The sequence below is a fragment of the Burkholderia sp. WP9 genome, assembly GCF_900104795.1.
Lineage (GTDB): Bacteria > Pseudomonadota > Gammaproteobacteria > Burkholderiales > Burkholderiaceae > Paraburkholderia.
In genome coordinates this window covers 628,168-685,838 of record NZ_FNTG01000002.1, presented here as the reverse complement: position 1 = coordinate 685,838, position 57,671 = coordinate 628,168, and the positions used below count along the sequence as shown (strand labels likewise).

Here is a 57,671-nt window from a genome sequence, read left to right as displayed (position 1 = left end):
GGCGATCGTGGAAAATGCGCGCAGTTTCGGCAACGCGCATATCGCTCTCACGATCGATTGCGGGGTGAACGACTCGCTGGTGCAGTCGAACCGCACGCTGCACGAGCGGCTGGTCGAACTCGGCGTGCCCCACGACTACGCGGAGCGGCCCGGCGGCCACACCTGGAAGTATTGGGCCAATGCGGTGCAGTATCAGGTGCTGTTCTTCGCCGGGGCGTTCAAGCGCAATGGGAGCAGCGCGACGAGCGCCGCGGCTTGAGTCTCGCGCCGTGCCGTGCTTTGGGGCGGTTTCAGGCCGCCCGCTGATCCGTCAATCGATGCCGTGAAACACCGCGTCGTCCGGTCCGAGATAGGCCGGCGGACGCCATGCGGCATCGCGCATGGAATGCTGGACCAGTTTCTCGACGCCCAGCAGTACCGCGAAAATCGCCATCCGCACCGGAATGCCGTTGTCGGTTTGCCGGAAGATCGCCAGCCGCGAATCGTGGTTCAGGTCCACGCTCAGATCGTTCGCGCCCGGCCGGCTGTCGCGCGGCAGCGGGTGCATGATCAGTGTGTCGGCGCCGCACACGCTATCCACGAGAGCCTGATTGATCTGGAAATCCGGCGTGTAGCCTTCGAACGATTCGTCGGTAAAGCGCTCTTTCTGGATGCGCGTGGCGTACACCACGTCGGCGCCGCGCAGGCCGGCGGTCAGGTCGTGGGTCTGCTCGATCACGTGGTCGTTGCGCGAAATCTGCTCGATGATATAGCTCGGCATTTCAAGCATGGGCGGCGAAATCAGCGTGAACTTGATGCCGCGATACAGCGCCAGCAGCTTGACCAGCGAGTGCACGGTGCGCCCGTATTTCAGGTCGCCGACCAGCGCGATATGGGCGCCGTCGACAATCTTGCCGAGGCGCGAGAACTCACGCTGAATGGTGTACAGATCGAGCAGCGCCTGGCTCGGGTGTTCGCCCGGACCGTCGCCGCCATTGATTACCGGCACATTCGTGGCGCGTGCGAATTCGGCCACCGAGCCTTGCTCCGGGTGGCGGATCACCAGCGCGTCCACATAGCCGCTCATCACGCGGCTGGTGTCGTAGATCGACTCGCCCTTGGCCATCGACGAAAAGGTGAAGCCGGTGGTGTCGCAGACCGAGCCGCCTAGCCGGCAGAACGCCGAGCCGAAACTCACACGGGTCCGTGTGCTGGCCTCGAAGAACAGATTGCCGAGCACCGCGCCTTCCAGCACACGGGAGATTTTGCGGCGGCGGGCGATGGGCTGCATGATGTCGGCCACGCGGAACAGCGCTTCCACTGAGTCGCGCGAGAATTGATCCACGGAGAGCAACTGCGGCTTGCCCTCGAATAGCATCTGGCTCGCGAGCGACTGCGAATCTACGCTTTGCGTATATTTTTCTCCCGGCTCACCATGCACGACGATTTCCGACACGAAACGCTCGACGATTTCCGGCATGGCCCGCGATTCCTGCGAATCGTCCGGCAGGAGCCAGGTATCGAGCGCCCGGCGCGACACCCCGATGCGACTCGCGAACGTGTCGCGCGTCATATTCAGGCGACGCATCGCGTCGCGTAGGAAGGCTTGCTGCGGGACGCTCATTGAGGCACCTGTCGGAAGAAGGGAGTAGTGGCTGCGATGTACGCGTTGCGTATATTAATTTCCCTGCGCCAGAAGTCAAGTCATTTCGAGATGGGCTTTGCCAAGCCGCGCCGCTCACGGTTACACTGCGTCTCATGCATTCCGGCCCAACGTTCAGACTCCGCCTGTCGACCTTCGCACGCCTCGCTTTTGCGAGCGCCGTAGTCGCACGCGCGTGTGATTCGAACGTCAGCGCCAAAGCCAAAAAACAGCCGCTCATCTGACCGGAGCACGCTGTTCCGTCAGATGCGACGGAACAGCCGGTCAACGCCCCTTGGGCACTTCCTGTCTTTCCTCCCTCGCACGCTGCACGGAATCGATACGGTCGTCATCGAGGTAAGGACATGTCTATTTTTTCGGGTATCTGGGTTCCGCTCATCACGCCGTTCGCCGACGGCGCCGTCGATCACGCCGCCTTGCGCGCGCTGGTACGCCGCTATACAGGCGCGGGCATTGCCGGGCTGGTCGCGCTCGGCACGACCGGCGAACCGGCCGCGCTCGACGCCGCCGAACAGGACGCCGTGCTGGCGACGATTCTCGACGAAGCGCAGGCCGCCGCTCGCCATGCGCAAGACGCGCGGGCGCTGCCGGTGGTGGTCGGCGTGTCGGGCAATCACACGGCGAGCATGCGCGAGCGCATCGAGCAGCTGAATCCGCTGCCGATTGCCGGTGTGCTGATGGCCGCCCCGTACTATATCCGGCCTTCGCAAGCCGGAATTGTCGATCACTTCACAGCGCTTGCGGATGCGAGCGAGAAGCCGGTGGTGCTGTACGACATTCCGTATCGAACCGGCGTGCGGCTCGAACTCGACACGCTGCTCACGCTTGCCGCCCATCCGCGGATTCAGGCGATAAAGGATTGCGCCGGTTCGCTCGACACCACGCTCGCGCTGATTCGCGACGGCCGCCTGCGGGTGCTCGCGGGTGAGGACATCAATATATTGAGCACCCTGTGTCTGGGTGGCAGTGGGGCGATTGCGGCGTCCGCGCATCTGCGGCCCGAGCGCTTTGTCGCGCTATATCGCGCGCTGGCGGCAGGGCGGCTCGACGAAGGCCGGCGCATTTTTCACGCGCTCGCGCCGCTGATCCAGGCGCTGTTCGCCGAACCGAACCCCGCGCCCGTCAAGGCAATGCTCGCCGCGCAAGGACTGATACGCGACGAACTGCGCATGCCGATGACGCGTGCCAGCAGTGCGCTGCGCGAGCGGCTCGAAGCGTTGGCTGAACGGGAGCGGATCGAATCGCGGGAAGCCGCGGCGTCGGTTTGAGCGAAGCGCTCATGGCGAATGAGCCCGCGTGCGGGTCATGGCGCGGCGTCTTGCTTCGCTGGCCGGCAGCGCACTCGACGAGCGCGCGACCGGCTGAACGGCCGGAATATCAGACCGGTCCCGGCAGCGATTGGCGCTGCGCGGGCGTGTCCCGGCCGAACCCATCGTCGGGCGCGTGCCGGGTATGGCGATCCGCGCGCGTTGCCTGGGTGGTGGCAAGGTGTTCCATGGCGCCACGCTCGAGCGTGGCGAGCATGTTCATTTCGACCATCTGCAGTTTGAACGCCAGCACCATCAGTCCGCTCGCCAGCAGCAGGTCGCCCGCGAACACGACCGCGTAAAGCGCGGACGTGTATTGCGGATTGCCGAGCAGCAGCGACACGTTGGTGCGATCGAGCAGCACGAGAACAAGCGGCGCGGCTGCGTTGAGTGTGACGATCGTGCCGCCGATCATCGCGATCAGGCGAGCAGGCCCGAGGTGCGGACGGCGCCGGCGGCACACTTCATACAGCGTGGCCGCGCGAACGGGCAGGAAAAACAGCACGAGCAGGCCGGCGCGCAACACCATCGGAACCTTGAAGAGCAGAGCGCATCCGTAGAGCGCGCAGAACACGGCCGTGCCGGCAAGTCCGGCACGCCACGGCGCCTTCATGCCGAACAGTTCGCGCGCGCCCGCCCAGATCAGCATGCGGCTTTGCAGCGCGAGCGTCGCGGTGGCGATCAAGAGCGCGTCGTAATGCCATGTGAAATGCAACGCGAAGCAGGCCGAAGACGCCGCGAGCAGATAGAAACCAACTGCCCAGAAGCGGAACGCGACGACGCGCGCGAACATATGCGACAGCGCGGTCGTAACGAGGGCACCGCATAAAAACGTGATCAACCACAACGAAGTAAGCGTTGCCACATCAAATTTCATGAACTCTCCGACACCTGAGCTGCCTGTTATTGTTTATTCTTCATCGCGATCCGCCGCTGCCGCCGCTCGCGCAGCCGCTATCGGCCACGCCGCACTGCATGCTTCAGCAGATCGCCATGCTCACGCAGCGATCATTCTTTCCCGCAGCAGATTGCCGAAGTCGTTGGCGTTGAGCGGCTTGCCGAGCAGGAAGCCCTGCATCTCATCGCACATCATCGTCCTCAGCATGTCGAGTTGCGATTCGGTTTCGACACCCTCGGCCACCACATCCATTTCCAGCGAGTGCGCAAGCGCGATGATCGCCGACACGATCGCGCTGCCTTCCGGTCCGTGCGCGTCGAGCCCGTTGGTAAAGAAGCGGTCGATCTTCAGTTGCTTGACGCGAAAACGCTGCAGATAAGCGAGGCTCGAATAGCCGGTGCCGAAGTCGTCGATCGCGATCTCGAAGCCGCATGCCTGAAACTGGCGGATCATCTCGATGGTTTTGGGTGCGTCCTGCATGGCCACGGTTTCGGTGATCTCGAACATGATCTGACTGCATTCCACGCCTTCGGCCTGGACGATCTCGAGCATGCTCGCGACGAGGGTCGGCTGCAGCATCTGGCGTGGCGACAGGTTGACCGCCACTTTCATCGACGGCAAACCTTGCGCGATCCAGTGGCGAATCTGCCGGCACGTTTCGCGCACGACCCAGTAGCCGATCTGCACGATCTGCCCTGAGCGCTCGGCGATCGGAATGAACTCGAGCGGCGTGACTTCGCCGAGTTGCGGATGATGCAGGCGGATCAGCGCTTCGGCGCCCGCGAGCGACTCGCCGCTACCGTTGAACTTCGGCTGGAAGTGCAGCGAGAAATGGCCGGCGGCGAGCGCGTCGTGCAACGCGTTCTGAATCTGCAGCGTGCGCATGGCCGCTTCGTTCATGCTGCGCTCGAAGAAGCGAAAGGTGCTGCGGCCCGCGCGTTTGGCTTCGTACATGGCCGCGTCCGCGTGTTTGAGCAGCGTGTCGACGCTGTCGCCGTCATGCGGATAGAGTGCGATGCCGATACTCGGCATGACCTGGAGCGGCTGGGAGTCGGTCCACATGCCCATGCGCATCCGGTCGAGCACGCCATCGGCCAGCGCGCCGGCGTCTTCGCGCGAGCCGAGGTTTTCCGCCAGCACCACGAATTCGTCGCCGCCGAGCCGCGCCACCGTGTCGCTCGCGCGCACGCACAGCAGCAGGCGCTGCGCAAACGCGGTCAGCACCTGGTCGCCGACCGAGTGGCCGAGCGAATCGTTGATCGTTTTGAAGCCGTCGAGGTCCATGAAGAGAACCGCGCACATGGAGCGCTGCCGCTGCGCGCGCTGGATCGCGTGTTCGATGCGCTCGGTCAGCGTGCTGCGGTTCGGCAGTCCGGTCAGGGCGTCGAGCGTGGCGAGCTGCACGATCTGGCCATTCAGTCTCGACACCGAGCCGACCAGAAAGGTTGTGCGCGCATCGAAACGCGACAGCATCAGCGTGACGGTCAGAATGGCAAAGGTGAACAGGATCACCGAGGTCGCGAGCCACGTGGTGTTCACACCCTTGGCCGCGCCGCACACGGCACCAGCCGGAAACTCGGCGGCGGCCATGCCGGCGTAATGCATGCCGCTGATCGCGACGCCCATCACCAGCGCCGCGGCGAGACGCTTGCGCACCACGTGGCGCGCGTCGTCGTCGCTGAGCGCGCGCGCAAGCCACAGCGCGGCGCTCGACGCGCCGACGGCGATGGCCAGCGAGCCGGCGAACCACGCCGGTTGATAAACGATGCCTGGCGTCATCTGCATCGCCGCCATGCCGACGTAGTGCATGCCGGCTATGCCGCATCCCATCACCACGCCGCCCGCCAGCAGCCGGCCTGCCGTCAATTGTTTATGGGTCGTGATGTGCAGCGCCAGATACGAAGCGCCGGTCGCGAGTCCGAGCGAAGCGGCGGTGGTCGCGAAGTCGTAGCCGAGCGGAATCGGCAGCGAAAAGGCGAGCATGGCGATGAAGTGCATCGACCAGATGCCGACACCGAGTGCCGCGGCGCCGCCCAGGCGCCATGCGCGCCGCGCACGTGGCGAGGCCAGCAGGAAGATGCGGCCGGTCAGATCGAGCGCCGTATAGGACGCGAGCGTCGCGACGGCGAACGAAATGACCACCAGCCAAAGGTTATATGAGCTCTGCATGTCTAGTCCAACCGCCGAAAGGGAAGCGGCTGAACATGTTATCGACCATTCGCGACAAATATTTAATTCGTTTTCAACATGTTAGCCCTGGCTTTCGGCCACTTCGCCGGTGCGCGGGTCGTGCCGAGGCGAAGCTGTCGGTTAGTGAGCGGGTAATTGCCGCCGCTCGACGGCGCGAGGGGGGGCTGACGGGAGGCGTCCTGATAAGCGGCATGGCGTTTGCGCGCCGGTAGGACCGCCACCGATGCAACGGCGCGCGGCGTGGTTCGATCAAAACGCTCATGCGCCAGGCACGGTGCATGCGGAGTCGGAAGTCGCAGGTGTTTTCTCGTCGCGTTCCTGCGCGCGCACCCTATTTCGCCAGAGCGGCCGCTCTGAGACCCACGGTGGGGCATTCCGCATACGCGTTCGTCATCGCCGACAAACCTGGTTTTTCAATGCATGTCCCTCTGCTCCGCCAGTCCTTCCGCCTCTCATGGCCTGAAGCACTCCAGCGGCGCCCGCAATCTTTTCTGGAGAAATGCGATGTTCGTACACAACAAGCGACTTCAATACACCGTCCGTGTAGCGATGCCCAATCCCGGTCTGGCCAATCTGCTTCTTGAACAGTTCGGCGGCCCGCAAGGTGAACTGGCCGCGGCGTGCCGCTATTTCACGCAGGCGGTGAGCGAGGACGATCCCGGCAGGCGAGACATGCTGTTTGACATCGCGACGGAAGAACTTAGTCATCTGGAGATCGTCGGCTCGATTGTCGCGATGCTCAACAAGGGCGCGAAGGGTCAACTTGCCGAAGGCGTGGAGCAGGAGGCCGAGCTTTACCGTTCACTCACGGGAGGCGGCAACGATTCGCACACTACCGCTTTGCTCTACGGTGGCGGCCCGGCCTTGACCAATTCGGCGGGCGTGCCGTGGACGGCTGCCTACATCGATACGATCGGCGAGCCGACCGCGGATCTGCGGTCGAATATCGCTGCGGAGGCCCGAGCAAAGATTGTCTACGAGCGGTTGATCAATGTGACCGACGACCCGGGTATCAAGGAGGCGCTCGGCTTTCTCATGACGCGCGAGATTGCGCATCAGAAATCGTTTGAGAAAGCCTTGCACTCTATCCAGCCCAACTTCCCGCAGGGGAAATTGCCCGGCGTTCCAGAATTTACCAACGTTTATTACAACATGTCCGACGGTGACGACGCGCCGCGCGGCCCGTGGAATGAAGGTCCCGGTTGGGACTTCGTCGACAAGCCGCAGCCGGCGGTGGACGGCGGCGATGGTCTCGCGAGCGTTCAGGTTTCGGAACAGGAGGTCGAGGTGTTGAGTGCGATGGCGTCGCGAACGGCTTCCGCGACTGGAACCGACCCTGTCACCGGGGCTGACCTCGGCGCCGGGCAGGATGCCGCGGTAGCGAAGTAACAGCTGGCGAAGTCGCAGCGAAGTAACAGCGTTCGTAGTCGAAGTCACCGTCGCCGGCCCCGCCACGTGGGCCGCGGCGTTTCGTTTCAGTCGTCCGCGCAGCACACATGGCGTGATGGGCGTCCGGACGACGCCACCTTGCGGCGCATCCCGCGCCGAACCACAACGGAGTCTTTATGTACCCTCAAATCTCGGATCAGTTCTCCTCGCGTCAACGTGACACGGCAATCGAAGTTGCCTTCGACTGCAACACCGAAGTGCTTGCCGGGGTCGAGAAAGTTGTCGAGCTCAACATCCAGACCGTCAAGACATCGTTGTCCGAGCAGCAGGCATTGGCGGACGCGGCACTTTCTGCTCAATCGCTCAGTGAAGTCTTCGATCTCCAGTCGCAGCAATTCCCGGCTGCGGTCACGAAGACCTTTGCCTATTGGCGGCATGTGGAAGAGATTGCCGCCGACACGCGAATCGGACTATTCAACGCAATGCAGGCGCATTTCGGTAGTTCTTTGAATACGCTCGCTGAAATGGTCGACATGGCTTGTGGCAACGCCTTCGTTCAGGAGCGCGGCGGCATTCTGGACCTGCCTGGCATGGCGCAATCCACGGTCGCCTCTGCTGAGCGGGTAGGCATTGTGGATAGCTCGGGCAGGGTGGTTTCTTCGGACGACGTTCGAGGCGACCTGCATTAACTAGCATTGGACGGCGCCGTGTCTGACGGACGAGTCTTTTTCCATTCCGTCTATGTTGGCGTGTCGTGGTTGCCGTGCGATGGCACTATTCGGCCACTCGCACAGCATCCGCTAAAGAACCGGCAGCCGTTACGCGCTCCAGTATTGCTGGCCACGCGACTGTTTCGTCCACGCCTGCCCGTTGCCGGCGGGGGGCGAATGAATGGCGGAGGAGAGTGGGAACGGCTGTTGCGCTGCGACTAGGTAATGGCGCCATACCGACGCGCCAGCAGCGAGAGAAAACCCATGAATTCCATTTCTGAAAATCGCGCTTGCCCGGATCATTCGACCGGAGGGCAGCGCGAGTACGTTTCGAGCGCGGTGCCCGTGCGCGTGCTCGTCGTGGATGATTCGCGTCCGTCGGCTGATGCGCTTAGCGCGTATCTACAGGCCGGCGGCATGAGCGTGCGAACCGTCTACCACGGCTCGGACGCCGTGAGGGAAGCGAAGGCGTGGCTTCCTGATTGCATTGTTCTCGATGTCGCCATGCCCGGCCTGTCCGGCATTGGTGTCGCTGCGGCGCTTCGGAGAATCGAGGCGACGGGAAAGATTCCCCTTCTGGCATTTACCGCGTTCGATACCGCCGATTACATCCGCGAAATGAAAGAGGTCGGTTTCGATGCCGTTTGCCGGAAGCCTGCAGAACTGCCGCAACTCGAGAACATGATTTTCAGGTTGCTCCGGCATGAACCAGTGGGAAACGCTGAGTCGGCGCCATCCCCTCTATCGGATAGTTCAGCGTCGGCGCAGCGAAGCGGCAGTTGAATTTCGCTGCCGCCCCCTTCGGCGCACTTGGCAAAAACATCGCAGCGCCGCCCCGCCGCGTATTAACTCGCGGGGGCGAGCATGAACCAGAACATGGCGACCGCGGCAATTCCCATCGCTCCCGTAGCGGCCCAACCGGCGACCGACAGGCGTCTCGAGATGACGAAGCTGCCCATGATCTTCGGATTCACCGCCATGAACATCATGAGCGCCATGATGGGCACGGACACGACTCCGTTGATCACCGCACTCCAGTAAAGCGCCTTGACGGGATCGATGCGCGTGAATCCCATCGCGAGACCAATAAGGGTCGACAGCACGACGATGCCGTAAAACCGTTTCGCCAGTTGCGGCTTCAGCGCGAGGCTGTTTCGCCAGTTGAAGGCGCCGGCCATGGCATACGCGGCGGAACCGGCCAACACAGGTAAGGCGAGCAGGCCAGTGCCGACGATGCCCAGACTGAACAGAACGAACGCAAACCTTCCTGCAATCGGCTTCAATGCGAGCGCCGCTTGCGACGAGGTCTGGATGTCCGTTAGGCCGTGGGCGTTGAGGGTGGCGGCAGTCGTCAGGATGATGAAAAAAGCGACCAGGTTGGAAAAACCCATTCCGACCCACGTATCCATCCGGATCCGCCGCAAACTGGCCGGTCCTTGTCCGGGTGCGTTCTTCAATGCCCGCTGCCCGGTTGCGGCGCGCATTTCCTCGACCTCCTGCGACGCCTGCCAGAAGAACAGATAGGGGCTGATGGTGGTGCCAAGCACGGCGACCACGGTGGTGACGTAGTCGCTTTTCCATGACAGATGTGGACTGACGGTACGCACGATGACCGTGTGCCACGGAATATCGACGACGAACACCGTGCCGACGTAGGCGAATAATGCAAGCGTCAGCCATTTCAGCACGTGCACGTAACTGCGGTATGGAATGAAGACCTGCAGCAGAACTGACAACAGGCCGAGCGCGAGCGTGTAAATGTGCGTCGGACCGCCGATCACCAGGTTCACTGCGGCGCCCATTGCGGTCAGATCCGCCGCGATATTGATCGTATTGGCGACCAGCAGCAGGAAAACCGATCCATAGAGCAGCCAGGCCGGATAGTGGCGCCGGATGTTGGTTGCGAGTCCGTGGCCACTCACGCGTCCCAGTCGGGCGCTGACGACCTGAATGGCAACCATCAACGGATACGTGACGATGACGGTCCACAGCATGTTGAAGCCGAACTGCGCGCCGGCCTGCGAATAGGTTGCGATTCCGCTGGGATCGTCGTCCGCCGCGCCGGTGATGAGGCCGGGTCCGAGCTTTTCGAGCCACGACTGAACCTCGGGGTCCGGCTTATCGGACGGGTCCATGTTGATATCCATCATTGAGCCCTTGAGTATCCGTGCCCGCGATGTCGCGGGAATCGCGAGAGTCTGCCCTATCAATCTTACAAGCCGGTACACCGTGGCTCTCATAGCGGCCGCCGGGCGCGGAGCTTGCTGACGGGACTTGAAACCACACAGCGGAGCGCGCGATGAAATCCTTGACCCTCGACCAGTTCAAGACGCAACTGGCGTCGATGTTGCGCGACATTCCTTACGGCACCAGTGCCGACCTGACAGGCTACGCTATCGCGTTCTGGAATGGCAGTAAGGTTATCTACGCATTCGTCTCCAGTGACGATTCCGGAATTATCGAGGACGAGTTCGAGTTGAGCGACTACGAGTGGGATCACTGGCACGACGATTTTGTGACCTGGATCAACGAACCGATGTTCAGCGTCCGGCCCGAACTTCATAAGAGGACCTACGCGGCGCCCGCCGACAACGGCGCACGTTAGCGCTTGCCGTAGCGGGCAGCCGTGGCGTGATGTTGCCGGAATATGTCAATCAGGCCACTGGTTGCTCGCCCATGAGACCGGGAGAATGCATGTCAACGATTCACCCACAAGGAGCCTTATATGTCCCCGGTCATCTCCCCGGTCTCAGCCGTTCCTGCAGCAGATAGCGCCGCGGCGCTCGCCCACTTCAGCTCGCTGTTGTCATTCGAAACAGATTGCGCCGACGTACACGCGGCGCTTGAAACCAGGCTTGAAGCCAGTGATGGGCTCGCTATGGATTTTGTCCTGCTCGACGTGCGTGGCCCCGCACTTTTCGCCCGCGGCCATGTGCCTCGCGCCGTGAACCTCCCGCATGGCAAGATCGTCGAGTCCAAGCTTGCCGATTATCCGCCCGACACACTCTTCGTCACGTATTGCGCGGGTCCTCACTGCAACGGAGCCACGCGCGCCGCAATCAGGCTCGCCCGCCTCGGTCGTCCGGTCAAGGTCATGACCGGCGGCGTGACAGGTTGGCTCGACGAGGGTTTCCAGCTTGCCATCGAGAATGAGGCGTTGGCTTGACTGTTTGTGAACAATAGACTCGAAACGGACCACGAAGCGTTTGGCTGAATCCGGCGAGTTGCAGCCGCCCGATGTACCAGCTATTTCAAGCGCTGCCGTGGGGCGCCGCCGCGCATGTTCATACTGCGCGCGGCGGCCCACGCAGACCATACGGTCGGGCAGGGCAGTGCCGCGCGCCCGGCACACAACGCCGCACGTTTGCCATAACGTGATGTCATGGACCCCACAACAATTGCGGCATTGTCGCCAAAAAATAGATTCACTATATTTGGCTCAACGCGCATTACATCCACGATATCTTTCGCCAAACCGTTTCGAGGACATAGTCGTGATCAAGAAGCCAACGTTGCGCCCGCTTGCAGCGGTTCTGATTCTTGGCGTCGGGGGCCTCGTGCCTGCGTGTCTGACGCCTGCTTTCGCTGCCGGGAAGATTACCTTTGTCTCTCAAGGCGGGACCTATCAGGAAGCCCAGACCAAAGCCATCCTCGACCCGGCTGCGAAGCTGCTGAATATCACCGTGAACCAGGACAGCATTCCGGACGCGTGGCCACAGATCAAGGCTCAGGCCGCCACCGGCAAGCCGATCTGGGACGTGGTGGACACGCCGACTTCCAACTGTCTGCGCGGCGGCAAGGAAGGGCTGCTGGAGAAGCTCGACTTCGCGAAGATTCCGAATGCGGCGGCCATGCCGGAGAAGTACCGCACGCCGTACTCGGTCGCGTACGAGTTCTATTCGACCGTGATCGGCTATAACAAGAAGACATTGAAGAAGGTGCCGCAAAGCTGGGCCGATTTCTGGAACGTGAAGGCGTTCCCCGGCACCCGTGCGCTGCGCAACGACCCGCAGACCGTGCTCGAAGCCGCACTGCTCGCGGACGGCGTGCCGCGCGACAAGCTCTATCCGCTCGACGTGGATCGCGCGTTCAGGAAGCTGCAGCAGATCAAGCCGGACGTGACCGTCTGGTGGACTTCGGGTGGTCAGTCGGCGCAATTGCTGCACGACGGCGAAGTCGACATGACGATGATCTGGAACGGTCGCGCGAGCGCCGTGCGCAAGGACAATCCCGATATCGACTTCACGTACAACGACGGCATTCTGCAGAACACGCAGTTGTGTGTGCTGAAGAACGCGCCGAACCTGCCCGATGCGATCAAGTTCCTCAACGCGGCCGTGTCGCCCGACTTGCAGGCCAACCTGCCGCTGTATATCGACTACGGGCCGGGCAATCCTGCGGCCTTCAAGACCGGCAAAATCGACGCCAAGCGCGCGAGCGAGTTGCCGAGTTCACCGGAGAACGCGTCGAAGCAGGCGTTGATGTCGGAGGAATGGTGGGCGTCGGACGCCGGCATTCAGGCGAAGGCGCGCTGGCTCAAGTTCATGCAGTAAGCGAAAGACCTGGTGGCGCACGCGCGGGTTGCTGGACAGTTGAATGTCAAACCCGCGCGCCAATCCCAGCGGTTTTTTTGCGCGTCCCGCACCGCGCATTGTCTGCGCATACATCGAACGTGATCGACTATCTGATTCTCGGCGGCGGCTCGGCCGGCTGCGTGCTGGCCGCGCGTCTTTCCGAAGACGCGGGCAAGACCGTCTGCCTCGTCGAGGCCGGCCGCAATATCTCGCGAACGGACATGCCCGCAACGGTGCGCAGCCGTTATCCGGGCCGCGCCTATCTCGACACCACGAACATCTGGCAGCGCCTGAAGGCACGCATGAGCGCCTCGGCCGCGACACGCCGTTACGAGCAGGCGCGCCTGCTCGGCGGCGGTTCGGCGATCAACGCGCTGATGGCGAACCGCGGCGCGCCGGCCGATTACGACGAATGGCACGCCCAAGGCGCGCACGGCTGGAACTGGGCCGCCTGTCTGCCGTACTTCCGCAAGCTCGAAACCGATTGCGACTTTGACGGCGCGCTGCACGGCACGAGCGGGCCGGTCCGGATCCAGCGCACGCCGTGGGCGCGCATCTCGCCATTCGTACGCGCGGTGCTCGACACGCTCGACGCGCGCGGCTACACGCGGCATGACGACCAGAACGGCACATGGCAGGACGGCACGTTCATCGGTTCGATCGCAGTGAGCGAAGCGGGCGAGCGCATCCCGACCTCGGTCTGCTATCTCGACGACGCCGTGCGCGCCCGGCCGAATCTCACGATCCGCACGCACACGCTGGTTGAACGCGTGCTGTTCGACGGCAAGCTCGCCATCGGCGCGCGGCTCGTCGGCGAAGACGGGGCGAGCGAAGCAGTGCGCGCCAGACAGGTGATCATTTGCGCGGGCGCGATTCACAGCCCGGCCCTTCTGATGCGAAGCGGCATTGGTCCGGCGTCCGAGCTGACCGCACTCGGTATCGAGGTGCTCGCCGATCGCGGCGGTGTCGGCGGCAATCTGATGGAACATCCATCGATCGCCGTATCCGCGGTTCTGCCGCGCGCCGCCCGCACGTTATATCCCGACGAGCATCACGAGCAGGCGATCGTGCGTTTTTCTTCGGGCGTGAGCGGCGCGGTGCCCGGCGACATGCACGGCGCGATCTTGTCGCGATCGGGTTGGCACTCGGTCGGTTACCGGCTCGGCACGCTCTTTTTCTGGGTCAACAAGTCGTACTCGCGCGGCCGCGTGAGCCTCGTGTCGGCCGATCCGCACGACGAACCCGCTGTCGACTTCAACATGCTGTCCGACGCGCGCGATCTCGAACGGCTGAAGCTCGCGCTGCGCTTTGGCGCCCGGACTCTGGCCGATCCGCTGATGGCGAGGCACCGCAACACGCTGCTGCCTTCGAGCTATTCACCCCGCGTGGCGAGCGTGGCCGTGCCGGGCGTGTGGAATGCATTGCAGCGCGGCCTGCTGAGCGCACTGCTCGACATTGCCGGACCGTTGCGCGGCTGGCTCGTGCGGTGTGTGGTCACGCAAGGCGTGACGCTCGACGAACTGCTTGCCGACGATCACGCGCTGACGCGTTTCGTGACACGCTCGGTGGGCGGCACCTGGCATCCGTCTGGAACCTGCCGCATGGGCGCCGCCGACGATCCGCTCGCCGTGTGCGACACGCGCGGCGCGGTATATGGCGTCAGCGGACTTTACGTATGCGATGCGTCGTTGATGCCTTCGATTCCGTGCGCGAACACGAATGTGCCGACCATCATGATCGCGGAGCGGATTGCGGATATGTTGCGCGAACGCGCGTGAATGTGATGCCGGGCCGTCGCATTGCAAACGCGACGGCCCGGTGCTTGTTTCAAGCGGTGAATGTTTTGCCTACCTCCGGGCATTTAGCCCAGCAAGGCCCGAACACAGTCAGTCGCCAAACCCCACAATGCCCTTCACTTCGAGAAACGCCTCGAGTCCCCATTCGGCGTACTCGCGGCCGTTGCCCGACTGCTTGTATCCGCCGAACGGCGAGCCCGCGTCCCATGACGGGTAGTTCAGATACACGCTGCCGGCACGGAGCCTGAACGCCACGCGCCGCGCGCGGTCCAGATCGGCGGATTGAACGTAGGCCGCGAGCCCGAAGGGACTGTCGTTGGCGATCGCGATGGCTTCTTCCTCGTCGCGGTACGGCATGATCGCGAGCACGGGGCCGAAAATTTCCTCGCGCGCGATCGTCATGGAAGGGCGCACGTCCGCGAACACGGTGGGTTGCACGTAGAAGCCACGCTCAAGACCCGGCGGACGCCCGAGGCCGCCGGCCACGACCTGCGCGCCTTCGTCGATACCGGCCGCGATGAGCCGCTCCACGCGCTCGAACTGCACGCCGCTGACAACCGGACCCATTGTCGTACGCTCGTGGTCGGCGGGGCCGACGCGCTGCGCTTGCGCCGCCCGCCGCGCGATCGCCACGGCTTCGTCGTGACGTGCCGCGGGGACGAGCATGCGCGTCGGCGCATTGCATGATTGCCCGCTGTTGTTGAAGCACGAGTTGACGCCGGCCGTGACCGCCGCCTCGAAATCGACGTCGTCCAGCAGAATGTTCGCGGACTTGCCGCCCAGTTCCTGGTGCACGCGCTTGACTGTCGGCGCCGCGAGCTTCGCAATTTCAACGCCCGCGCGCGTCGATCCGGTGAACGACACCATATCGACGTCTGGGTGCGCCGCGAGCGCCGCGCCGACCGTTGGCCCGTCGCCGTTGACGAGGTTGAAGACGCCCGGCGGCACGCCCGCGGCGTCGAGTATCTCCGCGAACAGCAGGGCGTTCAGCGGCGTGACTTCGCTGGGCTTGAGCACCATCGTGCAACCGGCCGCGATGGCGGGCGCGGCCTTGCAGACGATCTGATTGATCGGCCAGTTCCACGGCGTGATGAGCGCGACCACGCCCACCGGTTCGTGATTGACGAGCGTCGTGCCCTTCCGGCGCTGCCAGGCGAACGTCTCACACGTGCGGATCAGTTCTTCGAGATGCCGCCGGCCGATGCCGGCCTGCCACGCATGCGCCATGGCGCGCGGTGCGCCGAGTTCGCGCGAAATGGTGTCGCCCATCTCGTCGTGACGTTCGAGAAACACCTCGAGAATGCGGCGGATCAACGCGAGGCGTTCGGCCGGCGTGGTCTGCGAGAACGACGTGAACGCGCGTTTCGCGGCGGCTACCGCGCGATCGGCATCGGCGGGCGTGCCCATCGCCACTTCGGCGAAGGCTTCCTCGGTACAGGGATCGACGACGGAGCGGCGTGCGTTGCCCAACGGCTCGACCCACGCGCCGTCGATATAGAACTTCAGTGCATTGACCATGTAATAGGTATCTTGAGGAAAGAAATCAGGCGCGTGCCGCGCCCGAACGGCGGCTCACCACGACGATCATCACAAGGCACAGCGTGAGCGCGGTCAGCATCGTGCTGATCGCGGCGATGGTCGGGTCGATCTCGTCACGCAGCGTCACGAACATGCGGCGCGTCAGCGTCTGGTTCGAACCGCCCGACACGAAGAGCGCGACCACCGTTTCGTCGAGCGCCTGGATGAACACGAACACCGTACCGGAGATGACGCTTGCCTTGATCTGCGGCAGTGTAACCGTCATGAAGCTGCGAAACCGATTCATGCCGAGGCTGCGCGCGACCATTTCCTGCGTGCGGTCGAAGGTGCGCAGATCGGCGCCGACCGAAATCAGCACATAAGGCAGGCCGAGCATCGTATCGGCCAGAATCAGGCCGCCGAGCGTGTTCACGTAGCCGGCCTGAGAGTACACGAAGAATACGCCCACCGCGACGATGATGATCGGCACCATCAGCGGCAACATTAGCAGTGTGCGCAGATAGCGCATGATCCAGTGCGTGCCGTTCTGGATCGCGTAGGCGGCGGCCACGCCGAGCGGCGTGGCGATCAGCGCGGCGCAGATCGACGCGGTGAGCGTTACGCGCGCGGCGTCGATCCATGCGGGGTTGTCGAAGAACGAGTGATACCAGCGCAGCGAGTACGCCGGCGGCGGGAAGGTCATGAAGCGTGTGTCGGAGAACGACAGCGGCACGACGATCAGCACCGGCACCATCAGGAACAGCAGGATCAGCACGACGATCGCGCCGAGGACGATCCGTCCGAACGGGAGTTTGCTCATTTCGCGCCCAGGGTCTTTTCGAGTGGCACCACGCGGCTCGCGGCATAGAAAATCGCGAACACGCAGATCAGCAGCACGACGCTCACCGCGCTCGCCGCCCCCCAGCTGTTGTAGATCTCGATGTTGCGGCTCACGACCATCGACACCATGATCGACTTGCCGCCGCCCATCAGTTCAGGCGTGATGTAGAAGCCGAGGCAGAGCACGAACACGAGCGTCACGCCCGCGAACACGCCGCTCATCGACAGCGGCAGGAACACGCGCAGGAACACGTGCAGCGGCGAACCGCCCAGGCTCGCGCCGGCTTGCGAAAGATTCGACGGGATTTTCTGCATTGCCGAATAGAGCGGCAGCACCATGAACGGCAGCAGGATGTGAACCATCGCGATCACCGTGCCGAACTGGTTATAGGCGAGTTGCACCGGCCGGTCGACGAGGCCCGACGCGATCAGCGCCTTGTTGACCAGCCCCGTGCGCTGCAGCAGGACGAGCCACGCGTAGGTGCGCACCAGCACGCTGGTCCAGAACGGCAGAATCACCATGCCGAGCACCAGCGCGCTCAGCTTCGGCGGCAACGAGGCGGCGAAGTAGGCCACCGGATAGCCGAGCAGCAGCGTGATGACGGTCACGATGATACTGAGCCTGAAGGTCAGCAAGAACGTTTCGAGGTAAGCGCCCGTGAACATGCGCCGGTAGTTTTCGAGCGTGAAGCCGTCGTGATAGATGGACTGCCACGACAGCCACGCGAGCGGCACGACCAGCAGCACGACGATCACGAGGAGCGCCGGTGTCATTAGCAGCAGCATGGTGCGATCCTCGCGGCGCTGATAGCGCGTGGCGGGATCGGACTCGGTGGCTTGCATCAAGGTGGTTCCCTGGAGCATCCGCTTGGCGGTTGTCATCATGCACCTACGGCGTCGAGAAACTGATACCACGCCGCGACGAGTCTCACACCCGGCGCGCGCAGCGAATGAAAGGGCACGGGCCGCAAGCCGGGCGCGCCGAGCAGCGAGAGCTCCGGCGTCTCGCCGAGCGCGAGCGCGGCGGCATGCTGGCCGAGCAGACTCGCCATCGCGACGCCTGCTCCGTTATACCCCAGACAAAAGGTCGTGGCGTCGTCGCTGCGTCCGACATGCGGCAACGAATTGAACGTCATGCCCACATACCCCGACCAGCGATAGTCCACGCGCACGTCCGCGAGATCCGGAAAGAGCGCGACCATGGCGCGCTGCAGCGCGTCGAAGCCGGTCGTTTGCCCCTCCTTGCCGAACGCGTCGCGTCCGCCGAACAGCATGCGGCCGTCCACCTTGCGGAACCACTTCATCATGCGCCGCGTTTCGGTGTAGCTGCGGCGCTCGACCATCAGGCGCGCGTCGAGCTCGGCGGGAAGCCGCTCGGTGGCGATCATCGCGCTGCGAAACGGCACGAGTTCACGCTGATACGCCGCGGTGGCCGGTGTGAGATCGGAGTAGGCATTGGTCGCGACGATCACCTGCTTCGCGCGCACCGTGCCGGCGGGCGTGCGCAGCGTCACGCGCGTTTCGCCGGGCGCGCGGTGCATCTGCTGCACCGGCGTCGATTCGTAGATCGGCACGCTGCGCAGCGTAAGGCCGCGCGCGAGTCCGCACACGTATTCGAGCGGCAGGATCGTGCCGGCGTCCGCGCTCAGCACGCCGCCGACAAAACCTTTCGAGCCCGTCTCGTGTTCGATCTCGGCGCGCGATTGCACGGTCATCGTGGTATCGCCGAGTTGCGTGCGGACCCAGTCGGCCTCCGCGCGAATCGCGGCGAAGGCGGCCTCCGTGTGGGCGCAGCGCAGACTGCCGGTCGCCTCGAAGCGGGCGCGCGTGAGCTGGAATTCGTCGACCAGCGTCTCGACGACCCGCACGCCCTCGTGCGCGAGCCGGTGCATGCGCTTGGCGGTATCGAGGCCGTGCAGTTTGTCGATCGTGGGAAACGACAGTCTGAACTTGGACGACACCACGCCGCCATTGCGGCCGCTCGCGCCCCAGCCCACCGGATTCGCATCGAGCACCACGCAGTCGACGCCGCGCTTTTGCAGCGCATACGCGGCGGCGAGGCCCGAGTAGCCCGCGCCGATCACGGCGACCTCGACCTCCAGATCGCGCGTGAGCGGCACGCCGGTGCTGAGCGTCGCACCGGCGCCGGGCGAGGCGGCGAGGAGCGCCCGCCACAGCGAATCAGGCGCGGGCGTGTGGGGTGTCGTCGGCGCGAGCATCGGCTCAGGCGGCGAGACGCGCTTCGGCTTCGACAGCGTCGGCGAGCGCGCCGAGCGTCGCGAACTTGAAGGTCGGCGTGGTGACGGCTTCCGGCACGGGCGTGGCGCCGAAGCCCTTCGCGCCCTGACGGCGTTCGATCCAGCAGGTCGCGTAGCCGAGGCTGGTGGCGACGCCGATGTCGTGATACTGGCTCTGCGCGGTGTGCAGGATTTCGCCGAACTTGTAGCCGAACGCCGCCTGACGGCCGCGGTTGTACGCGAAGAATTGCGGATCGGGCTTGGCGACGCCGGTTTCGTCGCAGCAGACGGTGTCGTCGAACGGGTCGCCGAGCGTGTGTGCGTAGGCCGACAGCGCGACACGGTCCGCATTGGTCATGGCGACGAGGCGAAAGTGTTTGCGCAGACGTTTGAGCGCCGCGACCGAATCCGCGAACGCCGGCCATTCGAGCACGTCGCGCTGGAAGGCGGCGGCCGATTGCGCGTCGTCAGGCAGACCGAGTTCCTTTGCCAGCGACAGGTAGACGTTCGCCATTTCATGGCTCGAACGGCCCGGGTAGGCCGCACGGCCGCGCATATACGGCTCGAAAATCTGGTCGTCGGTCAGGTCTTTCGCGGCCGGGCCGCCGAGGCGTCGCACTGAGGCGAGTACGCCGCGCTCGAAGTCGATGAGCGTGCCGACGACGTCGAACGTCAGGACCTTGAAATCGGTGAGCTTCATGAAATCATCCTTTTGCAGTGTGCTGTGAATCGGGAGAGGGTTTGCCCTGGCGAGGGCGGGAAATAGCAAAATGGAATCAGGCGGGCACGACGATCGTGTCCTGCGGATCGAGTACGACGCTCATCGGCGCGCCCGGCTCGGGAATGCGGCGGCGGGAGTCGTGCCCGCCGGGTTGCCTGAGGCTGATGGCGGTGCCGTCGGCGAGGGTCGCGAACACGCGCAAGCTTTCGCCCTGATACAGCACCTCGGTGACGCGGCATGCCAGCCGATTGACGCCGTCGCGGCTGTCGCCGCTATCGATCACGAGTTTTTCGGTCTGCACCGCGAGCAGCAGTTTGTCGCCGCGTGGCAGCGGGTGCGCGGTGCGCAGCACCGTGTCGCCGAGCCGCACGGCATCGTCGCCGGCGCGCGTCACGGCAAGCAGTGTCGCCTCACCAATGAAGCTCGCGACAAACGCGTCGCACGGACGGTCGTAGAGCCGCTCGGGCGTGTCGATCTGCACGAGGCGGCCGTTCTTCAGCACGGCTACGCGGTCGCTCATGGTGAGTGCCTCGCGCTGGTCGTGCGTCACATACACGATCGTCGCGCCGAGCTTGCGATGCAGCCGCCGTAGCTCGATCTGCATGGTTTCGCGCAATTGCTTGTCGAGCGCGGAGAGCGGTTCGTCCATCAGGATCAGTTGCGGCTCGAACACCATGGCGCGAGCGAGCGCCACGCGCTGGCGCTGGCCGCCCGACAGCTGGCCGATGCCGCGGCTCTCGTAGCCCGAGAGTTCGACCATCGCGAGCGCGTCGGCGACTTTCCTCGCCCACGTGGCTTTTGGCTGACGCCTGGCGCGCAGCGGAAAGGCGACGTTGTCCCCCACGCTCATGTGCGGAAAGAGCGCGTAGTTCTGAAAGACGATGCCGATGTCGCGCTTGTGCGGCGGCGCAAATGTAATGTCGCGCTCGCCGACCCAGACCGCTCCCGAACTCGGTTGCACGAAGCCGCCGAGAATGCCGAGCAGGGTGGTCTTGCCGGAACCCGAGGGGCCGAGCAGCGACACGAATTCGCCGGGGGCGATGTCGAGTGAAACGTCGTCGAGGGCCACTACGTGGCCATAACGTTTCGCTGCCGATCGGATCGAAACACCTGTTTTCGCTCGTGCGTCCATTGCGTCCTGTCTCGCTGTAGAAGCCTGCGTTAGGGAAAATATAGGCCGAGCCATTTTTGGCGGCAATTCCCAAATTGTTGGATAGGGCATAACATCAGGTCATGCCCAATCTTCGCAAAAAACTGCCGAGCGCCAACGCGCTGTTCGTCTTCGAGGCGGCTGCGCGCTGCGGCAACTTCACGCGTGCGGCGCAGGAGTTATATGTCAGCCAGCCGGCGGTGAGCCGCATGCTCTCGCGTATGGAAGACCATCTCGGCGTGCGCCTGTTCGAGCGCGTGCGAGGCGGAATCGAGCTGACCGAGAGCGGCAGGATCCTTTACCGGAAGATCTCCGAAGGCTTCGACGGCATAGAAAGCGCGATACGCGAGATCGAAGCGCGCGCAACCGGTGTCGAGTCGGTCACGCTGTCAGTGTCCACCGCGTTCACCACACACTGGCTGATGCCGCGCATGAGTCGTCTGAACGAGGCGTTTCCGAATGTCGACTTGCGGTTTCAGCTCATCTCGGGGCGAATCGGCGGGCCACTCGTCGATGTGGATCTCGGCATGCGCTTCCTGCGCGAGGACCAGATCGGCGAGAACAGCGTGCTCGTGATGCCGGAGACGCTGCTGCCGGTATGCAACCGGCGCTATCACGAGACAGCCGCGACCGAGGCGGGCCGCAAGCACGGCGATACGGTGATCGTGATGGACGACGGCGAGCGCGGCTGGCATGACAGGTTCGCCGCGTTCGCGGCACAGGGGCGGCACGCCGCGAGCATGCTGAGCTTCAACGACTACGCGATCGTCGTGCAGGCGGCATTGCTTGGGCAGGGTGTCGCGCTCGGCTGGCTCAACGTGGTGTCGCATTGGCTTCTCCAGGGCGCGCTGCTGCCCGCCGAGGAGGAACTGGTCATGACGGACCGGCGCTGCTGTCTGGTGTGGCCGGAAAATCGGCCGTTGCGGCCGGTTGCCGCGGAAGTGCGCGACTGGATCATCGAGGAGACGCGCGCCGACGTGCGCGCGGTGGACCGTAAATATCCGAAGCTGGGGCTGCGGCGCCTGCTGGCGCAAGCGGGGTTGGTGATCGGCCCGGCCCGCGGTGAGGCGCGAGGCGAGGCGGCGGTCCAGTCAGTCAACCCGTCGGCCACGGTGAGATAAGCACCGTGCCGTGCCCATGGGCGCTGTCAAGTTGGCGGCTGTTCGAAACTCGTTTTCAGCCCAGACCAGTGCTCCGGACCATGTCGAGGCCAATCAGATCGTCGCCATTCCGGCGTCCCTGCCCATGGCACCCGGGCAGATGTCGGAGCGGCGCAGTTAGTGTCTGTCCTGGCATGGGCATGCTAGTGTCGAACCGGGTGAACCCTCGAATAACGCAGGCTTAGATCTCGGTGTGACGAGTGGGGGTTTCCAGCGGGGAAATTTCACTCAGAATCCGCTCCCCGCAATGGCCTGCTATTGCATCGCGTGCGGTGTCACGCAGGGCCGCGGCAGCCTTCATGTCGTCTCCTGTTGGTTCCAGAGCGGGGAGCACGGTAACTGTTACGTCGGCTCGCGTTGGCAACCACTGTCCATCCGGAAGCACAACGCGTGCGCCCGCGATTGCGACCGGTACGACAGGCCGGTGCGATGCGCAGGCGGCCACAAAGGCGCCGAGACGAAACTGCCGCAGTCCCGCGGATCGGACGAATGTTCCTTCGGGAAAGAGGAGCAGCGAGGTTCCAGCCGTCGCCTGCTTCACCAGTTCGCGTTCGTCTTCGGCCATGCGCGGATAGTCGACGCGCTCGACAAAGCGGGTGCCGATTGCCCGAAGGAAGGCACCCATCAGCAATCCGCCGGCCAACTCACGCTTGGCGACGATGCCAAGCGGCATGGGGATGGCCGCCAGCAACACGAGGCCGTCAAGGTAGCTCGCGTGATTCGCAACAAAGATGGCCGGCCGCGCCATGTCGATGAGTTCGGCACCGCGTACCGTCACGCGAATGCCTGCAAGCATGAGGGCTAGCTGTGCCGCGCGCGATGCAATCGCCCAGTTTCGCCTGGCGTCCGGATGCGATACGGTCATCAACCATGTCGGTATGGCGATCAGGGTTACGACCAGCCAGCACCATGCGCCGTAGGCGATCTGCCTGGCGGCGGCTCGAACCCGCCGGCCGATTGGCCGTACGGTGTTCGTTCCGATGTCGAGCCACTGAAGCCACGCAGGGCGTGGCAGGAGATTCCCGCGACTACGCAGGTACATCTCCATCGTAGCCGCGTGACGAATCTTCCCGCTCGATGTCTTCAGAATGCTATGCGGCGGGACCAGAGCGATTTCTTCCGGCGGAGCGCCCAGCAGAGCCACGGAGGCTTCGTTGATGCCAGTGCGCATCGCCGCGATTGCCTCAGGTGCCGTTTCGCGAGTCTCCGCAATGACGATCAGGCGATCGGTACCGGTCTCAATGTCGGGCGTTCCACACACTGCGACACAACCGTTGCGCACGCCAGGCAGATGCCCGACAGCAGCCTCCAGTTCATAGGGGAAGAAGTGACGCCCGGCCCGAATCACCAGATCCTTTACGCGGCCCGTGATGAACAGTTCTTCATCGGCCATATATCCCAGATCGCCGGTATCTAGCCAGCCATCATGAATTAGCCGCGCGGTCAGTTCCGCATTCTGAAAATACCCACGCGTCGCGGATGGGCTTCGGAATTCAATTCTCCCGACCGTTCTTTCGGATACGTCATTGCCGTCGACGTCAACGATGCGGATCTGGTTGCGGGGTAATGCGCGTCCGCACGAGACCAGTTCGAGTGCGTCATCAGGCGATTCCGCTTTTGCTGCACGCTGTGACTCAGCCAGTCGCATGCGACTGATACAGTCTGTTCGCACCCCGCGGCCTGGCTCCGAAAATGCCAGTCCAAGCGTGTTTTCCGCCAGGCCGTAGACGGGGGTCAGGGCGGTTTCCCTGAACCCATGATCGGCAAAGCGTGAGGCGAATGCTCGCATGGTCGGCGCGCTGACGGGTTCTGCGCCGCAGAATGCGAGGCGCAATGAAGACAGATCGACGCCTTCGAGATCGGCGTCGTCGATCCGGCGCGTGCATCGCTCGTAGGCAAAGTTGGGTGCCGCCGTAATGGTGGCACGGTAGTGGCCGATCGCCTGCAACCAGTGCGCTGGACGTGCGAGGAACGTCAGCGGGGACATGAGAATCAACGGGATACCAAAGTAAAGCGGCCCGAACCAGGCTCCAATCAGGCCCATGTCGTGGTACAGAGGGAGCCAGCTTGCGAAGATGTCGTGTTCCTCGATCCGGGCAGTCTCTCCCATTGCCCGGATATTGGCGAGCAGATTGGCGTGTGTGAGCACCACGCCTTTTGGCGCACCTGTGCTACCGGAAGTGTACTGAAGCAACGCGACGTCTTGTGCGCGAGGGATATACCGCTCATTGTCCGTTTCGCCCATGAGCTGATGCGTCGTCACGATCTCACGCAACGTCGGTATCCGCGCCTTTGCCAGAAAGGCTTGCTACGAGTGCGTGTGACGGCACGATCATGACGCGTGAGCGCGCATCCAGCAGAATGGCCGCGTGTCGCTTCAGGTGATCGTCGATCCGTGCCGATTGCACAGGCGGATACACCGGCACGACTACTGCGCCGGCAAGCAGGATTCCCGCAAAGCAGGCGAAATAGTCGTTACCGGTCGGCAACATCAGTGCGACGGTGTCGCCGGGGTTCACGCCGAGCCTGTGCAACCCGCTCGATACCAGTAGGGCCGCCTCGTACAGCGCCGAGTAGGTCATTGTGTGTGGCGACGCTTCCTCGTCGAGAAATACGATGTGCGTGTGTTCAGGTCGCCGGGATACGTGCCACTGCAATGCCTCGATCAGCGTTTGTGCTTCGATCGGCGGGTCAAGGGTGTCGGTCGGCGCTGGAAGCTCAGCGGTGCCGATTGCGCACCCCGGTTGCCCCAATGTTTCTCCTTCAAGTGCACGCAGTAAATCACCGGGCGTCTTCGCCTGCTCGAACAACGCAACCGGAAAATGCACGCCGAGCGTTTTCTCGATGCGAGCCAGCAGTTCAGTGCGCGCGAGACTGTCGAGGCCAAGGTCACGTTCGAACTCGCTGTTCAGCGTGACGCCATGTGGCCTGTATCCCCGTGGGCCGACTTCAGCGGCGAAAGCATCGGCTATATCGAGCAACCGTTGGGCGTCGCTCGATCGGCGGCGGGTAACGTCTTCGTTCATATCGCACGACCGCTTCCGTAGGGATTTCAGCATAGGCGCGACGGGGAGGAGGGCGCTTGATCGTCGTCAATTGCTGAATTGCGCCTCGCGCGCAATCACGCGCCGTTACCCATGCAATCGCATCCCTGGCTCGGTCAGGTTAACGTTCGGCGGAGTACCTTGCCGAGCTGGTTCAGAGGCAAGGTGTCACGGAATTCAATTGACCGGGGAACCTTGTAGGCGCTCAGATTAGCGCGGCAGTGTTCCAGCACGGCGGCGGCCGTAAGATCCGCCGAGGACCGGACGACGAATAGTTTGACGGCGTGCCCGGTCCTTTCATCCGGCACGCCGACTACCGCAGCGGCGCTTACACCCGCAAGCGCGGAGACCACGGCTTCGACGTCCGAGGGGTAAACCTTGAAACCGGACACGACGATCACGTCTTTCTTGCGGTCCACCAGGACGAGCATCTGCGCGGGCGTGAGATAACCAACGTCCCCCGTGCGAAGCCAGCCCTCGGGCGAGATCACTTCCGCGGTCTCGACGGGGTTCATCCAGTAGCCGCGCATGACCTGCGGGCCCCGGACCCAGACTTCTCCGATGACACCCGCGGCGACAGCTGCGTTGTTGTCGTCACGGATGCTAACCTCGGTTGAAGGCAACGGATGACCGACCGATCCGGAAAAGTGCTTTGCATCCATCGGATTCACGCAGACGACTGGCGACGCTTCGGTCAGCCCGTACCCTTCGATAATCGGCACTCCCGTTGCTGACTGCCATCGCGCGGCAACCGAAGCCTGAATCGCTGCGCCGCCGCCGATCACGAGACGCAGGTGTGACCAGTCCACAGCGTCGAAATGCGGTGCGGCGAAAAGGGCATTGAATAGTGTATTCACGCCTAGCAGCGCGGTGGGCCGTGCGTGGCGCATGGTTCTGACGAGCGCGGCAAGGTCGTGGGGATCCGTCACCAGCACATTGTGCCCGCCGATTTCAACAAACGTCAGCAGACCGGCGGTCAGCGCGAATATATGAAAGAGTGGCAGCGGTGTGAGAATGGTCTGAGGCGTAGAACAGAACGCCGAACCCAGCCATGCACGAATCTGCGCGACGTTCGAGCTAAGGTTGCGATGCGTGAGCATCGCGCACTTGGGAGTGCCTGTGGTTCCTCCCGTGTATTGCAGCAGCGCGACATCGTCGAGACTGGGGCGGATGTGATCTCGCTCGATCGAATGCCGACACGACAAGGCCGCACTAAATGTCCAGTATTCCCTTTTTGCAGGCGGAATCGAGTCACGCACAACGTGCTGTACGAAATCCATTGCGGCGCGCCTGGGCAGCGGAAGCAGATCGCCCACCGCGACGGATATAACAGCCTTCGCCTGATTCTCATCCAGGATTTCGTCCAGTTTGCAGGCAAAGTTTTCCAGTACGATGATCGCTGAAACAGCTGCCGTGGCGAGCTGGATCTGAATCTCACGAGGCGTAGCCAGCGGATTGATATTGACGACGACAAGCCCGGCGTCGAGGACGCCATAAAAGGCGACCACATAGGGTAAGCCATTCGGCAAGATGAGTGCGACACGCTCGAGCGGCGCAAGTTTGAATTCGTTGACAAGAAACGCGGAAAAGCGGTGCGCATATAGCGCAACGTCCCGATATTCGAGCGTGTGATTGAACGAACTGAACGCGGGGCGTCCTGCGTAACGCGTACAGGCAGCCTCGAACATTTCAGGCAATGTTCTAACGCTTCTGGCATCGATAGCTGCGACGGGCGGTTCGGACGAGGGAACGTCGATCGCTTTCGGGCACTTCATGGTCGATCGGGCCTTTGTCGTATAGGGCAGACGCGATGACAGTCAGGTCTGCGCACCTAACGACTACGTGTGCGTAGCCGGCTTGGCAGGCGTTAAAAGGTCAACGAGTACGGTATTCCTCGACATATTCACTTCAGCGCGTGATTTGTGTCGCTATGGATCGAGCATAGGACTCGTTCGCCATGAGAGATTGACGTGCGTCAAGACGACCGGTGTGCCCAACGGATCGAATGCGATGGAGGCTCATCATGTCTGTTCGCAGCCAGAGCAATGCATTGGTCGTAATGAATGGTCCGTCGGGGCGCGCAATCATTCGCTATTGGAGTTCGAACCGCAATGCGAGGCATGAAGTGTCCCGTTCAGACGGCTGCGAACAACAGTGATAGCCCGTGGGCGGATGGGTTGATTCAGGTCAATCTGGGGGATGAGCCGGCGAATAGAGTGTACTGGGGCGTTGTTATCCGGACAGCCCGTGGGCAGGGCGCATGAGAGTGTCGTCGCGCGCGAAGGCTCGACAAACCGTCTGAGGAAACATATCGGACCCACCATGCGGACACCTTGGAGACTTCGTCATGAGCACTACCAGTTCAACCCTCCACGATCACGACGAAGTCGGTCGCATTCTCATTGCTGTAGACGCTTCGCCCGCCTCTTTGCGCGCTGCGGCCTATGTTCAAGGCATTGCGGCGCCAGGGGCACACGTGCGAATCATCAGTGTGGCTGAAGATCCACGCAGGCTGATCCCGTTGGATCCACTTGTCGGAGTGGATCTTAGCCCGGTGCGCGACGAGTTGCTGCGCGGTGCCGCGGATGCGGTCACTCAGGCACAGAGCATATTTTCGAGCGGCGAGACGGTTGTCGACACGGAGGTGATCGATCTTTCCATGCAGGGTCGGGATCTAGCCTACGCACTGCTTGAAGCAGCGCGGACGTGGCGAGCCGATCTCCTCGTGGTTGGCACCCGACAGAACCGTCGGCTGCTACGCTGGCTGGAAGGAACAGTCTCTGAACCTCTGGCGCGAATCTGCCCGTGCTCGATTCTAGTTGTTCCAGCTTCTTATGAAAGAGATACCTGCGGCGGTCCGAAGCGAATGCTCTTCGCCGTCGACGGTAGCTCACCATCGCGGCATGCGCTTCGATACGGATTAAAACTCGCCACGAAGCAGACGTCCTTGCGTATCGTAAATATTCTTGATCAGGCGGTGAGGATGAGCGATTTTGTGCCACTTCCTCTGCTTGAAGATGCACTTGTCAAAGAGGGCAATGCAGCACTTGCGGCGGCAGCGGAGTTGCTGGCCGGATTACGAATCGAGGCGGAATCCGCGATGATCAGCACGGAAAGAACCGGCGACGATGTGCCCCACGCCATCGTGAGGGAGGCAGATCATTGGAACGCCGATCTGGTCGTCATGGGCACACACGGCCGGCGTGGTATCTCGCGCTGGCTGCTGGGTAGCGTGGCGAGCCGCGTACTGCGTATCACCCACGTGCCGGTGTTGCTCGTCCGCCCGATCGAAGCCTGAAACAGGCTCCGGTCGCGGTGAAAGCTTGGGCGAAATGATTTACTTGTGTTCCGATTGGATAAGCTCGTGCCAGCACCGCTGGCGATCCACTACTTAGGTATGTCATTCCGCTGAACCGGTTGCCGCACCTGTTGCCGTGTCGCCTCTGTCTGCCATTCGCGCCACAGCGCCATCAGAACAGCCAGTATGGCGGGCCCAAGGAACAATCCGATCAGACCGAATGCGGCGAGTCCACCAAGCACACCAAACATGACGAGCAGAAATGGAATGCGTGCGCTGCTGCTAATCACAAACGGCCTTATCAGATTGTCTACCCAGCTAATGACCAGCATTCCCCAGAGCAATAACCCGACTCCGGCCACCGTGCGGCCCGCAAATAGAAGGCCGACCGCCACCGGCACCCATACCAATGGCGTGCCAAAAGGAATCAATGCTACGAGAGCAGTGATCCCTGCCAGCGTGACGGGCGCAGTTACGCCTGCGGCCCAGTAACCCAGCCCGGCCAACACTGCCTGCGCGATTGCTGTCAGCACAATGCCGTAGACGACGGATCGGGTCATGCTGCCGATCGCGGTGAGATAGTCGTCAAGGCGCTCGCCAAGGAAAGGCCGCAAAGCCTGCCGTATCTGATTCAGGAGACTTTCTCCATCGCGATACGCAAAAAACAGCGTCACGAGAGCAAACCCCAGCTTTGTGGCGTTCCGGGCCGCACTTCCGAGGAGGTCACCAATTTCGCTTGTCCAGCGATTCGCCCATCCTGAGAGTTGGGAGCGGATGGCAGGGGGATCAATCTCCACATGATCGAGAAACGCCTGCAACGAGGACCCGATCCAGGGGATGCGCGCCAGAAAATCGGGTAAGTCGCGAGGACGATCGGAGAAGTAGGCGACGATAGCCCGGCTGGCGTCCGTTAGATCTTCTGTCAACGGCTTCATCAGCCAGACGACTGGCAGTATGCACGCACACGTCAGGAGAAGGGTCATCAGCAGCGCGCTAGTACCCGCGCTTTCGCGGAGCAGGCGTCGCAAACGGCTGTAGGCGGGCCAGGTGACATACGAAATAATCAGCGCCCACGCGACCGGAACTAGAAAAGGGCGCAGAACCATGAACCCCAAAGCTACCAGACCAGCCAGAAGCAGTGCTAGCACGACATGCTTTCCCGATCGCATTGAGCGCTCCCGTTCGTGGATTCGGCGTTTCTGTATCCGGGCAGTCATCGCAGGCCGAAACAATGCATCCAGATGCGAGACCGGAGACCATATGATCTGTCGCTACCCGCACGGTACTGCTTGATAAAGGTCAATCAGCGAGTCTGACCCGCACCGATACTGGCACTTGCCGCGTACCGCTTCAATGCGACGTTCGTCGACTCTCGTACAGAAGGATCGGTCCATGTTGACTCCGACGCGCACGATTTGCCCTGGGGCGGAGGGTTCCAACACATGGCACGCAATGCAGGTCGCGGCCATCGCCATGCAACTGGGCACCGATTGCGAGCATGGCCTGACACTGGCAGAGGCGCACCGGCGCCTCGCCAAAGACGGGCCGAACGAGATTCGTGAGCAGCGGCGCCGGGGCGTCCTTGACATGCTGATCTGTCAGTTCAAGGACTTCATGATCGTCGCTCTGTTGGCGGCGGCTCTCGCGTCGGGCCTGATCGGCGAGGCTGCGGACGCGCTCGTGATCGTCGCGATCGTGTTGCTTAACGGCACAGTCGGCTTCATCCAGGACTATCGCGCCGAGCGTGTGATGGCGTCGCTCGCACAACTCGCCAGGTTGCAGGCGACAGTCATTCGCGAAGGCGAATGTCAAACGGTTCCGGCATCGGGCATTGTGCAGGGCGACGTCGTTTTGCTGGATACCGGTTCTACCGTTCCCGTCGATCTTCGTCTTGCCGAGGCGTCCGGGCTGAAGATCGCCGAAGCAGTTCTCACTGGGGAGTCGGTGCCGGCAGAGAAGGGCACCGCGTCGCTTGACGACGCTTCGCTACAACTCGCCGACCGGACAAATATGGCTTTCAAGGGCACTGTTGTCACCTACGGTCGAGCACGAGGTATTGCCGTTGCTACCGGCATGGCCACCGAACTCGGCAAGATCGCCGGGATGATCGAAGCGGCACCTGTAGTCCAGACGCCGCTGCAAAAGCGTCTTGCAGCGTTTGGGCGCCGGTTGGCCATGATGATTCTTGTGATCTGCGCGATCATCTTTGCGACAGGTGTGCTGCGGGGCGAGCCAGTGCTGCTCATGCTTCTCACGAGCCTGAGTCTTGCCGTCGCCGCTATCCCTGAAGCTTTACCCGCAGTGGTGACCGTGATGCTTGCCCTTGGTGCGCGCAATATGGCACGACACAATGCCCTGGTGCGACGTTTGCCTGCGGTCGAAACCTTGGGGTCCGTGAGCTGGATCTGTACCGACAAGACTGGCACATTGACCCTGAACGAGATGTGCACAACTGAGCTCTACGCTGATGGCGTGCGGTTACCCATCGCATCGTTCGATACAAAAAGGCCCGTTACGAGATGCTTGCTGGAGGCATTGGCGTTATGCAACAACGTTAGCCGCGCTGCGGGCGGGGAGGTCGCAGGCGATCCGACCGAGGTTGCGTTGTGGAGAGTGGCCGCTGACGCTGGCTTCGACAAGAGCGCGCTCGAAGTCACGAGCCCGCGCTTCCTGGAGTTCCCGTTTGACTCCGATCGCAAGCGGATGACAACGATTCACCGCAGCGGAACCGGATTTATTGCTTACACGAAGGGCGCACCGGAGACGGTCATTGAACGTTGCAACGCGTCCCTGTCAGATCATGGGATGGTCGCTGTGGACCACGAACGCGTGCTGGCGGCGGCGGAGGCGATGGCGGATAGTGGTCTTCGTGTACTCGCCGTCGCGAGCCGGAAGTGGGACAGTCTGCCTGCCGGTCACGATATAGAAGAAATCGAATGCGGCCTCACTTTGCTTGGCCTGGCTGGCATGCGTGATCCGCCGCGGCCCGACGTACGGCAGGCAGTCAAGGCTTGCAGATCGGCAGGGATCACACCCGTAATGGTCACGGGGGATCACCCTGTAACCGCGTGTGCTATCGCCCGCGAACTTGGCATTCTCGCCCCCGGGGACACCGTGTTGACCGGCCAGGAACTCAGTCGACTCACGGATGAAGCGCTAGTCGCGCAGGTTGTGCATACCCGCGTGTTTGCCCGGGTGGACCCGGCGCAAAAAATCAGGATCGTCGAGGCCGTTCGGGCGCATGGCCAGTTCGTCGCGATGACCGGTGATGGCGTGAACGACGCGCCGGCGCTCGCCGGCGCGGATATCGGCATTGCGATGGGGAAAAAGGGCACCGATGTTGCGCGGGATGCGGCCAGTATCGTGCTGCTGGACGACAACTTCGCCACCATCGTCGGTGCCGTCGAAGAGGGGCGGCGAATCTTCGATAATGTACGCAAGTTCATTCGCTACGCCTTGACGTGCAATTCGGCCGAGATATGGACTATTTTTCTCGCGCCTTTTCTCGGCCTGCCGATTCCCTTGCTTCCCATACACATCCTGTGGATTAACCTGGTCACCGATGGACTGCCGGGGCTGGCACTGGCGGCCGAACCGGCGGAGAAGGGCGTCATGCTACGGCCACCACGGCCCCCAGGGGAAAGCGTCTTTGCCCGCGGCATGTGGCAGCACATCGTATGGGTTGGGCTCGCAATGGCCGGTGTCACGCTGCTCACGCAGGCATACGCCATTCACGTCGCTTCGGCACATTGGCAGACCATGACCTTTACGGTGCTCACGCTCTCCCAGATGGGGCACGTACTTGCCATCCGATCGGAGCAAGCGTCGTTTTTCGCGCGGGGAGCGCGTTCAAACATGCCCCTTGTGGGCGCGGTGCTGCTCACCTTTGCGCTTCAACTGGCGACGATCTATGTACCCATGTTGAACACCGTTTTCCGGACGACCGCGCTTAATATGACTGAGCTGGCAATGTGTGTTCTGCTCTCCAGTGTGGTGTTCGTTCTGGTCGAGCTCGAGAAACACCTTATCCGCCGGGGACTTCTATACCGTTGAAACCCGCATCAAACAAACCCGTGCCGATCGCCAGTATTTGTGCGCCATCGCGCAGCAGAAAAAGTGCGTCCAGCTGCTTGCGGCGTGCGAAATCCAGGCCTTTCTGAGGCCCCAACACCATGAGCGCGGTTGCATAAGCATCCGCGTCCATGCAGGACCTCGCCAGCACTGTGACCGACGCGACCCCGTTGCATAAAGGCTCACCTGTGCGCGGATCCACGACATGCGAGATGCGCTTGCCCTCGCATTCGCTCCAGTGACGATAGTCCCCCGAAGTTGCGACCGCGATATCCGTGAGTTCGATCACGCCGAGCGCCTCCCGGCGTTCATAGTCGGGACGCTCGATTGCGATTGCCCACAGTGCCTGGCCAGTCTTTGTGCCTCGCGCACGCATCTCACCGTCGATTCCGACAAGCCACGACCGAACGTCATGACTGTCCAGCACACGCGCCAATTCGTCTACGCCGAAGCCTTTGGCGATACCGCACAAGTCGAGGCTCACATGCGCCTGCTTGCGAGCGCGACACTGCTCGACGTTGACGTCGAGCAGTTCGACCAGCGGGCGTCGGGGTCGTTCGCGCGAGGCTTCCCGCATGGTTGGCCGCGGCGCGTTGGATGGGCCGAAGCCCCACTGATCCACCACATCGCCGACACCTGCGTTGAACGCATTGTCTGTCTCGCGCCCCATCTCCGTCGCGCGCACCAGCACCGTCGCAAGATTGCGGGAGATCGGCACCCAGACGTCGGGCTCGGCTCTATTCAACCGTGTCAAATCGGAACTGTCCTTCCAGTTCGACATTTCCTCGTCTACCGCTCGTACCGCCGCATCCAGTTCAGAAGCGATCAGGGCGCGGTCCAACCCCGCCGGCGCGTAGCATTGCACGCTGTATCGGGTGCCCATCGTCGGTCCGTTGAACGTATAGCGCTCGGGACAACCGGCCATCGGTCCTTCAATAGACATCTTCGACATATCTTCCCTTCAATCTCATCTCGTTCACGGAAAGGCCGGAGCCATCCAGAATGTGTTCCCACGCTCGGGCCACACAGTTGGCCATGTCTCTGCCTCCGCACACCATGATCTGCGCTCCGCTGGCGACGAGTTCACGAAGCGTTGGCGCGTCGGCCATGAGTCGCTCCTGCACGTAGGTCTTCCGTACGGGGCACGAGAAGGCGGTCTTGAAAGTCGTCAGCCGGCGGTTGCCGACCAGGTTCTGCAACTCTTCGTCGTACAGGAACGCCTCGCCTGAGCGTCTGGCACCAAAATACAGATGCATGGGCCGCCCCGCCGAGTTTTGCCGGATGAAGCCAACGAATGGGCTGATGCCCGTCCCGGCGCCGATAAGAATGATTGGCGCCTCTCCCGCCGCGGGTCTGAACGCAGGGTTCCGGCGAATGAACGCCTGAATCGCGTTGCCGGGCTGCAAAGCTGTCAGATAGCCAGAGCCGGCCCCATGCGCATGCCTGCGCACGCAGATTTCGATAAAACCATCTCGCGAAGCGCTCGCGAGCGAGTAGAACCTCGGCACGGTGTCGCCGGGCGGGATCACCCCGAGCAGGTCGCCCGCGTCGAATGACGGCAGAGCCCTTTGCAGCGGGGTGTGCCACCGCCGATTGCGCGGTGTGCTGCGGACAAAGCGCAACACCGACGTGACACTTCCAGAGTCGAGTCCATAGTCCTTGCGCTCCACAAGCGTCAGGGAGACGGTGCGCGGTAGCGACGGCTGGTAGCGCACGTCGAGTCGCACGTCGAGTGCGATACCCAGTTGCTCGCTCCACTTCCTGAACGTGCTCTCCGACTGCCGGTCAACGCTGCTGCACTCGATGAGCGCCTGGCCGCCTTTGGCGATCAACGCATCGTGCACGGTTTGCGCATAACCACAGAAATGGGGGAACTGGCGATCCCCAAAACCGAGGACGGCAAACGTTGGTGGAACATAGTCGTTCATGCTCGCGAGCTTGCTCAAATACTGCGTGGCGCTGGACGGTGCCTCACCATCGCCATACGTCGAAGTCAGTACGATCAGGCGTTGCGCCTTGCAGTGGCGTGATGAAAGATCGTTCATCGGCGCTATATGCACGCGAAAATTCGCGCGCGTCAGCGCCTGATGAATTGCGGCAGCGAACGCCCAGGTGCTGTTTCCTTCGCTTCCCACGAGAATGACCGTATCGGCCTGACCCGCGCTCACGTTGTCTGGAACTTTTACCGTCGCGCGGCGACGCCGCACCCATAGCCATACTCCAGTAATCGCCAAAACCGGCACCGACGCGCTCGCAAGCCCGAGGATCAGCGCGAGCCACCACAGTCCCTCGCCCGTATGCAGCATGAACACGACCTCGTGAAAACGCTGCCAAGCGTCATTGGGCTGCCACGCGAGCCATTTCCCTGACGACGGGTCGATGTAGCCGGTGCCGCTCGATGTCCGCAACGCGTAGACATCGCCCGGGTTCTGGGGGGAGGGCAACATCAGTTCACGCAGGTCGGTTACATCGACGTTCCTGAGCGCAGCAACGCGATTCACTGCAAGCGGGGCGCCGGTGCTCACGGAGGCCGGAAACGGAAGTTGCGCCGTGGCTCGTTCGGGGATCACCTCGAAGGTCGTCAACGACAGGACGAGCCCTGTTGCAGCCGAGAGCGTCAGCCCGAGAATGGCGACGCGGGCAACCTCATTGTGGATTCGCTGCAGACCGCTACCCCGAATGCGGCCGAACAGCTTCGCCCATCCGCCCATACGGCGTTCGAGTAGCGCAAGGCCGGATGCGGCCAGCAGCAGCATCAAACCTGCCCCGAGGCCGGTTGCGACGCGCCCGGCATCGCCTATGAGCAGCTTGCGGTGCAGATTGGTCAGCCAGCGCATGGTGGTCGATGGCGTATAAGGTTCGATACCGTCACCTGTCACGGGATCGATGCTGGCGGCGCCAGACTCGCCGCCTGAAGAGTAATAGGCAATGACGGCGCCCGAGGGCTTTCGCACGATTTTCTCGAGGCCGGGGTAATGGGCCTTCACACGTGCGGCGAGCGTCGCGGCGTCGAGCGAATGCTGGCTAACCTGAACTACGCCTGCGCGTTCGATCACAGGGTTCAGAGACAGCATCGCACCGGAGATCGCCGTGACCATCAGGACGAGGGCGGCGATCAGTCCGGGCAACGAATGAAGCTTGCGAAGCATGTCATTCCTCACAACGTGTAGCGAAACGCTTTCACATAGCCGCGCCCTCTGACGGACTTTCCGGTTCCCGATGTCGTCAATGGAACGACCACCTCGGACGGGTTCTCGTTCATGTTCTCCACTGCGGTATCCACGTGAATTTCGTAGCCAGCGTCGATTAGCGTATCGGCAAGATCGAGCGTTGCCTTCAGCGTCCTGCCGGCACCAACGCTCGCACCCGTAATGCCGTCGATCCTTGCCGCGCCATTTCCCGTCATCCGGTACCAGGCGCTCAGGTGCCTGTAGTACTTCGCCTTCTCGCCTGCCATCCACAGCGTGCCCTGATAACGGCCAGCCCGGTCGGTGACGTACATCACCACGTACGCACCGTCACCGCCGTAATTGGTCAATTGCGCTTCAATCGTGACGGGGCGGGCGAACGCCAGCGAGGGAATCGCGAGTGCACCGGCAAGCGCAGCAATAGGGAATGTGTATTTCATGATCTGTCCTCTTCAATAGTGGCTACGCCGGGCGAGACGGCGCACTTACCCTGCGTCAGCGTTGATTTGCGTATGACGAAAGTGTGTTGCGACGACGGTTTTCGCAGGTCAGCGGATCTGAACCTGCGGCCGGCTCCCCGGGGTCAATAGCCCATTGGATGGCTGCGCGCCGCTTGCCGCGTTACCCGGTTTATCGTTGGGCGCGCGCGGTCCTGCCGCAGCCGGTCGCGGGCCGCTCCGGTCCTCGTGCTCACCGCCGTCTTCACCGTGGCGCTCGTCCTGGGCGTCGCCATCGGTTTTCAGCCGGATGATCGCGAGCGTGGCCGGATCGACTTTGGCTTTGAAGTGCCGCCCCTGCGCGTCGAGTCCACGGATCTCGTAGCAACCGTCATCCGTTCTGACCCGACTCACGTTCCAGCCTTGTTTTCTGGCTAGCGCATCGATCTCGCTGACCGGTTTCCAGTTCGTGAGCGGTGCGGTGCAGTCGTCGTCCGCCTGCGCCAGTTGGGCGACGCCAGCGCATAGCGCGACAAGGGATACGATGGCAATGCTTCTTCGGAGCGGTGGTCGTTTCATGACGGGGAGTGTGGTTTTGTCCTGACAGGCTCTACAATGCGGCCCATACCTGAAGCCAGCCTTGCGAACGAAAAGATTTTTCTTCAGCCTGGCGTAAGCTTGGCGTAGCACAGTTTGCGATAACAACCGCCGGGACTATCGCATGAGAGTACTGCTTGTCGAGGACGATCCGCTGCTCGGCCAAGCCGTTCGGGACCAGATCACGCGGGACGGACATTCCACCGACTACGTCACGACCCTGGGTGACGCCCGGCGCTACGTGCAAGCCGCGAACTACGACCTGATCCTGCTGGACCTGCTGCTGCCGGACGGCAAGGGAATCGATTTTCTGCGTGAATTGCGTGTATCCGGCTCTTCGGTACCCGTGGTGATCCTGACTGCGCTCGACCAGGTCGCCAACCGCATCGCCGGATTAAACGCTGGCGCCGACGACTACCTTGTCAAGCCATTCGATCTATCCGAGCTCACCGCGCGCGTCAACGCCGTTGCGCGCCGGTATTCAGGCAATCCCAACCCATTTGTCACACTGGGCAATTTGCAGATCGATCTGGCCGCCCACAGCATCCGTCGAGAAGGCCGTTCCATTTCCCTTACCGCCAGCGAATGGGCATTGCTCGAGGCGTTCATTCAGCGACAGGGCATGATTCTTTCAAAGGCGCAGCTGGAAGAGCGCCTTTACTCGTTTAACGCCGAAATCGGCAGCAACACCATCGAGGTGCACATGAGCCGGCTGCGCAAGAAGCTGGGGGGCGACCTGATCGAGACGGCGCGTGGCCTCGGCTACAAACTCAGGCAGTGCTAGCGATGCTGCACAGCCTCCAGGCGCGCCTCGCAGTAGCGCTTGCCGTTGGCCTGGCCGCACTGTCGCTCCTTGTAGGAGCAGCGGCGTTTCATGTCCTGCAAGACGAAATCGACCGGATCTCGGATAGCGCCTTGCAGGAGACGGCGCAGCGGCTCGTGCCGCTGGCCGTCACGGATATCCTTGATCTAAGTACGCAAGGCAGCACCGGACAGCGCGTAGCGGCCGTACGCGCGCACGACGAGTTGCTCACCTATATCGTGCGCGACCAAACCGGCAAGACCGTCCTGCAGTCTCATGATGCGGACCCTGGGGTCTTCCCGGCTGATCTGAAGGCAGGCTTCACGTCGACGCCCAGCCACCGGATTTATACGGAAACGGTCTTGCAAGGAACGGTCCTGCTCGCGATTGCGGAACCCCTGGTTGAGCGCCGTCACGTCAGCACCCGGGCGGCACTTGCGGTGATCGAGCCGCTCCTTGTTCTCATCTTGCTTGGCCTCGTCGGCACGTGGCTGATCGTGAAGACAGGATTGCGTCCGATCAGCCGGTTTTGCGAGGGTGTTGCCTCTAGAGGTCGCGACGATCTCACTCCGCTCGCCAAGGCCGGCATGCCTACGGAAATCGAGCCAATAGCTGACGCGGTCAACGACCTGATGCAGCGGCTTGACCGGGCACTGAGCGCCGAGCGCAGCTTCACGGCCAACAGCGCACACGAGCTTCGCACGCCGATTGCCGCAGCACTTGCGCAAACGCAACGCCTGATAGCCGAGGCACAAGGCACGCCAATCGAGCAACGTGCGCGAAACGTCGAGATCACTTTGCAGACGCTCGTGCGACTCAGCGAAAAGCTCATGCAACTGGCCCGGGCAGAAGGCGCCCGCGTCCTCTCTGATATCGCGCAAGACTTGCGGCCCGTCCTTCAACTCGTGGTCGACGATGTCCGGCGCATTGCACGATCTAATGAACTCGCACTGAGCCTGCCCGATGAACCCGTATTGTCGCCAATCGACCAGGACGCTTTCGCCATTCTTGCGCGCAACCTTATTGAAAACGCCGTCAAGCACGGTACGGACGCAACGGCCGTTCGTATCATGCTCACGAGCGGCGGCACCTTGAGCGTCCGGAACCGGGGGCCTGTCGTACCCTCGGAGACGCTCGCGCGCCTGAGCCAGCCGTTCGAACGCGGGGCCACAACAGCGAAGGGAAGCGGCCTGGGGCTGGCAATCGTCAATGCGATCGCCCAGGCGGCCGGCGCACGACTCACGCTAGGTTCGCCGGCCGCAGGCATGCCGGACGGCTTTGAAGCCGTCGTGGAGGGACTGGCAATACCTGATTCGCCACCAGTCTTTCGCGAGAGAGTCCGCTAGCCAGGGCTGAAATCAAGGCCACTGCTGCAAACAGCAGGTCTGGCCAAGCCACTTTCTATAAATATGGATGCCTTATCAATAAAACGGGGTGCCATCCCAGACAACGAGCGTGGCGTATCTATACTGGTAACTCAGTGAGTGGCGTGGCTCAGGGTCGGTCCGCCTTGACGAGCGCAGCCAGCTTTTCCCGCTCGGTAGCGACGTCCTCCTTATCGTCGGACGGCCAGTCGAGAACAACTCCATCGTTGAGGGATTCCCGTACCAGCGACGAATAATCCCACTTGCTCAGCTTCCCCGATTGCAGCGCCTGTCTGATATCTCGTCGGAGATCCACCGGGAAGCTTGCATAGGCGCCTGATAATGCCGCGTACTGTCGGGCATCGATTTCGGCAGACGAGTGAAGTGAGGCCCAAGATACGACGGCGACGATTGCCATGAACGGCACAGCCGTGTAGCGGAGTATGAACTTGATGGGCGTCATTGCAGATTTTCGGGAAGATGCTTGAGCCACGACCGGGTTGATCCAACGTTTGATCTGCTGCATCGCATCGGCAGGAAGCAGCCGAGTGGCGGGACGGCCTGCGACAAGCCGCAGGCCGAGCGTCTGGTGCGCGCTGAGCGAACCCGGAACGACGCCGGATGCCTGTCGAATGTATCTGACTTCGGTGAGGTCGTCGCGCGGCACTTTGCCACAGAATCAGTCGACCTGGCAGGCTTCATAAAGCTGACTATACTGAAAGGAGTCACCTCGATTCAGGTGTGCCCGGCTCAAGCGGTTTGCTCTGGCAGGACTTCAAGACGAGCAGACCTGGCCGCGGGGAGAAACGTATGTTCAAGCATCTGCTGGTGCCAACCGATGGTTCGACACTTTCTGACGCTGCCATCCAGATGGCGGTGACGCTTGCCACGGAAAGCGGCGCAAAGGTCACCGGGCTCCATGTCATTCCGGAATTCCATGTCCTCGCGTATGGCACCGAAATGATCGCCGACACGGAGGATCGGGTCATTCAGGTTACCCGACAGCATGCGGATAACTATCTGCTGGCCGTCACAAAAGCGGCTACCCAGGCCGGTGTCGAGTGCGATACGGTTACCAGAAACCACGCTCACCCGTATGAGGCGATTATCAGCGTGGCAGCGCAACGAAGCTGTGATCTCATTGTCATGGCATCCCACGGCCGAGGCGGCATGCGTGCCTTATTGCTCGGCAGTGAGACCCTGAAGGTGCTGACGCACTGTCGGATCCCGGTCCTCGTCGTCCGGGAGCCGACGCAGACCGATGCGGGCCATGTTGTGGAATCCAGCAGGCAACCGTCTGAATAAAAGCCTTCTCTGCTCCGGACGAACATCGTAGCCCGTGCCTTGGTCGCAGCCTTCCCGGTGCGTGTTTTCCCCATAGCCTGAACCGCTGCAATGGCCGGTTACGGTGACTGTGGACTTCAGGTTTTCACCCATGCGCGGGAAACGTCGACTGACGCGCTGCGCGGGTTCGGGATTCAGTCGGCACGTGCGCTGGCCAGCCCCCACACCGCTACAATTGCCAGAAAGATCGCGCAGGAGCCCCACTGGGTCAACACGCTTGACCATGCCAACGCTGGATCTGAAGTTACTTATGTATGGCCGGCCCTATGCAAGAGCGCACCGGGTGCGAGGTTCGACTGCTGTTCCACGGTCCTTATAAACATCAGTGTGGCGTACTGGAGTCGTCATCACACTTGGTTCCCGCGCGGAACCCTCAACCAGGAACACTGTCTGCGGCGTATGTCACGGCTGGTGATCATGGCTTGAGCATCGTACGTTTCACACGAAGCGCGGCGAGAATGCCTCTCAGGATATCGATGGGGGGCGGCGGACAACCCGGCACCGTGACGTCGACAGGAAAAAGCTTCGAGAGCGGTCCGCACACGGCGTAGCTTTCCTTGAACATGCCTCCGGTGCAGGCGCACTCGCCAACTGCGACGACCAGCTTCGGATGCGGCGTTGCCTCGTAGGCCCGCAGCACTGCTTCCTTCATGTTCAGTGTCAGCGGGCCAGTGACGAGCAGCATGTCGGCGTGACGGGGACTCGCGACGAACTTGATACCCAGACCTTCGATGTTGTAGTACGGATTGTTGAGCGCATGGATTTCCAGTTCGCAGCCGTTGCAGGAGCCCGCATCAATCTCGCGAATGCATAGCGCCCGACCCAGCACGTCGAGTATTTCCTGCTGGATACGGTGCCCTTCGGACCGCCATGCTTCATCGCCCTCGGGCAGGCGTTGAGTCGGTGTGCCGGTTGTCGCGATCTGTTTGAGAAGTTGCCACATTACAGGTCGTGTCCCGCGTAGTTCAGATTGAACGACTTGTTGATCAGCGGGAAATCCGGAACGATATTGCCGATGATCGCGTGCTCCAGAGCCGGCCAGTTCTGCCACGACGGGTCATGGCAGTGAGAGCGCGAAATGGTTCCGTCTGCCCCGGTTTCGAGTGCGATGAATACATCGCCCCGCCAGCCTTCGATCCAACCGACCCCGCAGGATGGCGAGCCACTGTATTCGACCCGGGAGACGATGTCACCACCAGGCAGATCGGCGAGGAGGGTCCGGATCAACCGAGTGGACTCGTAGATTTCGTTGAACCTGACGGCGGTCCGGGCTGCCACATCGCCCCGGTCATCGCTGACCATCTGCACCTGAACCTCGTGGTAGGGCGCGTAAGGGTGATCGATACGCACGTCGATTTTCCGGCCGCTCGCACGTCCGACCGGCCCGCACACACCGAAGTGCTCCGCCAATTTTGCGGAAAGTATGCCCGTACCTGCAAAGCGATCCTGCAGTCCCGATTGATCCTCGTAGATGCGCTGCATGACGCGGACTTGTGTGTCGATCTGATCGCACTGCGTCAGCATCGAGGTGACGAAGCGCGCATCGAGGTCCGTTGACAAGCCCCCGGGAACGATCCGGTCCATCAGATAGCGATGCCCGAAAGCCAGATTGTTCAGGCGTAACCAGTCTTCCTTCAGACGGGAGAACTGCGAGAGACCATACGCGAACCCCGCGTCGTTGCCGAGCGCGCCAAGATCGCCCAGGTGATTGGCAATGCGCTCGCGCTCGAGCAATAGCGCACGCAGCCACTGCGCGCGTGGCGGAATCCGTCCATTCAACGCGCGCTCGACCGCCATGCAATAGGCCCACGTAAAGGCGACCGTGGTGTCTCCGGCGATGCGTCTTGCGAGACGGTGTCCGTCGAGCGCGGGCATGTGTTCGAATAGCCGCTCGATTCCCCGGTGCGCATAGCCCAGCCGCTCCTCGAGGCGCAACACCTTTTCGCCGACGACCGAGAAGCGGAAGTGTCCGGGCTCGATGATGCCTGCGTGAATCGGACCGACGGCAATCTCGTGGACACCGTCACCATCGACGTGGACGAACGGATAGTCCGCTTCCTGGATCTGAAACTGCTCGGTCCCGGAAGACAATTTCTGCAACGGGAAGTAATCGGCAGGCCAGTTGCCGTGATTCAGCCACGGCCGTGTATCGTCGGCGCCGATCGCGCGCAGCCCGACCAGATCGTAGACGGCCCGTTGCATGCGTGTCGCGCACGGAAAGAGCGCCGATATATCCGGGTATCCGTCGCTGCGCCCATGCCCGTCGCCTACCGGCAACTTAAGCCACAAGATGCCGTCTTCCAGCGCGTAAGCGACAGAGATAGTGAATGTGCCCGGAGTCTCTTCGGCACCCCACAGGGAGATCAGACGGCCACCCGTCTCGCGCACGGTGCCGGCGGTGCGGCTCCAGGTGTCAAAATCGACACGTGCGAGAAAAGCCGAGGACCTGCCCGCAAACACGGACAGGCGAACCAGGTCGGAAAACCCGAATGCCTCAATGCGCATGTGTCACCCCACGATCATGGCCGCCGCCTGCCGATACCACGTTGCAAGATAGGGCGGAATGTAGACTCCCAGCATCAACCCGACGCCGAGATGGACGAACACGGGCAGCAACGCCGGTGGGTGTTCAAGAACTTTGGCCGTCGTGTCGCCGAACACCATGCCTTGCACGCGCACGAAGATAGCCGCAAAGGCTACAGCAAGCGCGAGCAACAGGAAGGGCGTGGCCCACGGCAGCTTGCTCATCGCGGTGGTCAGGATCAGGAACTCACTCGCGAAGACACCGAATGGCGGCATGCCGAGGATCGCGAGCGCGCCGAGCATCATGCCCCAGCCGACGGTTGGGCTCACACGCAACAAACCTCGGATGTCGTCGATCGCCTGGGTACCGGCCTTCTGGGCCGCATGCCCCACGGTAAAGAAAATGGCCGACTTCACCAACGAATGCACCGTCATGTGGAGCAGCCCCGCAAAGGTCGCAATGGGGCCGCCGAGTCCGAAGGCGAACGTCATCAGACCCATGTGCTCGATCGACGAATACGAAAAAAGCCGCTTGACGTCCTTTTGCCGGAACAGCGAAAAGGTGGCGACCAGCACCGAGACCAATCCGAAGCCAACCAGCAGGTTTCCCGGCAGGCCGTTATGGAGTGCGCCATCGGCCAGCACCTTGCAGCGCAGCACCGCATAGAGTGCAACATTGAGCAGCAGGCCGGACAGCACGGCGGAAATCGGCGTGGGGCCTTCGGCATGCGCGTCGGGCAGCCAGTTGTGCATCGGCACGAGGCCGACCTTGGTGCCGTAGCCGATCAGCAGGAACACGAACGCGAGCGAAATGATGGTCGGGTCGAGACTGCCCTTGACCGCATTCAGACTCGTCCAGAGCAGTGCCTCGTCGCCGCCGAGTTGCCGGCTCGCGGCAAGATAGAGCAGGATCGTGCCGAACAGCGCCTGTGCGATGCCGACACCGCACAGGATGAAGTACTTCCACGCGGCTTCGAGGCTGGCCGCGGTGCGATATACGCTGACCAGCAGCACGGTCGCGAGCGTGGCGGCTTCCATGGCGACCCACAGAATGCCCATGTTGTTGGTGAGCAGCGCGAGCAGCATCGCAAAGATGAACAGCTGGTACATGCTGTGGTAGAGGCGCATGCGAGGGCCGGTCATCTTGCCCCGGTCCCGCTCGATGCGCATGTACGGCCTCGAAAAGATCGAAGTGGTCCAGCCGACAAAGGCCGTCAGGGCGACGAGGAACACATTGAGCGGATCGACGAAGAACAGTTTGCCCAGCGCGAACGCAGGCCCGTGTGCCACGGTTTGCACGGCAAGCAGCGCGGCGGCCGCGAACGTGAGGAAACTGAACGCGACGTTGAGTTCCGCCGCGACACGGTGTTGTCCCACGAGCGCCAGACATGCGCCCGCGAAAAGCGGGATCCCGAAAACCAGCAGCAGTACCCAGGCTTCAGTCATCCTTGAGTTTTTCCAGGTGATGAATGTCCAGACTGTCGAACTGCTCCCGGATCTGGAACATGAACACGCCGAGGATCAGGCTGCCCACCAGCACATCGAGTCCAATGCCGAGTTCGACGATCATCGGCATACCGTTAGTGGCTGCGGCCGCGGCGAAAAACAGGCCGTTTTCCATCGACAGGAAGCCGATCACCTGAGGAATCGCCTTGGCGCGCGTGATCATCATCATGAACGACAGCAGCACGCAGGCGAGCGCAATGCCGAGCGTGCCGCGCGCGACCGACGAGGCGAGCTGGCTGATCGGCGAGGCGACATTGAACGCGATGATCACGAGCACGATGCCCACCAGCAGTGTGGCGGGAATATTGAGGAGCGGTTCGACATCCGTCCTGACATTGAGCCGCTGCACGAGCTTGTAGAGAATCCAGGGGATCAGGCCGACCTTGAGCACGAGGGTCAGCATCGCGGAAATGTAGAGGTGCGAGTCGGCGGTCACGTATCCGAGCACCAGGTTGGCGGATACGAGCGTCAGGCCCTGCAGCGTGTAGAGGTGGATCAGTGACAGGATCCGGCGCTGGCTCAACATCGCAAACGACAATAGCAGCAGGATGGCGGCCAGAAAGTTGATGATCTGCGTGGCGAATCCGTGCATTCATGCCCCCAGCAGAAAATGAACGAGCATCCCGATGACGGCCAGCAGGAAGGCCGTGGCGAGAAACTCAGGGACGCGGAAAATGCGCATCTTCGCGTTGCTCGTCTCGACTATCGCGAGCGCAGCGCCGCCCACCAGAAGCTTGACGAAGAGCGCGGGGATGGAGAACAGCAGCGCAGTCGGATTGCCGGCTTCGGCAATGCCCCACGGAATGAACAGGGCAACGCCGATGCAGGAGTACGCGAACAGCTTGAGACTCGCGGCCCATTCCATCAGGGCGAGATGCCGGCCCGAATATTCGAGGATCAACGCTTCGTGGATCATCGTGAGTTCGAGATGGGTAGTCGGGTTATCGACCGGCAGACGCGCGTTCTCGGCGAGCGACACCATCGTGAACGCGATGCCCGCGAAAGCAAGGCTCGGATAGATTGCCAGTTCGCGGTGACTGAGCGTGGCGACGATGCTGGTCAGCAAGGTGGACTGCGTGATGAGCGATGCCGAGAACAGGACCATCAGCAAGGCGGGCTCGGCGAGGAAACCCACCAGCATCTCGCGACGCGCGCCGAGCGTGCCGAACGCGGTGCCGATATCCATAGCGGCCAGCGAAAGCGTTACACGTGCCAGCGCGAAGAGGCCGACCAGCGCGATTGCGTCCGCGGCAGGCGAGAGCGGCAGGTCGGTCGAGAGCGTCGGCACGATCGCGCAGGCGAGCGTCATGCACGCCCAGACAACATAAGGCGCGCCACGGAATATCGGGCTTGCATGGCTAGCGACCACTGACTCCTTGTTGAACAGCTTGTGAAGCATCCGGTAAGGCTGCCAGATGCTTGGCGCGCGGCGGTTTTGTAAGCGGGCGCGGCACATGTTGACCCAGCCCGTGAGCAGCGGAGCGGCCGCGAGTGCGAGCAGGATTTCGAGCCCCTGCGAGATCAGTCCGGAAAGCGTGATCATCGTCTCACCAGCATCAGCAGCACGATCAGCACGATGAAGCTATGCATCAGATACATGGCAATGCGGCCTGTCTGAAGCCGTCCGGCCAATGCCGCGATGCGCATGATCAGCCGTTCCAGCGGCGCATAGATCAGGGTCCACGCGCGATCCGTCACGGTGACGCTGTACTCCGGGTGTTGGTCGAACGGCGAAGGAAGCCGGCGCTCGATCTTGAATAGCGGCGTGAAAATTTCGCGGATGGGTTGCCCGAACCCTTCCGCGGTGTCCTGCATCCGCGCGGTCACGAACGGATAGCCGCAGGCCCACGGCGCCGCGCGCCTCAGGCGCCCGTGGTAGAGACGGCGGACCAGTAACCAGGCGAGCGCGCAGCACGCGCAGAAGAACAGCAGAAAAACAGCCGGCATATAGCTGGCCCGGTCTACGCTGGTGGGCGCGAGCAGCAGCCAGCCATTGCGCGCGACGGCCTCGCCGATGCCGGTTCCCACCAGCGTCCGGGTGACGCGGTCCAGCACGGCCACGAACTGCACCGGCAGCAGCCCGAGCAATACGCATATCGCCGCCAGCCAGACGAAGCCGATGCGCTCCCAATGGCTCGCGTCGCGCGCTTGCGCCAGCTTCGCCTCTCTCGGTTGACCCAGAAAGACGATGCCGAAGAACTTCACCATCGTATAGCCTGCCAGCGCGGCCACGAGCGCGATCAGCGCCGCGACCAGCGGCACCACCATATTCAGGAACGGGTTCGGCAAGCCCGGCGTGAACAGAAAGCTCTGCAGCAACAGCCATTCGGAGACGAACCCGCCCAACGGCGGCAGTCCGGCGCTCGCAAATGCGCCCACGAGCGCCGCCCATGCGGTCCACGGCATCACGCGGATCAAGCCGCCCAGACGGCCGAGATTGCGTTCGCCGGTGGCATGCAGCACGGAACCCGTGCCGAGAAACAGCAGGCTTTTGAACGTTGCGTGGCTGGCGATCTGGTAGAACAGCGCAGTCAACGAGAGCGCGGCGAGACTGTTCATGCCGTACGCGCGAAACAGGATCGCCAGTCCCATGCTGACGAACATCAGCCCGATGTTGTCGATCGACGAATACGCGAGCAGCCGTTTCATGTCTGTCTGGATCGCGCTGAACACGACGCCGAACAGGGCGGTGAAGAGTCCGAGCGCCAGCACGAAGACTCCCCACCACCACAACTGGACATGCAGCAAGTCGAACACCGTGCGCAGAATGCCGTACAGGCCCGCTTTCAGGATAAAGCCGCTCATGAGGGCGGACACGGGTGACGGCGCAGCCGGATGGGCTTCGGGTAGCCACACATGCAAGGGGAAGACCCCCGCCTTTGCGCCGAAGCCGAATAGCGCCAGCAGGAATGCGGCGGAGGCCCAGAATACGTCGAGGTGCTGTTCGCGCATGTTGGCAAACGTATAGTCGCCGGTATTGGCTTGCAGCAGGCCGAAACACAACAGGAGCGCCAGCGCGCCGACATGGGAGATCAGGAAGTAGAGGTAAGCGGCTCGACGGATCTCCGCGATGCGGTGATTGGTCATGACAAGAAAAACTGCCGACACGGTCATCGTTTCCCATGCGACCATGAAGCTGTACGCGTCGTCCGCGAGCAACAGCGTCGCCATGCTCGCGAGGCACACGTGATATTCGAAGCAGAGTAAGCCGGGCGGCGTGCCTTCACCCTTGCGGAAATAACCGGCGGAGAACGCGCTGACGCCCGTGCTTACCACGCCGAGCACAGCCAGGAAATACGCCGACAGTCCATCGAGCCGAAGATGAAAGGGGAGGTCGGGCAACCCGAGCGGCAGGATGATTTCCTGAGGACCGGCGAAAACGCCGGTCAGGCCCAGCCCGAACAGAGCCAGGCCAAACACTGCGCCGACCGGAAACAGCCCGTGCGCAACCACCCGTGTCCGTCGCAGGCTGGCGAGTCCCAGAACGCTGACGATCAGCCAGCCCGCGACGACCAGCAGCACGTAGTGGATGACCAGCAGGTGTTCCATCGCCGTTGTCTCCGGGGCTGTCAGATGTCGTGTTCGACGGCAGGCTCGCCGGACGAAGGGTACTCCGAATCAGACTCCTCCCGGTGATGATGTTCCATTCGTTTGACGTGGCGACACAGGTCAAGACCCAGCGATGTCGTCAAGACCTTCGCGCGGGCATGGAGGTCGTCCCACCCCGGCACGCTTCTCCGCTTGAAGCCGACGGCGATGACGTTTGCCCCGCACTGCGCCGTGGTGCGGAGCAGGTTTGCGTCGCACGCCCGGCGCATCCGGGCGAGGTGCGTGGCGAGCCGGGCGTCATTGTTCAGCAGGTTTGACACGAGAACCCCTTTGTCGCGCAGCGCTGCACGGCAAGAATCGTAAAACGACTGGCTGGACAGGGCAGCGGGCAGACCCGTTGCGTCGAAGCCGTCGAGCAGGATCACGTCGGCGATTCCCGTCCTGTGTGAAAGATACGCGGCCGCGTCGGCATGCACGATGTGGAATCTTTCCGAATCGGGCGGGACGAAAAAAAATTCACGCAACGCGATCACATTCGCGTCGATTTCGACCGTAGTGACCCGCGCCGACGGAAACTTCTGGAAGCAGTATTTCGACAACGATCCTCCGCCCAGCCCGACGATCAGGATGTCTCGTGGGGCGTGGTGGAAGAGCCCGAAGATCATCATGGCCCGTGTGTACGGGAGGTCGAGCTCGAACGGCTCGCGCTTGCGCATCGAGCTTTGTATGCCCAATGGACCGAAGCGCAGCGACCGTGTGCGCAACCCGTCGCTCACCACGGGCACGGGATTTCCGGGCGGGCCATTCAACAGTTCCGCCAGCGCCTGCCTGAAGTGATGGTGATTGGCCGACAAATCAATCGTCTCCGGAAACTGCCTGGGCCGGGTGCGTGCGTTGAATCTGCCAGGCCGTAAGGTGCATCGGGTTACCAGTTTATGATAATGTCATTATCATCGTAGCAGCTTTGTTGAGATGGTTCCACCGATGCCGCTCCGGCGACATCCGCGGAAAAGCGGCGCCGCGTCCTTCCGGGCATTGACGGCGCGAGCCGCGCATGACGTATGGAATTTCAGAAACTGCTTGCCGCTCCGGCTCCTGCATGCGCCGGCACGGCTCGATGCATGCAAACACAGGAGTCGATACCTGATGCCAGCAGACTATTTCCACTCGCGGCACTGTTGATCGCGCTGGCGATCGTGCCGCTGATCGACGATCTGCGCGGACGGATCTATTGGCTCGACCGCTAGCGCAATAGCTGGCTGCGGCTTCGTGACGCCCCGCTCGCCGCGCCCGAAGCCGCCATCAGGATGGAAACGGTCTGCCTGACGCGGACGCACATATTATGATAATAAAATCATCATTAGAGTGCGCTACAATGATAATGCTGGTTATTGACCGGCACGCCCTTTGTGTTTGCGAGCCTGAATGCGGGGATCGTGCGGACGGGGCGCTGCGTTTGAGGGGAGATCGACGTGATTGACACGAGTATTTCGCTTTTGTCCCATGACTACACGCACCGGTTCTTGCGAGACCTGATGGGCCGTCACGGACTGATTGTCATTGGTGTAGGCAGGGCGGGCGAGCGGGGATTTCAGATGCTGTACCGGTTCTCCGACATCTGCGACAGCCTGGAAGACTGCGGGATCAATGTCATCTTCGTCTATCAGAAGGAATCGGCCCGCCATGTCCACGACACAACCTCGCTTTTCGGGGCGCGATACCGGCAGCGGCCCTGTCTGTTTCTGGACGACGACGGGAAGTTCTTTCGTGCTCCACTGCGTCCAAAATCGCTTCGGGCGGTTCATCTGGATCGGGATATGAAGCGACTCGGCACGGTCGACATTGCGGTGCGGGATGACGAATGGGACGGGGAATTACGCGCTTTCCTTGCGCAGAGGGCCGCAAGTTCCATGCATTGAGTGCTGTGTGGCTATGTCCGGGCGGGGGCGTCGGCTGTGACGATTTACGTGCAAAGGGGAGTGGGTTGGTCGAGGCATTGATTCAGATAAATGGCCGGTGGGGGCTGAACGGGCACGAATCGGCGAGGCTCGCGGTGAGTGCTGGCCGGTTTGGCAGCGATATCGTCTGCATGGCGAACGGCCGGTCCGTTAACGCCAAGGACGTCATGTCCGTCATGTCCCTTCGGGTGAGGCGAGGCACGCTCGTACGCATCCTGATTACGGGGCCCGACGAAAGCGCCGCGATGGATGCCCTGTCGGCGGTTCTGCATGCGCAGGTGTCTTCCTGACCCGCTTCAGGCAGGGCACCCCACTCGACACGCACTCGCCAACCGACCACGCCACGATTCGCCCCCAATCATGCTCAAGACAGGAAAGAGAAACCCTAACAAGCCATTGGTGATTGAAAACGACCAGGTGGTGTCGTTGTACTTCGACGCGCGCGGCGTCCAGAGCACGATGTTGCGGCACGATCCCTACGCTCTCGCACTGGGCTATACGCGGACCATGATGGGCTTTCTGTTGTTCCGGCCGTCTCCCTGCCGTATTTCAATGATCGGTCTGGGAGGCGGTTCACTGGCGAAATACTGCTATCGCCATTTGCCGGACACCGCCATCACCGCGATCGAAATCAATCCGGATGTCATCGCGCTGCGTGACCATTTTCACGTGCCGCGCGACGATGGGCGTTTCACAGTGGTCTGCGCAGATGGTGCGCAGTACGTCGCCGTGCCGGGTCACCGGCCCGACGTGCTGTTGGTCGATGGCTTCAATGCCGACGGCCTGCCGGCCAGGTTGGGCAGTAGCGCGTTCTACGAGGCCTGTCGGCGCAGACTGAGCGACGATGGCGTGCTGGTGGCCAATCTGGTGACGGACGAACCCGACTTCCACCGCTACCTCCGCGCGCTCTGGGAGGTGTTTGCCGGCGCGGTTGCTCTGGCGCCGTCTGAAGGTAGTGAGCACAACGTCACCGTTTTTGCGTGGAAAGGAGCGGGCGGACTTCCATCATTCACAGCAATGCTTGAGCGGGCGCGCGCGCTTCAGGCGCGGCACGCGGTCAATCTCCACGCCACGGCCACGCGCATTGAATACGGCAAAAAATTTAACTGGAGCCGATATGGACGGACGGCTTGAGTGAAGGTGTCCGCTATCTGCGGACGGTTTCATCTCTACGGACCGGACAGATCGAGCAAGTGTGCGCTCGCGGCAGGAAGGCGACGGGAGGACGCGCCAGCGAGGGCGGCGCCAGGATGACTCGGGAGCAGCCATGTATTATAATCAAATTAACATATCTGGACTCTGCCCGTCATGGAAACGAAAAGCGCTCGGCTCACGATTTTAATCGATCCTGTGAAGAAGGAAGCGTTCGAGAAACTGTGCTCAGCGCAGGACCTGACGCCCTCACAGGTGGTTCGGCAATTGATCCGCGATTACCTTGAGCAGCACGGCGTCAGCTACAAGACAAAGAGCGCTATTGGTGCGCGTCCGCGCCGCAAAACTGCCTGAATCAAGGCGGTTTTCAAGTCCCCACCCCGATCCTTCAGCGTCGCTGCGCTTCGTTGCAAGCGGGTGGCGGCTGCACAATTGCTGTCAGCGCTCGCCCAACTCCCGATTCTGTTCAGATCTCCAATTCATGGCGAGGCTCGTGCCTTGCTTCAGTCGACGCGCGGTCGCGAGCAGGTTCAGCGGATGTATCGTTGCAAGGGTGCGTGCACGTGCGAGTAGCGCATCCCGGGACGGAAGCTTCGACGCGCCTTTCCATGCAAACATCGTGTAGTTGCAACTGTCCTCTGCCATAAAAATGGAGAGCGAGTCACCAAACGCCGAGCGCGCCTCTTCCAGATAATGGGGAATAAGCGGATCGTCCTCGACGAAATTGGCGACGAGCACTCCATCGTCCGTAAGTCGCGCGTGGCACGCCGAGTAAAACGCCGCGTTACCCAACTGCGCGGGCATGCCGTGTGCCAGAAAGCCATCTACGAGAATCACCTCAGGGCGCGCGTCGCCGCCTTTGACGTATCCCGCCCCGTCCGCACAGATCACCTCGAATCGCTCGTCATCCGGCGGAATATGGAATGTGTCGCGCAGCGCGATCACTGCGGGGTCGATTTCGATGGCCACTATTCGTGTGTCCGGAAGGTGCCGGTAACAGAACTTGGCCAGCGACCCTCCGCCCAGGCCGACCATCGAGATTCTGCTGGGCGTGGGCTTCAGCAAAAGAAATCCCATCATTGTCCGGGTATAGCCGAGCACCAGCTTGTGCGGATCGCGCCGGGACATGAAGCTCTGCGTGGCCAGCAAGTCGAAGTGCAGCGACAGCGCATTGGCTGTTTCCAGTACAACGGGCGTACCGTCCGCTGGCGGCTCGGCAAGAAATTTCATGTAGGCGTTGAAGGACGCGTGCGAATGATCCATGCAGTTGCCTGGGCAGCGTGTAAGTCTGGCTCTTCAGCCTCGTGATAACCGGGAGCGCCTTCGCTCCGCTTCCGCTCGGCCGGCAATCATGTCACACGACTAACCAGATTTGCAGATTATGATAATGATATTATCACGTCAGCCATTTCGGCCGCCACTGTGTGACGGGTCGTGGGCAAGGGACTTTGGCATCTGAGCGGAGCCAGTCGATCGGACGCGCGGCGCGTGCCCTTGACATTGCATTCCCACCGAATATCGGCGGGGCACGCGCTGCGTGCTGATCCGAACGTGATACTCAAAGGAGCGACGGCGTGACGAAGAGGGCGGTGAAAAGGCGGACACTGGATGTGGCAGCGGAAGATCTCGACATGCAGGACGAACGCGTCCGCATAACGGTTGCAGGTCAGACGCCTGCAATCACGACGCAACCGGCGAACGCCCCGGCTCAGGACGTGACGCCGCACTCCGGGGCCCCGGACGGAACGGTCCCGACGCGGGCGGCGTCACGTCGCACGAAAGCGAGCACACTTGTGCATGCTGCGATCACCTCGATGCCCGATGAGTCCAGCGGAGAAAATGAAAGCGGCCGCGCAGACCTGAAAGCACTGATCAAGCTCGGAACCGAGCGTGGCTTCATCATTCGTGGGGAAATCAGCGATTGTCTGCCCGAGCGCCTCGCGCAACCGGATGCGATCGAGAACGTGATCAGAGCGTTCAGAGAAATGGGCATTGCCGTGTTCGAGCAGGCGCCGGACGCGGAGTCGATGATCATGAGCGATTATCCGGCCGCGGTTGCGAGCGACGAGCAGATGGAGGAAGAGGCCGTAACGGCAATCTCGAGCGTGGACGCGGAGTTCGGCCGTACTACCGATCCCGTGCGCATGTACATGCGTGAAATGGGCGCCACGGAGCTGCTCACCCGTCAGGGCGAGATTGCCCTTGCGCGACGAATCGAAGAGGGCCGCAACGGCATGATCCGGGCCATATCTTCGTGTCCCGCAACGATAGCGGAGATCCTCACGATTGCTGACGGCGTCGCCTGCGGCGAAACGGCCATCGACGAGCTCGTCGACGGTCTGGTCGATCCGGCTGAAGCCGGGACGGACGATATGACCGCAGTGCCTGAAGACTCGCTCGATTCGGCCCCTGTGTTCGACGACGACCAGGGCGACGAAGACGCTGACGACGCTGGAACCGAACCCGCCGATCAGTACATCGAGACGCTGAAACACGACGCGCTTGCGAAATTTGCGAAAGTGGCTGACTGGTTCGGGCAATTGCGGGATGCCTATGAAACACAAGGCTACGGTTCCGCACGCTATTGCGCCGCACAGGCAGCGATCGAGGCCGAGCTGATGACAATCCGCTTCACCGCGCGCACGATCGACCGCTTGTGCGGGGCACTGCGGCTGTCAGCCGACGAAGTCCGAACCATCGAGCGCGAAATCGTGCGGATCGTAGTAGAGCGATGCGGCGTGCCGCGTGACACGTTTGTCGCGCATTTCGTCGGTAATGAGACCAACCCTGCGTGGGCGCGGCAGATCGTTGCGGCAGGGCAACCGTTCAGCAGCGTGCTGGAACGAAACCTCCCCGCTATCCAGCTGGAGCAGGAAAAGCTGCTTGCCCTGCAGAAGCGGGTCGTGTTGCCGCTCGACGAATTTCGCGAGGTCTGTCGCGCGCTGAGCGCAAGCGAGGCAAAAACGCTGCGCGCGAAAGGCGAAATGATCGAGGCGAATCTGCGGCTGGTGATCTCCATTGCCAAGCGCTACACGAATCGCGGACTGCTGTTTCTCGATCTGATCCAGGAAGGCAACATCGGGCTGATGCGCGCCGTGGACAAATTCGAATACCGCCGCGGATATAAGTTCTCCACGTATGCGACCTGGTGGATCCGGCAGGCCGTCAGCCGGTCGATCGCGGATCAGGCGCGCACCATCCGGGTTCCCGTCCACATGATCGAGTCGCTCAACAAGCTCAAGCGGATTTCGCGCAAGATCCTGCAGGAGACGGGAAGTGAACCCGACGCCGCTGTACTTGCGCCGTTGATGGAAATGCAGGAGCAGAAGGTTCGGGCAATGCTGCGAATCGTCAAGGAGCCGGTTTCTCTCGACGCGTCCGTCGGGGAAAACGACGACACGTCGATAGGCGACCTGATCGAAGACTCCGCCGCCATTCTGCCCGACGACGCGGCGCTCCACGCCAGCATGCGGGACGCCATCGGCGAGGCGCTCATGACGCTGACGCCGCGCGAAGCGAAGATTTTGCGCCTGCGCTTCGGTATTGAGAGCGGCAGGGATCACACATTGGAGGAACTCGGAGAACAGTTTGAGTTGACGCGCGAGCGGATCCGTCAGATTGAAGCGAAGGCGCTGCGCAAGCTGCGGCATCCGGCCCGATCCGAGCGCCTGAAGTCGTTTCTGGATGAAGGCTAGACGGCACCGGCAGAATGACGAACCCGTGCGCCGGCAGTCAGACCCATCGGCGCACGGCCAATGCGTGAGCAGAAATACCATGAGCACCGAAAAAACCAATCTCGACATCCACAAGATTCTCACGCTGCTGCCGCATCGCTATCCGATTCTGCTCGTAGATCGGGTGCTCGAACTCGAGCCGCATAAACGCATCAAGGCGCTGAAGAACGTATCGATCAACGAGCCGTACTTCATGGGTCATTTCCCGAGCCGTCCTGTGATGCCGGGTGTGCTGATCCTCGAAGCGCTCGCGCAGGCCGCGGCGCTGCTGACGTTCTCGGAAGAGCCGCACGATCCGGCCAGCTCGCAGTATCTTTTCGTGGGTATCGACGAGGCACGCTTCAAGCGGGTGGTCGAGCCGGGTGACCAACTTCTCCTGACGGTCTCGTTCCAGCGCCACATGCGCGGCATCTGGAAGTTCACGGCACGCGCTGAAGTGGAGGATGCAGTGGCAGCGCAAGCCACTCTTATGTGCACCGTCAGGCATGCGGATTGACGTTGCCTGACACATGCGTATTACATTAGTGAAATACTGATAATGGTCCATGCCCGCGACTCACGCTGTCGCATCAGTTGTGGCCACCATCATCGCCATTCCCGGCGGCCCGCCGCCATCCAGATCAGGAAGAAAAGTCATGGAAAGTACGACGAGCCAACAAATTCCCGCAACGCTGATCCCCGGCGACGGAATCGGGCCGGAAGTGGTTGACGCCACCACTCGCATTCTTGACGCTTTAGGGGCCCCATTTGTTTGGGACGTGCAGCATGCCGGGGTCGCCGGGGTCACCCACAGCGGCGACCCGCTACCAGTCGCGACACTCGATAGTGTTCGCAGAACCAGGCTTGCCCTCAAAGGTCCACTGACGACTCCGGTCGGTGAGGGGTTCCGTTCTTCCAACGTTCGGCTTCGGGAAGAGTTTCAGCTTTTTGCCAATGTCAGGCCCGTGCGTACCATCGTGCCCGGTCGCTACGACAACATCGACCTCGTGCTCGTACGCGAGAACCTGGGTGGGTTCTATGTTGCGCACGAGTACTATGTGCCTGTCGGCAATGACCCGAAAGCGGTTGCGGTCGCGACAGGAGTCAACACACGCGATGCCTGCACGCGAATCACCCGATTCGCGTTTGAATATGCTTTGAAACACGGACGGAAAAAGATCACCGTTGTCCACAAGGCCAACATCCTGAAGGCACTCACGGGATTGTTCCTGGAAGCCGCGAGAAACGTCGCGCGGGAGTACGCAGGCCGTGTGGAAATGAATGACATGATCGTCGACGCGTGTGCCATGCAACTGGTGATGAACCCGTGGCAGTTCGATATGCTGCTGTGTACCAATCTGTTCGGGGATATTCTCTCGGACCAGTTAGCGGGTCTTGTTGGCGGACTCGGCATGGCTCCAGGCGCGAACTACGGCAATGACACTGCGATATTTGAAGCCGTGCACGGATCGGCGCCGGACATTGCCGGCAAGGGCGTGGCCAATCCCATATCTTTGCTCCTTGCGTCTGGCTTGATGCTTGACCATGTCGGCAGAGGTGATCTCGCCCAGCGATTGCGAGCTGCAATCACTGAAACCCTGAACACGGACCATATCCGCACGCGTGACCTGAAAGGGACTGCGTCGACGAGCGAGTTCGCTGGTGCAGTGGTTCGTCGGATCGAGAACGCCTAGTTCACCGAGCCGGTTGATTTGCACCGGATACGACGCGTTGGATCGACGTACTTCGATTTCAATGGTTCGTTGTCGAAATCGAAGATCGAATTGATCAGCGGCGAAGGACGGCTCGATCATGGCGTTCATTTTGTCCGGGCGCCGGGACATACGTCTTCAGACGTTGCGCGCCGTGCGGATGGGGTAGCGTGATCGTCAATCTCCAGTAACATCGCGCCATGCACAATCATCTCGTCGTCGCCCTCGCTTACGACCGGCTCTGCACATTCGAATTCGGCTGCGTAACCGAGCTGTTCGCGCTCGAACGTCCCGAACTCGGCGTGGACTGGTATCGCTTCGCGGTCTGCGCGAGCGAGCCGGGCCCGATTCGCGCGGCAGGCGGGATCACCCTGGCCGCGCCCTACACGCTCAAGCTGCTTGAGCGCGCCGACACCATCGTGATTCCCGGCTGGCGCGATGCCGACGAAGTGCCGCCCGAACCGCTCCTGAAGAAAATTCGCGCCGCCTACGCGCGCGGCGCACGCCTCTGTTCGATCTGCTCGGGCGTGTTCGTCCTCGCGGCCGCGGGCGTGCTCGACGGCAAGACCGTCACGACCCATTGGCGCTATGCCGGCAAATTGCAGGAGCGCTACCCGTCATTGCATGTGCAGCCGGACTCTCTTTATGTCGACGAAGGGCAGATCATCACGTCGGCGGGCTCGGCGGCGGGGCTCGATATGCTGCTGCATCTGGTGAGGCGCGATCACGGCAGCGCGGTGGCGAACCGGGTTGCGCAGCGGCTGGTGGTGCCGCCGCATCGCGAGGGTGGCCAGGCGCAATTCGTGCCGCGCCCCATGCCGCAGGACGAAAGCGGGCGCCTGTCGAAGCTGATGGACTGGGTGCGCAGCCATCCCGCCTTGCCGCACACGTTGCGCTCGTTGGCCGAACGCGCGGCAATGAGTCCGCGCACATTGCAGCGTCAGTTTCACGACGCCACCGGCATGGCGCCTTATGAGTGGCTCGTGCGCGAGCGCGTGGCGATCGCGCGGGAACTGCTCGAAGCACAGGCGCTGCTGCCGATGGCGCGCATTGCGGAACTCGCGGGCTTCGGTTCCGAGGAATCGTTGCGGCGGCATTTCCGGCGTATTGCGCTGACGAGCCCGGCTGCGTATCGCAAGAAGTTCGGCGCGCGGGAAACGGCTTAACCGGCTTAAGCGGCTTACGCGGCTTGGGCGGCTTGGGCGGTTTAGCACTGCGTTGGGCCGCCTTGGCGGATTCGCGTGCTCGGCGATCTTCCGGCCGTCTTTGCCAGCCATCATC

General features: G+C 62.1%; 51 protein-coding genes (1 of these 51 running past the window's edge). 24 read left to right on the top strand and 27 right to left on the bottom strand.

What is annotated here, in order from left to right; genetic code table 11:
• Positions 1-259 carry the 3' portion of an alpha/beta hydrolase gene (locus tag BLW71_RS24345; protein ID WP_091802694.1) on the top strand. The gene continues 593 nt to the left of window position 1, outside the view, so only the last 259 of its 852 coding nucleotides appear in the window; the start codon falls outside the window, past its left edge; its stop codon occupies positions 257-259.
• A 51-nt stretch (positions 260-310) separates the two neighbouring features.
• Here the strand turns inward: BLW71_RS24345 and BLW71_RS24340 are convergent, their stop codons facing one another.
• Entirely contained in the window at positions 311-1,603 is a 1,293-nt protein-coding gene (locus BLW71_RS24340; protein ID WP_091802691.1) for an aspartate carbamoyltransferase, read from the bottom strand.
• Between the two features lie 383 nt (positions 1,604-1,986).
• On the opposite strand from BLW71_RS24340, the gene dapA reads away from it, so the two are divergent.
• A complete protein-coding gene (gene dapA, locus BLW71_RS24335) occupies positions 1,987-2,910 on the top strand; it encodes a 4-hydroxy-tetrahydrodipicolinate synthase (protein WP_091802688.1) in 924 nt (307 codons plus the stop codon).
• A 109-nt stretch (positions 2,911-3,019) separates the two neighbouring features.
• Here dapA and BLW71_RS24330 read toward each other — a convergent pair whose 3' ends face one another.
• Together BLW71_RS24330 and BLW71_RS24325 are read right to left on the bottom strand one after the other, a co-directional pair.
• Complete coding sequence (locus tag BLW71_RS24330) at positions 3,020-3,826, bottom strand: hypothetical protein (protein ID WP_091802684.1); 807 nt, start codon at positions 3,824-3,826, stop codon at positions 3,020-3,022.
• A gap of 120 nt (positions 3,827-3,946) precedes the next feature.
• Positions 3,947-6,016, bottom strand: a complete 2,070-nt coding sequence (locus tag BLW71_RS24325; protein WP_091802681.1) for a putative bifunctional diguanylate cyclase/phosphodiesterase — start codon at positions 6,014-6,016, stop codon at positions 3,947-3,949.
• A gap of 525 nt (positions 6,017-6,541) precedes the next feature.
• On the opposite strand from BLW71_RS24325, the gene BLW71_RS24320 reads away from it, so the two are divergent.
• The 3 genes from BLW71_RS24320 to BLW71_RS24310 all read left to right on the top strand — a co-directional run bounded on the left by BLW71_RS24320 (position 6,542) and on the right by BLW71_RS24310 (position 8,919).
• The gene (locus BLW71_RS24320) at positions 6,542-7,426 is read left to right on the top strand and encodes a manganese catalase family protein (protein WP_091802678.1); all 885 of its coding nucleotides are present in this window, start codon (positions 6,542-6,544) and stop codon (positions 7,424-7,426) included.
• 176 nt (positions 7,427-7,602) lie between these two features.
• Positions 7,603-8,115, top strand: coding sequence for a phasin family protein (locus tag BLW71_RS24315; protein WP_091802675.1), 513 nt, complete (start codon positions 7,603-7,605; stop codon positions 8,113-8,115).
• 366 nt (positions 8,116-8,481) lie between these two features.
• Positions 8,482-8,919, top strand: coding sequence for a response regulator (locus BLW71_RS24310; RefSeq protein ID WP_286162088.1), 438 nt, complete (start codon positions 8,482-8,484; stop codon positions 8,917-8,919).
• A gap of 62 nt (positions 8,920-8,981) precedes the next feature.
• Here the strand turns inward: BLW71_RS24310 and BLW71_RS24305 are convergent, their stop codons facing one another.
• A complete protein-coding gene (locus BLW71_RS24305) occupies positions 8,982-10,271 on the bottom strand; it encodes an NRAMP family divalent metal transporter (protein ID WP_218157130.1) in 1,290 nt (429 codons plus the stop codon).
• 164 nt (positions 10,272-10,435) lie between these two features.
• Here BLW71_RS24305 and BLW71_RS24300 point away from each other — a divergent pair, with 164 nt between their 5' ends.
• The 4 genes from BLW71_RS24300 to BLW71_RS24285 all read left to right on the top strand — a co-directional run bounded on the left by BLW71_RS24300 (position 10,436) and on the right by BLW71_RS24285 (position 14,488).
• The gene (locus tag BLW71_RS24300) at positions 10,436-10,741 is read left to right on the top strand and encodes a hypothetical protein (protein WP_091802669.1); all 306 of its coding nucleotides are present in this window, start codon (positions 10,436-10,438) and stop codon (positions 10,739-10,741) included.
• 120 nt (positions 10,742-10,861) lie between these two features.
• The gene (locus BLW71_RS24295) at positions 10,862-11,302 is read left to right on the top strand and encodes a rhodanese-like domain-containing protein (protein WP_091802666.1); all 441 of its coding nucleotides are present in this window, start codon (positions 10,862-10,864) and stop codon (positions 11,300-11,302) included.
• Positions 11,303-11,630: 328 nt separating this feature from the next.
• A complete protein-coding gene (locus tag BLW71_RS24290; RefSeq protein WP_177205111.1) occupies positions 11,631-12,689 on the top strand; it encodes an ABC transporter substrate-binding protein in 1,059 nt (352 codons plus the stop codon).
• Positions 12,690-12,808: 119 nt separating this feature from the next.
• Positions 12,809-14,488 carry a GMC family oxidoreductase gene (locus BLW71_RS24285; protein WP_091802663.1) on the top strand — a complete coding sequence of 560 codons (1,680 nt, stop codon included), beginning with the start codon at positions 12,809-12,811 and terminating at the stop codon, positions 14,486-14,488.
• A gap of 108 nt (positions 14,489-14,596) precedes the next feature.
• On the opposite strand, the gene BLW71_RS24280 is transcribed toward BLW71_RS24285, so the two are convergent.
• From BLW71_RS24280 to BLW71_RS24255, 6 genes are all read right to left on the bottom strand, one after another.
• Positions 14,597-16,024, bottom strand: coding sequence for an aldehyde dehydrogenase family protein (locus tag BLW71_RS24280; protein WP_091802660.1), 1,428 nt, complete (start codon positions 16,022-16,024; stop codon positions 14,597-14,599).
• A 25-nt stretch (positions 16,025-16,049) separates the two neighbouring features.
• Entirely contained in the window at positions 16,050-16,844 is a 795-nt protein-coding gene (locus BLW71_RS24275) for an ABC transporter permease (protein ID WP_091802658.1), read from the bottom strand.
• Positions 16,841-17,749, bottom strand: coding sequence for an ABC transporter permease (locus tag BLW71_RS24270; RefSeq protein ID WP_091802655.1), 909 nt, complete (start codon positions 17,747-17,749; stop codon positions 16,841-16,843). Before BLW71_RS24270 ends, BLW71_RS24275 begins: the two co-directional genes overlap by 4 nt.
• Positions 17,746-19,083, bottom strand: coding sequence for an NAD(P)/FAD-dependent oxidoreductase (locus tag BLW71_RS24265; RefSeq protein WP_091802652.1), 1,338 nt, complete (start codon positions 19,081-19,083; stop codon positions 17,746-17,748). Before BLW71_RS24265 ends, BLW71_RS24270 begins: the two co-directional genes overlap by 4 nt.
• Positions 19,084-19,087: 4 nt before the next feature.
• Positions 19,088-19,801: an HAD-IA family hydrolase gene (locus tag BLW71_RS24260; RefSeq protein WP_091802649.1), complete on the bottom strand. Its 714-nt coding sequence runs from the start codon at positions 19,799-19,801 to the stop codon at positions 19,088-19,090.
• Between the two features lie 76 nt (positions 19,802-19,877).
• The gene (locus BLW71_RS24255) at positions 19,878-20,954 is read right to left on the bottom strand and encodes an ABC transporter ATP-binding protein (RefSeq protein WP_091802646.1); all 1,077 of its coding nucleotides are present in this window, start codon (positions 20,952-20,954) and stop codon (positions 19,878-19,880) included.
• Positions 20,955-21,055: 101 nt separating this feature from the next.
• On the opposite strand from BLW71_RS24255, the gene BLW71_RS24250 reads away from it, so the two are divergent.
• Positions 21,056-22,093 carry a LysR substrate-binding domain-containing protein gene (locus BLW71_RS24250; protein WP_091802643.1) on the top strand — a complete coding sequence of 346 codons (1,038 nt, stop codon included), beginning with the start codon at positions 21,056-21,058 and terminating at the stop codon, positions 22,091-22,093.
• Positions 22,094-22,313: 220 nt separating this feature from the next.
• Here the strand turns inward: BLW71_RS24250 and BLW71_RS24245 are convergent, their stop codons facing one another.
• The 3 genes from BLW71_RS24245 to BLW71_RS24240 form a co-directional block, all read right to left on the bottom strand.
• Positions 22,314-24,407 (bottom strand): AMP-binding protein, encoded by a 2,094-nt coding sequence (locus BLW71_RS24245; RefSeq protein ID WP_286162087.1) that lies wholly within the window; start codon positions 24,405-24,407, stop codon positions 22,314-22,316.
• On the bottom strand, positions 24,400-25,158 hold the full coding sequence (locus BLW71_RS42340) for an AMP-binding protein (protein ID WP_286162086.1): 759 nt from the start codon (positions 25,156-25,158) through the stop codon (positions 24,400-24,402). The genes BLW71_RS24245 and BLW71_RS42340 overlap by 8 nt, the downstream gene beginning before the upstream one ends.
• 134 nt (positions 25,159-25,292) lie before the next feature.
• Positions 25,293-26,951, bottom strand: a complete 1,659-nt coding sequence (locus BLW71_RS24240) for an AMP-binding protein (RefSeq protein WP_286162085.1) — start codon at positions 26,949-26,951, stop codon at positions 25,293-25,295.
• 572 nt (positions 26,952-27,523) lie between these two features.
• On the opposite strand from BLW71_RS24240, the gene BLW71_RS24235 reads away from it, so the two are divergent.
• Positions 27,524-28,474 (top strand): universal stress protein, encoded by a 951-nt coding sequence (locus BLW71_RS24235; RefSeq protein ID WP_091802637.1) that lies wholly within the window; start codon positions 27,524-27,526, stop codon positions 28,472-28,474.
• Between the two features lie 89 nt (positions 28,475-28,563).
• On the opposite strand, the gene BLW71_RS24230 is transcribed toward BLW71_RS24235, so the two are convergent.
• The gene (locus BLW71_RS24230; protein ID WP_286162084.1) at positions 28,564-29,622 is read right to left on the bottom strand and encodes an AI-2E family transporter; all 1,059 of its coding nucleotides are present in this window, start codon (positions 29,620-29,622) and stop codon (positions 28,564-28,566) included.
• 244 nt (positions 29,623-29,866) lie between these two features.
• Here BLW71_RS24230 and BLW71_RS24225 point away from each other — a divergent pair, with 244 nt between their 5' ends.
• Positions 29,867-32,527, top strand: coding sequence for a cation-translocating P-type ATPase (locus BLW71_RS24225; RefSeq protein ID WP_091802633.1), 2,661 nt, complete (start codon positions 29,867-29,869; stop codon positions 32,525-32,527).
• On the opposite strand, the gene BLW71_RS24220 is transcribed toward BLW71_RS24225, so the two are convergent.
• The 4 genes from BLW71_RS24220 to BLW71_RS24205 all read right to left on the bottom strand — a co-directional run bounded on the left by BLW71_RS24220 (position 32,499) and on the right by BLW71_RS24205 (position 36,749).
• On the bottom strand, positions 32,499-33,497 hold the full coding sequence (locus tag BLW71_RS24220) for an FAD:protein FMN transferase (RefSeq protein ID WP_408481056.1): 999 nt from the start codon (positions 33,495-33,497) through the stop codon (positions 32,499-32,501). The two genes, BLW71_RS24225 and BLW71_RS24220, sit on opposite strands and share 29 nt — an antisense overlap.
• On the bottom strand, positions 33,478-35,694 hold the full coding sequence (locus BLW71_RS24215) for a PepSY domain-containing protein (RefSeq protein ID WP_091802630.1): 2,217 nt from the start codon (positions 35,692-35,694) through the stop codon (positions 33,478-33,480). The genes BLW71_RS24220 and BLW71_RS24215 overlap by 20 nt, the downstream gene beginning before the upstream one ends.
• A gap of 8 nt (positions 35,695-35,702) precedes the next feature.
• Complete coding sequence (locus BLW71_RS24210) at positions 35,703-36,173, bottom strand: DUF2271 domain-containing protein (RefSeq protein WP_087670468.1); 471 nt, start codon at positions 36,171-36,173, stop codon at positions 35,703-35,705.
• Between the two features lie 108 nt (positions 36,174-36,281).
• Positions 36,282-36,749 carry a PepSY domain-containing protein gene (locus BLW71_RS24205; protein WP_091802627.1) on the bottom strand — a complete coding sequence of 156 codons (468 nt, stop codon included), beginning with the start codon at positions 36,747-36,749 and terminating at the stop codon, positions 36,282-36,284.
• 142 nt (positions 36,750-36,891) lie between these two features.
• On the opposite strand from BLW71_RS24205, the gene BLW71_RS24200 reads away from it, so the two are divergent.
• Both BLW71_RS24200 and BLW71_RS24195 read left to right on the top strand, forming a co-directional pair.
• Positions 36,892-37,551 carry a response regulator gene (locus BLW71_RS24200; RefSeq protein WP_091802624.1) on the top strand — a complete coding sequence of 220 codons (660 nt, stop codon included), beginning with the start codon at positions 36,892-36,894 and terminating at the stop codon, positions 37,549-37,551.
• A 2-nt stretch (positions 37,552-37,553) separates the two neighbouring features.
• On the top strand, positions 37,554-38,915 hold the full coding sequence (locus tag BLW71_RS24195) for an ATP-binding protein (RefSeq protein ID WP_091802621.1): 1,362 nt from the start codon (positions 37,554-37,556) through the stop codon (positions 38,913-38,915).
• Positions 38,916-39,063: 148 nt separating this feature from the next.
• Here the strand turns inward: BLW71_RS24195 and BLW71_RS24190 are convergent, their stop codons facing one another.
• A complete protein-coding gene (locus tag BLW71_RS24190; RefSeq protein ID WP_091808781.1) occupies positions 39,064-39,396 on the bottom strand; it encodes a hypothetical protein in 333 nt (110 codons plus the stop codon).
• Between the two features lie 347 nt (positions 39,397-39,743).
• Here BLW71_RS24190 and BLW71_RS24185 point away from each other — a divergent pair, with 347 nt between their 5' ends.
• The gene (locus BLW71_RS24185) at positions 39,744-40,238 is read left to right on the top strand and encodes a universal stress protein (RefSeq protein ID WP_091808779.1); all 495 of its coding nucleotides are present in this window, start codon (positions 39,744-39,746) and stop codon (positions 40,236-40,238) included.
• 454 nt (positions 40,239-40,692) lie between these two features.
• On the opposite strand, the gene BLW71_RS24175 is transcribed toward BLW71_RS24185, so the two are convergent.
• The 7 genes from BLW71_RS24175 to BLW71_RS24145 are packed head-to-tail and all read right to left on the bottom strand — an operon-like array spanning position 40,693 to position 48,709.
• Entirely contained in the window at positions 40,693-41,220 is a 528-nt protein-coding gene (locus BLW71_RS24175; protein WP_091802618.1) for an NADH-quinone oxidoreductase subunit B family protein, read from the bottom strand.
• The gene (locus BLW71_RS24170; RefSeq protein WP_091802616.1) at positions 41,220-42,782 is read right to left on the bottom strand and encodes a hydrogenase large subunit; all 1,563 of its coding nucleotides are present in this window, start codon (positions 42,780-42,782) and stop codon (positions 41,220-41,222) included. Before BLW71_RS24170 ends, BLW71_RS24175 begins: the two co-directional genes overlap by 1 nt.
• 3 nt (positions 42,783-42,785) lie before the next feature.
• On the bottom strand, positions 42,786-44,246 hold the full coding sequence (locus tag BLW71_RS24165) for a hydrogenase 4 subunit F (RefSeq protein ID WP_091802613.1): 1,461 nt from the start codon (positions 44,244-44,246) through the stop codon (positions 42,786-42,788).
• On the bottom strand, positions 44,239-44,898 hold the full coding sequence (locus BLW71_RS24160; protein WP_091802611.1) for a formate hydrogenlyase: 660 nt from the start codon (positions 44,896-44,898) through the stop codon (positions 44,239-44,241). The genes BLW71_RS24165 and BLW71_RS24160 overlap by 8 nt, the downstream gene beginning before the upstream one ends.
• Positions 44,899-45,849 (bottom strand): respiratory chain complex I subunit 1 family protein, encoded by a 951-nt coding sequence (locus BLW71_RS24155; RefSeq protein ID WP_091802608.1) that lies wholly within the window; start codon positions 45,847-45,849, stop codon positions 44,899-44,901. It abuts the gene before it with no gap.
• Entirely contained in the window at positions 45,846-47,855 is a 2,010-nt protein-coding gene (hyfB, locus tag BLW71_RS24150) for a hydrogenase 4 subunit B (RefSeq protein ID WP_091802606.1), read from the bottom strand. The genes BLW71_RS24155 and hyfB overlap by 4 nt, the downstream gene beginning before the upstream one ends.
• 20 nt (positions 47,856-47,875) lie before the next feature.
• Positions 47,876-48,709, bottom strand: coding sequence for a fused MFS/spermidine synthase (locus BLW71_RS24145; protein WP_091802604.1), 834 nt, complete (start codon positions 48,707-48,709; stop codon positions 47,876-47,878).
• A 267-nt stretch (positions 48,710-48,976) separates the two neighbouring features.
• Here BLW71_RS24145 and BLW71_RS41105 point away from each other — a divergent pair, with 267 nt between their 5' ends.
• The 5 genes from BLW71_RS41105 (at position 48,977) to BLW71_RS24125 (ending at position 51,319) form a co-directional block, all read left to right on the top strand.
• Complete coding sequence (locus BLW71_RS41105) at positions 48,977-49,102, top strand: hypothetical protein (protein ID WP_286162082.1); 126 nt, start codon at positions 48,977-48,979, stop codon at positions 49,100-49,102.
• 225 nt (positions 49,103-49,327) lie between these two features.
• Positions 49,328-49,774: a hypothetical protein gene (locus BLW71_RS24140; RefSeq protein ID WP_091802601.1), complete on the top strand. Its 447-nt coding sequence runs from the start codon at positions 49,328-49,330 to the stop codon at positions 49,772-49,774.
• Positions 49,775-49,839: 65 nt separating this feature from the next.
• Positions 49,840-50,103 (top strand): HPr family phosphocarrier protein, encoded by a 264-nt coding sequence (locus tag BLW71_RS24135; protein ID WP_091808777.1) that lies wholly within the window; start codon positions 49,840-49,842, stop codon positions 50,101-50,103.
• A 70-nt stretch (positions 50,104-50,173) separates the two neighbouring features.
• Positions 50,174-50,947: a spermine/spermidine synthase domain-containing protein gene (locus BLW71_RS24130; RefSeq protein WP_091802597.1), complete on the top strand. Its 774-nt coding sequence runs from the start codon at positions 50,174-50,176 to the stop codon at positions 50,945-50,947.
• 174 nt (positions 50,948-51,121) lie between these two features.
• Complete coding sequence (locus tag BLW71_RS24125) at positions 51,122-51,319, top strand: ribbon-helix-helix protein (RefSeq protein ID WP_091802594.1); 198 nt, start codon at positions 51,122-51,124, stop codon at positions 51,317-51,319.
• An 84-nt stretch (positions 51,320-51,403) separates the two neighbouring features.
• On the opposite strand, the gene BLW71_RS24120 is transcribed toward BLW71_RS24125, so the two are convergent.
• Complete coding sequence (locus BLW71_RS24120; RefSeq protein ID WP_091802591.1) at positions 51,404-52,228, bottom strand: spermine/spermidine synthase domain-containing protein; 825 nt, start codon at positions 52,226-52,228, stop codon at positions 51,404-51,406.
• A 311-nt stretch (positions 52,229-52,539) separates the two neighbouring features.
• On the opposite strand from BLW71_RS24120, the gene rpoD reads away from it, so the two are divergent.
• The 4 genes from rpoD (at position 52,540) to ftrA (ending at position 57,556) form a co-directional block, all read left to right on the top strand.
• A complete protein-coding gene (gene rpoD / locus BLW71_RS24115; RefSeq protein ID WP_091802588.1) occupies positions 52,540-54,660 on the top strand; it encodes an RNA polymerase sigma factor RpoD in 2,121 nt (706 codons plus the stop codon).
• Between the two features lie 79 nt (positions 54,661-54,739).
• The gene (gene fabZ / locus BLW71_RS24110) at positions 54,740-55,195 is read left to right on the top strand and encodes a 3-hydroxyacyl-ACP dehydratase FabZ (protein WP_091802585.1); all 456 of its coding nucleotides are present in this window, start codon (positions 54,740-54,742) and stop codon (positions 55,193-55,195) included.
• Positions 55,196-55,334: 139 nt separating this feature from the next.
• On the top strand, positions 55,335-56,372 hold the full coding sequence (locus tag BLW71_RS24105; RefSeq protein ID WP_091802583.1) for an isocitrate/isopropylmalate dehydrogenase family protein: 1,038 nt from the start codon (positions 55,335-55,337) through the stop codon (positions 56,370-56,372).
• Positions 56,373-56,590: 218 nt separating this feature from the next.
• Positions 56,591-57,556: a transcriptional regulator FtrA gene (gene ftrA, locus BLW71_RS24100; protein WP_091802580.1), complete on the top strand. Its 966-nt coding sequence runs from the start codon at positions 56,591-56,593 to the stop codon at positions 57,554-57,556.
• The last annotated feature ends 115 nt before the right edge of the window (positions 57,557-57,671 follow it).

Bases quoted from the DNA above. Each gene is read 5' to 3' on its own strand.
- BLW71_RS24250 (WP_091802643.1), top strand. From the start codon at position 21,056: ATGCCCAATCTTCGCAAAAAACTGCCGAGCGCCAACGCGCTGTTCGTC.
- BLW71_RS24235 (WP_091802637.1), top strand. From the start codon at position 27,524: ATGAGCACTACCAGTTCAACCCTCCACGATCACGACGAAGTCGGTCGC.
- BLW71_RS24205 (WP_091802627.1), bottom strand. From the start codon at position 36,749: ATGAAACGACCACCGCTCCGAAGAAGCATTGCCATCGTATCCCTTGTC.
- BLW71_RS24210 (WP_087670468.1), bottom strand. From the start codon at position 36,173: ATGAAATACACATTCCCTATTGCTGCGCTTGCCGGTGCACTCGCGATT.
- BLW71_RS24220 (WP_408481056.1), bottom strand. From the start codon at position 33,497: ATGTCGAAGATGTCTATTGAAGGACCGATGGCCGGTTGTCCCGAGCGC.
- BLW71_RS24325 (WP_091802681.1), bottom strand. From the start codon at position 6,016: ATGCAGAGCTCATATAACCTTTGGCTGGTGGTCATTTCGTTCGCCGTC.
- BLW71_RS24185 (WP_091808779.1), top strand. From the start codon at position 39,744: ATGTTCAAGCATCTGCTGGTGCCAACCGATGGTTCGACACTTTCTGAC.
- BLW71_RS24295 (WP_091802666.1), top strand. From the start codon at position 10,862: ATGTCCCCGGTCATCTCCCCGGTCTCAGCCGTTCCTGCAGCAGATAGC.
- BLW71_RS24275 (WP_091802658.1), bottom strand. From the start codon at position 16,844: ATGAGCAAACTCCCGTTCGGACGGATCGTCCTCGGCGCGATCGTCGTG.
- BLW71_RS24200 (WP_091802624.1), top strand. From the start codon at position 36,892: ATGAGAGTACTGCTTGTCGAGGACGATCCGCTGCTCGGCCAAGCCGTT.
- BLW71_RS24260 (WP_091802649.1), bottom strand. From the start codon at position 19,801: ATGAAGCTCACCGATTTCAAGGTCCTGACGTTCGACGTCGTCGGCACG.
- BLW71_RS42340 (WP_286162086.1), bottom strand. From the start codon at position 25,158: ATGAACGAAGACGTTACCCGCCGCCGATCGAGCGACGCCCAACGGTTG.
- BLW71_RS24175 (WP_091802618.1), bottom strand. From the start codon at position 41,220: ATGTGGCAACTTCTCAAACAGATCGCGACAACCGGCACACCGACTCAA.
- dapA (WP_091802688.1), top strand. From the start codon at position 1,987: ATGTCTATTTTTTCGGGTATCTGGGTTCCGCTCATCACGCCGTTCGCC.
- BLW71_RS24280 (WP_091802660.1), bottom strand. From the start codon at position 16,024: ATGGTCAATGCACTGAAGTTCTATATCGACGGCGCGTGGGTCGAGCCG.
- BLW71_RS24155 (WP_091802608.1), bottom strand. From the start codon at position 45,849: ATGATCACGCTTTCCGGACTGATCTCGCAGGGGCTCGAAATCCTGCTC.
- BLW71_RS24330 (WP_091802684.1), bottom strand. From the start codon at position 3,826: ATGAAATTTGATGTGGCAACGCTTACTTCGTTGTGGTTGATCACGTTT.
- BLW71_RS24105 (WP_091802583.1), top strand. From the start codon at position 55,335: ATGGAAAGTACGACGAGCCAACAAATTCCCGCAACGCTGATCCCCGGC.
- BLW71_RS24300 (WP_091802669.1), top strand. From the start codon at position 10,436: ATGAAATCCTTGACCCTCGACCAGTTCAAGACGCAACTGGCGTCGATG.
- fabZ (WP_091802585.1), top strand. From the start codon at position 54,740: ATGAGCACCGAAAAAACCAATCTCGACATCCACAAGATTCTCACGCTG.
- BLW71_RS24255 (WP_091802646.1), bottom strand. From the start codon at position 20,954: ATGGACGCACGAGCGAAAACAGGTGTTTCGATCCGATCGGCAGCGAAA.
- ftrA (WP_091802580.1), top strand. From the start codon at position 56,591: ATGCACAATCATCTCGTCGTCGCCCTCGCTTACGACCGGCTCTGCACA.
- BLW71_RS24195 (WP_091802621.1), top strand. From the start codon at position 37,554: ATGCTGCACAGCCTCCAGGCGCGCCTCGCAGTAGCGCTTGCCGTTGGC.
- BLW71_RS24240 (WP_286162085.1), bottom strand. From the start codon at position 26,951: ATGAAGTGCCCGAAAGCGATCGACGTTCCCTCGTCCGAACCGCCCGTC.
- BLW71_RS24340 (WP_091802691.1), bottom strand. From the start codon at position 1,603: ATGAGCGTCCCGCAGCAAGCCTTCCTACGCGACGCGATGCGTCGCCTG.
- BLW71_RS24165 (WP_091802613.1), bottom strand. From the start codon at position 44,246: ATGACTGAAGCCTGGGTACTGCTGCTGGTTTTCGGGATCCCGCTTTTC.
- BLW71_RS24265 (WP_091802652.1), bottom strand. From the start codon at position 19,083: ATGCTCGCGCCGACGACACCCCACACGCCCGCGCCTGATTCGCTGTGG.
- BLW71_RS24225 (WP_091802633.1), top strand. From the start codon at position 29,867: ATGTTGACTCCGACGCGCACGATTTGCCCTGGGGCGGAGGGTTCCAAC.
- BLW71_RS24320 (WP_091802678.1), top strand. From the start codon at position 6,542: ATGTTCGTACACAACAAGCGACTTCAATACACCGTCCGTGTAGCGATG.
- BLW71_RS24305 (WP_218157130.1), bottom strand. From the start codon at position 10,271: ATGGACCCGTCCGATAAGCCGGACCCCGAGGTTCAGTCGTGGCTCGAA.
- hyfB (WP_091802606.1), bottom strand. From the start codon at position 47,855: ATGGAACACCTGCTGGTCATCCACTACGTGCTGCTGGTCGTCGCGGGC.
- BLW71_RS24170 (WP_091802616.1), bottom strand. From the start codon at position 42,782: ATGCGCATTGAGGCATTCGGGTTTTCCGACCTGGTTCGCCTGTCCGTG.
- BLW71_RS24315 (WP_091802675.1), top strand. From the start codon at position 7,603: ATGTACCCTCAAATCTCGGATCAGTTCTCCTCGCGTCAACGTGACACG.
- BLW71_RS24270 (WP_091802655.1), bottom strand. From the start codon at position 17,749: ATGATGACAACCGCCAAGCGGATGCTCCAGGGAACCACCTTGATGCAA.
- BLW71_RS24160 (WP_091802611.1), bottom strand. From the start codon at position 44,898: ATGCACGGATTCGCCACGCAGATCATCAACTTTCTGGCCGCCATCCTG.
- BLW71_RS24120 (WP_091802591.1), bottom strand. From the start codon at position 52,228: ATGGATCATTCGCACGCGTCCTTCAACGCCTACATGAAATTTCTTGCC.
- BLW71_RS24190 (WP_091808781.1), bottom strand. From the start codon at position 39,396: ATGACGCCCATCAAGTTCATACTCCGCTACACGGCTGTGCCGTTCATG.
- BLW71_RS24130 (WP_091802597.1), top strand. From the start codon at position 50,174: ATGCTCAAGACAGGAAAGAGAAACCCTAACAAGCCATTGGTGATTGAA.
- BLW71_RS24215 (WP_091802630.1), bottom strand. From the start codon at position 35,694: ATGCTTCGCAAGCTTCATTCGTTGCCCGGACTGATCGCCGCCCTCGTC.
- BLW71_RS24125 (WP_091802594.1), top strand. From the start codon at position 51,122: ATGGAAACGAAAAGCGCTCGGCTCACGATTTTAATCGATCCTGTGAAG.
- BLW71_RS41105 (WP_286162082.1), top strand. From the start codon at position 48,977: ATGCAAACACAGGAGTCGATACCTGATGCCAGCAGACTATTTCCACTC.